49 protein-coding genes (1 of these 49 only partly in view) are annotated in these 57054 nt (G+C 68.0%); 26 read left to right on the top strand and 23 right to left on the bottom strand.

All coding sequences use genetic code 11. The annotated features are described in order from the left end of the window. The 7 genes from C7I84_RS19730 to C7I84_RS19690 form a co-directional block, all read left to right on the top strand. On the top strand, positions 1-187 hold the final stretch of the coding sequence (locus C7I84_RS19730; protein ID WP_106773933.1) for an ABC transporter permease. Its footprint begins 2036 nt before the window's first position; only the last 187 of its 2223 coding nucleotides appear in the window; its start codon lies off the left edge, out of view; the stop codon is at positions 185-187. Positions 188-458: 271 nt separating this feature from the next. Then, a complete protein-coding gene (locus tag C7I84_RS19720) occupies positions 459-2657 on the top strand; it encodes a flotillin family protein (protein ID WP_106773932.1) in 2199 nt (732 codons plus the stop codon). Positions 2658-2897: 240 nt separating this feature from the next. Continuing rightward, positions 2898-3335, top strand: a complete 438-nt coding sequence (locus C7I84_RS19710) for an SRPBCC family protein (RefSeq protein WP_106773931.1) — start codon at positions 2898-2900, stop codon at positions 3333-3335. 9 nt (positions 3336-3344) lie between these two features. Next, positions 3345-5060: an SRPBCC family protein gene (locus C7I84_RS30960; RefSeq protein WP_106773930.1), complete on the top strand. Its 1716-nt coding sequence runs from the start codon at positions 3345-3347 to the stop codon at positions 5058-5060. A 368-nt stretch (positions 5061-5428) separates the two neighbouring features. Then, complete coding sequence (locus tag C7I84_RS19700) at positions 5429-7480, top strand: hydantoinase/oxoprolinase family protein (RefSeq protein ID WP_106773929.1); 2052 nt, start codon at positions 5429-5431, stop codon at positions 7478-7480. Positions 7481-7492: 12 nt separating this feature from the next. Then, positions 7493-9385 (top strand): hydantoinase B/oxoprolinase family protein, encoded by a 1893-nt coding sequence (locus C7I84_RS19695; RefSeq protein ID WP_106773928.1) that lies wholly within the window; start codon positions 7493-7495, stop codon positions 9383-9385. Between the two features lie 26 nt (positions 9386-9411). Continuing rightward, on the top strand, positions 9412-9951 hold the full coding sequence (locus C7I84_RS19690; RefSeq protein ID WP_106773927.1) for an SRPBCC family protein: 540 nt from the start codon (positions 9412-9414) through the stop codon (positions 9949-9951). A gap of 179 nt (positions 9952-10130) precedes the next feature. Here C7I84_RS19690 and C7I84_RS19685 read toward each other — a convergent pair whose 3' ends face one another. Further along, positions 10131-11669, bottom strand: coding sequence for a malonate--CoA ligase (locus C7I84_RS19685; RefSeq protein ID WP_106773926.1), 1539 nt, complete (start codon positions 11667-11669; stop codon positions 10131-10133). Positions 11670-11945: 276 nt separating this feature from the next. Then, complete coding sequence (locus tag C7I84_RS19680) at positions 11946-13322, bottom strand: malonyl-CoA decarboxylase (RefSeq protein WP_106773925.1); 1377 nt, start codon at positions 13320-13322, stop codon at positions 11946-11948. Positions 13323-13477: 155 nt separating this feature from the next. On the opposite strand from C7I84_RS19680, the gene C7I84_RS19675 reads away from it, so the two are divergent. After that, complete coding sequence (locus C7I84_RS19675) at positions 13478-14257, top strand: creatininase family protein (protein ID WP_207771039.1); 780 nt, start codon at positions 13478-13480, stop codon at positions 14255-14257. 358 nt (positions 14258-14615) lie between these two features. On the opposite strand, the gene C7I84_RS19670 is transcribed toward C7I84_RS19675, so the two are convergent. Next, positions 14616-15464, bottom strand: a complete 849-nt coding sequence (locus C7I84_RS19670; protein ID WP_106773923.1) for an IclR family transcriptional regulator — start codon at positions 15462-15464, stop codon at positions 14616-14618. A 100-nt stretch (positions 15465-15564) separates the two neighbouring features. Between C7I84_RS19670 and C7I84_RS19665 the strand changes: the two genes are divergently transcribed. The 9 genes from C7I84_RS19665 to C7I84_RS19625 all read left to right on the top strand — a co-directional run bounded on the left by C7I84_RS19665 (position 15565) and on the right by C7I84_RS19625 (position 27042). Further along, positions 15565-16983, top strand: a complete 1419-nt coding sequence (locus tag C7I84_RS19665) for an amidase (RefSeq protein WP_106773922.1) — start codon at positions 15565-15567, stop codon at positions 16981-16983. Continuing rightward, positions 16980-17894 carry a DMT family transporter gene (locus C7I84_RS19660; RefSeq protein ID WP_106773921.1) on the top strand — a complete coding sequence of 305 codons (915 nt, stop codon included), beginning with the start codon at positions 16980-16982 and terminating at the stop codon, positions 17892-17894. Before C7I84_RS19665 ends, C7I84_RS19660 begins: the two co-directional genes overlap by 4 nt. A gap of 295 nt (positions 17895-18189) precedes the next feature. Next, positions 18190-19041, top strand: a complete 852-nt coding sequence (locus tag C7I84_RS19655; RefSeq protein ID WP_106773920.1) for an FAD binding domain-containing protein — start codon at positions 18190-18192, stop codon at positions 19039-19041. A gap of 11 nt (positions 19042-19052) precedes the next feature. After that, a complete protein-coding gene (locus C7I84_RS19650; protein ID WP_106774016.1) occupies positions 19053-19583 on the top strand; it encodes a (2Fe-2S)-binding protein in 531 nt (176 codons plus the stop codon). A gap of 11 nt (positions 19584-19594) precedes the next feature. Continuing rightward, the gene (gene cutA / locus C7I84_RS19645) at positions 19595-21982 is read left to right on the top strand and encodes an aerobic carbon-monoxide dehydrogenase large subunit (RefSeq protein WP_106773919.1); all 2388 of its coding nucleotides are present in this window, start codon (positions 19595-19597) and stop codon (positions 21980-21982) included. 78 nt (positions 21983-22060) lie between these two features. Next, the gene (locus C7I84_RS19640) at positions 22061-23149 is read left to right on the top strand and encodes a BMP family ABC transporter substrate-binding protein (protein ID WP_106773918.1); all 1089 of its coding nucleotides are present in this window, start codon (positions 22061-22063) and stop codon (positions 23147-23149) included. A gap of 324 nt (positions 23150-23473) precedes the next feature. Then, positions 23474-24976, top strand: a complete 1503-nt coding sequence (locus C7I84_RS19635) for an ABC transporter ATP-binding protein (RefSeq protein WP_106773917.1) — start codon at positions 23474-23476, stop codon at positions 24974-24976. Then, positions 24969-26096 (top strand): ABC transporter permease, encoded by a 1128-nt coding sequence (locus tag C7I84_RS19630; RefSeq protein ID WP_106773916.1) that lies wholly within the window; start codon positions 24969-24971, stop codon positions 26094-26096. The genes C7I84_RS19635 and C7I84_RS19630 overlap by 8 nt, the downstream gene beginning before the upstream one ends. A 4-nt stretch (positions 26097-26100) precedes the next feature. Further along, the gene (locus C7I84_RS19625; protein ID WP_106773915.1) at positions 26101-27042 is read left to right on the top strand and encodes an ABC transporter permease; all 942 of its coding nucleotides are present in this window, start codon (positions 26101-26103) and stop codon (positions 27040-27042) included. Here C7I84_RS19625 and C7I84_RS19620 read toward each other — a convergent pair. From C7I84_RS19620 to C7I84_RS19570, 10 genes are all read right to left on the bottom strand, one after another. Continuing rightward, entirely contained in the window at positions 26928-28040 is a 1113-nt protein-coding gene (locus tag C7I84_RS19620; RefSeq protein WP_106773914.1) for an Ldh family oxidoreductase, read from the bottom strand. The genes C7I84_RS19625 and C7I84_RS19620 overlap by 115 nt on opposite strands. A 2-nt stretch (positions 28041-28042) precedes the next feature. Then, positions 28043-29173, bottom strand: coding sequence for a mandelate racemase/muconate lactonizing enzyme family protein (locus C7I84_RS19615; protein ID WP_106773913.1), 1131 nt, complete (start codon positions 29171-29173; stop codon positions 28043-28045). 329 nt (positions 29174-29502) lie between these two features. After that, positions 29503-30423, bottom strand: a complete 921-nt coding sequence (locus C7I84_RS19610) for an alpha/beta hydrolase (RefSeq protein ID WP_245428509.1) — start codon at positions 30421-30423, stop codon at positions 29503-29505. 42 nt (positions 30424-30465) lie between these two features. Then, positions 30466-32109 (bottom strand): ABC transporter substrate-binding protein, encoded by a 1644-nt coding sequence (locus C7I84_RS19605; protein ID WP_106773911.1) that lies wholly within the window; start codon positions 32107-32109, stop codon positions 30466-30468. Between the two features lie 68 nt (positions 32110-32177). Further along, the gene (locus tag C7I84_RS19600; RefSeq protein WP_106773910.1) at positions 32178-33029 is read right to left on the bottom strand and encodes a glycine betaine ABC transporter substrate-binding protein; all 852 of its coding nucleotides are present in this window, start codon (positions 33027-33029) and stop codon (positions 32178-32180) included. A 99-nt stretch (positions 33030-33128) separates the two neighbouring features. Continuing rightward, on the bottom strand, positions 33129-33839 hold the full coding sequence (locus tag C7I84_RS19595) for an ABC transporter permease (protein WP_342587173.1): 711 nt from the start codon (positions 33837-33839) through the stop codon (positions 33129-33131). Positions 33840-34093: 254 nt separating this feature from the next. Next, complete coding sequence (locus tag C7I84_RS19585) at positions 34094-35197, bottom strand: ABC transporter ATP-binding protein (protein WP_106773908.1); 1104 nt, start codon at positions 35195-35197, stop codon at positions 34094-34096. Continuing rightward, positions 35194-35856 carry an ABC transporter permease gene (locus C7I84_RS19580; protein WP_106773907.1) on the bottom strand — a complete coding sequence of 221 codons (663 nt, stop codon included), beginning with the start codon at positions 35854-35856 and terminating at the stop codon, positions 35194-35196. Before C7I84_RS19580 ends, C7I84_RS19585 begins: the two co-directional genes overlap by 4 nt. A 22-nt stretch (positions 35857-35878) precedes the next feature. After that, the gene (locus tag C7I84_RS19575; protein WP_106773906.1) at positions 35879-36559 is read right to left on the bottom strand and encodes an isochorismatase family protein; all 681 of its coding nucleotides are present in this window, start codon (positions 36557-36559) and stop codon (positions 35879-35881) included. Further along, positions 36560-37864 (bottom strand): M24 family metallopeptidase, encoded by a 1305-nt coding sequence (locus C7I84_RS19570; RefSeq protein ID WP_106773905.1) that lies wholly within the window; start codon positions 37862-37864, stop codon positions 36560-36562. A gap of 307 nt (positions 37865-38171) precedes the next feature. On the opposite strand from C7I84_RS19570, the gene C7I84_RS19565 reads away from it, so the two are divergent. Together C7I84_RS19565 and C7I84_RS19560 are read left to right on the top strand one after the other, a co-directional pair. Then, positions 38172-38429, top strand: a complete 258-nt coding sequence (locus C7I84_RS19565; RefSeq protein ID WP_106773904.1) for a type II toxin-antitoxin system Phd/YefM family antitoxin — start codon at positions 38172-38174, stop codon at positions 38427-38429. A 4-nt stretch (positions 38430-38433) separates the two neighbouring features. Further along, positions 38434-38871, top strand: coding sequence for a type II toxin-antitoxin system PemK/MazF family toxin (locus tag C7I84_RS19560; protein WP_106773903.1), 438 nt, complete (start codon positions 38434-38436; stop codon positions 38869-38871). A 151-nt stretch (positions 38872-39022) separates the two neighbouring features. On the opposite strand, the gene C7I84_RS19555 is transcribed toward C7I84_RS19560, so the two are convergent. Beyond that, a complete protein-coding gene (locus C7I84_RS19555; protein WP_280954225.1) occupies positions 39023-40060 on the bottom strand; it encodes a GlxA family transcriptional regulator in 1038 nt (345 codons plus the stop codon). Positions 40061-40306: 246 nt separating this feature from the next. Here C7I84_RS19555 and C7I84_RS19550 point away from each other — a divergent pair, with 246 nt between their 5' ends. Then, on the top strand, positions 40307-40918 hold the full coding sequence (locus C7I84_RS19550; protein WP_106773902.1) for a cysteine hydrolase family protein: 612 nt from the start codon (positions 40307-40309) through the stop codon (positions 40916-40918). Positions 40919-40931: 13 nt separating this feature from the next. Here the strand turns inward: C7I84_RS19550 and C7I84_RS19545 are convergent, their stop codons facing one another. Both C7I84_RS19545 and C7I84_RS30100 read right to left on the bottom strand, forming a co-directional pair. After that, complete coding sequence (locus tag C7I84_RS19545) at positions 40932-42662, bottom strand: PAS domain S-box protein (protein WP_245428506.1); 1731 nt, start codon at positions 42660-42662, stop codon at positions 40932-40934. A gap of 84 nt (positions 42663-42746) precedes the next feature. Further along, entirely contained in the window at positions 42747-42914 is a 168-nt protein-coding gene (locus tag C7I84_RS30100; protein ID WP_165816139.1) for a hypothetical protein, read from the bottom strand. Positions 42915-42956: 42 nt separating this feature from the next. Here C7I84_RS30100 and C7I84_RS19540 point away from each other — a divergent pair, with 42 nt between their 5' ends. From C7I84_RS19540 to C7I84_RS19520, 5 genes are all read left to right on the top strand, one after another. Further along, positions 42957-44090 carry a glycosyltransferase family 4 protein gene (locus C7I84_RS19540; RefSeq protein WP_106773900.1) on the top strand — a complete coding sequence of 378 codons (1134 nt, stop codon included), beginning with the start codon at positions 42957-42959 and terminating at the stop codon, positions 44088-44090. Continuing rightward, a complete protein-coding gene (locus C7I84_RS19535; RefSeq protein WP_106773899.1) occupies positions 44074-46239 on the top strand; it encodes an amylo-alpha-1,6-glucosidase in 2166 nt (721 codons plus the stop codon). Before C7I84_RS19540 ends, C7I84_RS19535 begins: the two co-directional genes overlap by 17 nt. Before the next feature lie 310 nt (positions 46240-46549). Beyond that, positions 46550-48079 (top strand): alpha,alpha-trehalose-phosphate synthase (UDP-forming), encoded by a 1530-nt coding sequence (locus C7I84_RS19530; protein ID WP_245428504.1) that lies wholly within the window; start codon positions 46550-46552, stop codon positions 48077-48079. Next, positions 48076-48873, top strand: a complete 798-nt coding sequence (otsB, locus tag C7I84_RS19525; protein ID WP_106773898.1) for a trehalose-phosphatase — start codon at positions 48076-48078, stop codon at positions 48871-48873. The genes C7I84_RS19530 and otsB overlap by 4 nt, the downstream gene beginning before the upstream one ends. A gap of 32 nt (positions 48874-48905) precedes the next feature. Then, positions 48906-49307: a DUF427 domain-containing protein gene (locus tag C7I84_RS19520; protein WP_106773897.1), complete on the top strand. Its 402-nt coding sequence runs from the start codon at positions 48906-48908 to the stop codon at positions 49305-49307. A gap of 43 nt (positions 49308-49350) precedes the next feature. Here the strand turns inward: C7I84_RS19520 and C7I84_RS19515 are convergent, their stop codons facing one another. After that, positions 49351-49533, bottom strand: coding sequence for a DUF3606 domain-containing protein (locus tag C7I84_RS19515; protein WP_106773896.1), 183 nt, complete (start codon positions 49531-49533; stop codon positions 49351-49353). A gap of 67 nt (positions 49534-49600) precedes the next feature. Then, on the bottom strand, positions 49601-49906 hold the full coding sequence (locus C7I84_RS19510) for a DUF1236 domain-containing protein (RefSeq protein WP_106773895.1): 306 nt from the start codon (positions 49904-49906) through the stop codon (positions 49601-49603). A gap of 256 nt (positions 49907-50162) precedes the next feature. Between C7I84_RS19510 and C7I84_RS19505 the strand changes: the two genes are divergently transcribed. Then, positions 50163-51878: an HAD family hydrolase gene (locus tag C7I84_RS19505; protein ID WP_106773894.1), complete on the top strand. Its 1716-nt coding sequence runs from the start codon at positions 50163-50165 to the stop codon at positions 51876-51878. Between the two features lie 33 nt (positions 51879-51911). Here the strand turns inward: C7I84_RS19505 and C7I84_RS19500 are convergent, their stop codons facing one another. The 5 genes from C7I84_RS19500 to C7I84_RS19480 form a co-directional block, all read right to left on the bottom strand. Continuing rightward, positions 51912-52352: an NUDIX hydrolase gene (locus C7I84_RS19500; protein ID WP_106773893.1), complete on the bottom strand. Its 441-nt coding sequence runs from the start codon at positions 52350-52352 to the stop codon at positions 51912-51914. A 102-nt stretch (positions 52353-52454) separates the two neighbouring features. Then, positions 52455-53006, bottom strand: a complete 552-nt coding sequence (locus C7I84_RS19495; RefSeq protein ID WP_106773892.1) for a DNA-3-methyladenine glycosylase — start codon at positions 53004-53006, stop codon at positions 52455-52457. A 29-nt stretch (positions 53007-53035) separates the two neighbouring features. Next, a complete protein-coding gene (locus tag C7I84_RS19490) occupies positions 53036-53560 on the bottom strand; it encodes a PTS sugar transporter subunit IIA (protein ID WP_106773891.1) in 525 nt (174 codons plus the stop codon). Between the two features lie 57 nt (positions 53561-53617). After that, positions 53618-54310: a response regulator transcription factor gene (locus C7I84_RS19485; RefSeq protein WP_106773890.1), complete on the bottom strand. Its 693-nt coding sequence runs from the start codon at positions 54308-54310 to the stop codon at positions 53618-53620. A gap of 2 nt (positions 54311-54312) precedes the next feature. Beyond that, complete coding sequence (locus C7I84_RS19480) at positions 54313-57012, bottom strand: sensor histidine kinase (RefSeq protein WP_106773889.1); 2700 nt, start codon at positions 57010-57012, stop codon at positions 54313-54315. Positions 57013-57054 lie beyond the last annotated feature (42 nt).

Here is a 57054-nt window from a genome sequence, read left to right as displayed (position 1 = left end):
GCCGGGGCAGGCGTTTTTCGATCCGGAGGCGGATGAGGCGCTGTTCGAGGCGATCGAGCGGACGGTGCGGGTGTCGCCGACGCGACAGGTGATGCGGGTCAAGGCCAACATCAACGATCCGGTATTTGTCGACGCGGCGGTGGCGGCGTTCGAGGGCATCATGCCGAAGATGCAGAGGAGGGCGTGATGGAGATGCTTTCGTTCCTTCGCACCCCCCTCTGTCCTGCCGGACATCTCCCCCGCAAGGGGGGAGATTGGCTTTCATATGCGGTTTCGCCAATCTTCAACGCAGCATGGGCGCGTCGAAAGCGGCCGGCCAATCTCCCCCCTTGCGGGGGAGATGTCCGGCAGGACAGAGGGGGGTGCGAAGGAACGCGAACCCTGAAGAACTCGCCGCCGCAAGCCACTGACTATCTCCGGTCGCCAGCCGACCGCTTCTCGTTTCGGAGGACAATTTGATGGCCGCGCAGACGTTCGGCACTTTTCTCTTGTGGCTGATCATCGTCGCGATCGTCGTGGCGATCGCCGTCTATATCCTGCGGTGGCTCTACCGGCGTTCGACCAAGGAAACCGCCTTCGTGCGTACCGGCTTTCTGGGCGAAAAGGTGGTGGTGAACGGCGGCGCCTTCGTCATCCCGGTGCTGCACGAGATCACCCCGGTCAACATGAACGTGCTGCGCATCGAGGTGCGGCGCGAGGACGGCACGGCGCTGATCACCAAGAACCGCATGCGCGTCGACCTGATCGCCGAGTTCTTCGTGCGGGTGGGGGCGACGCGCGAGCTGGTCGCGGCGGCGGCGCAGACGCTGGGGCGCCGCACCCTGCAGGAAGACGGGCTGCGCGAGCTGCTGGAGGGCAAGTTCGCCGCTGCCATGCGCACCGTGGCGGCGCGGATGACGCTGGAGGAGATGCATGAGCAGCGCGGCGACTATGCGCAGAAGGTGCGGGCTCTCGCCGCCGAATCGCTCGCCGCCAACGGGCTGGAGCTGGAAAGCGTGGCGATCGTCGACCTCGACCAGACCAGCCTCGAATTCTTCGACCCATCCAACGCCTTCGACGCCGAGGGCCTGACGCAGCTCACCGAGTCGATCGAGACGCGGCGAAAAATGCGCAACGAGATCGAGCAGCGCACGCTGGTCGACATCCGCAACCAGAATCTCGACACCCAGCGCAAGGTGCTGGAGATCGATCGCGAGAGCGAATACGCCCGGCTGGAGCAGGAGCGCGAGGTGGAGATCCGCCGCGCCGCGCAGCGGTCCGAGCTGGCGCGCGAGCGGGCGGTGCGCGACCAGGAGGCCGAGCAGGCGCAGCTCTCCGCCCGCGAGGCGGTGGAGAAATCGCGGCTGGCGCAGGAGCGCGCCATCACCGAAGAACGCATCCGAAGCGAGGAGGACACGCAGCGGCGCGAGATCGCGCGGCGGCGTGCACTCGACGAGGCCGAGCTGAAGACGCGCGAGCTGACGGAGCGCGAGCAGATCGCGCTGGAGCTGGCGCTGGAGACGGCGCGCATCGAGCGCGAGCAGGCGCAGAGCCGGCTCGAGATCGAGCGCAGGAAGGCGCTGGAGATCGTCGAGCTGGAGCGGCAGATCGCGCTTGCCGCCAAGGCGCTGGAAGTGACGAAGGCGGAAGCCGAGAAGCGGCGTGCCGAGATCGTCGCCAACCAGGCAACCGAGGCCGAGCGGATCGCGCAGGACCGGGCGCTGGACGAGGTGCGCATCGCCCGCGAACGGCATCTGGAGGCCTTGCAGATCGCCAAGCGGCAGGCCTTCGAGGAGGCCGAGATCGCTTCGGCGGAGGAGGTGGAGCGGGCGCGCATCCAGACCGAGCGCGGCATCGAGGAAGCAAAGCTGATCAGCCAGCGCGAGCTCAGGCAGCTGGCGATCGCGCGCGACCAGAATGTCGAGATCGCCGAGATCCAGAAGGCGATCGACATCGCCAAGAAGACGCAGGAGCGGTCGTCGGCGATCGCCGCTTCCGAGGCGGTGCGCGCCAAGGCCATCCAGGCCGAGGAACAGGCGCTGACGGCGCGCGAGCGCGAGATCGCCGAGCGGCGCAAGCTGACCGATCTGATCGGTGCCAGCCGCGAGGCCGAGCGCGAGGCGCTGCGCGTCACCGCCGCGGCGGAGGCCGAGATGCGCGCGGCGAAGAGCCTTGCGGAAGCGCAGAAGATCGCCGCGGAAGCCACCGCCGAGGCGGAGAAGATCGCAGCGCTTGCCGCCGCGCAGCGCTACGAGATCGACGCCGCCGGCCACCGGCAGCTCAACGAGGCGGAGAACATGCTTTCGGAGCCGGCGCGCGCCAGCCGCACGCGCGGAAAAATCATCGACAAGCTCGAAGGCATCATCCGCGAAAGCGTCAGGCCGATGGAGAAGATCGAGGGCATCAAGATCCTTCACGTCGACGGCATGACCGGCGGCGCTGCCGGCGGTTCGGGGCGCAACGTCACCGACGAGGTGATCGATTCGGCGCTGCGCTACCGCGTGCAGGCGCCGATGATCGACAGTCTGATGAAGGAGATCGGCATCGAGGGCGGCTCGCTCGGGCGCATGACCGACGTGCTGAGGGATGCCAAGGACATCGCCAGCCTGTCGCGGGAGAAGAAGGGCAACGGTAAGCCGAAGGCGGCGAAGGACGATGATGACGACCGCGATCGGTGAGCGGGGCTGGTCGCGCAGGATGGCGTTCCGTCGCACCCCCCTCTGTCCTGCCGGACATCTCCCCCGCAAGGGGGGAGATCGGCCGCCACCGCGGCTTTCGCTAATCACCAGCCTTGCAGGAGAGACGGCAAGGCCGAAGCTGCCAATCTCCCCCCTTGCGGGGGAGATGTCCGGCAGGACAGAGGGGGGTGCGAAGAAGCGCAAACCTCTGCACGCCTATCAAGTGCCGAAGCTTGCCTGATGCCCAAAATCTTCATCTCCACCGTCATCGCAGCTCCCGCCGCCGAGGTCTGGCGCGTGGTGCGCGATTTCAACGGGCTGCCGAGCTGGACGCCGTTCGTCGCCGAAAGCCGCATCGAGCAGGGCGCCAAGGCCGACCAGATCGGCTGCATCCGCAACTTCGTCCTCAAGGACGGGGGGCGCATCCGCGAAAGGCTGCTGGCGCTGTCGGACTACGATCTTTCCTGCACCTACACGATCCTCGAAAGCCCTATGGGCGTGTCGGATTACATCGCCACGCTGGCGCTGACGCCGGTGACCGACGGCAACGCCACCTTCGCCTCATGGCAGGCGGAGTTCGATTGCGCGCCGGAGCGCGAGGCGGCTCTCGTCCAGCAGATCGGGCAGGGGGTTTTCCAGGCCGCCTTCACTGCGCTGAAGCAGCGGTTCGGGCGATAGTCCCGGCGCATGATCAAGGTCCGGCAGAGCACAATCATCGACGCGCCGGTCGATACGGTCTGGCGCCTGCTGCGCGATTTCAACGGCCATGAAAGCTGGCACCCGGCGATCGCGACCAGCGCCATCGAGGGCGGCGAGCCGGTGGACATGGTGGGCGCTGTGCGCCGCTTCCGGCTGAAGGACGGCGGTGAGCTGCGCGAGCAGCTGCTGTCGCTGTCCGACCGCCAGCGGCGGCTGACCTATTGCCTGCTCGAGGCGCCGCTGCCGCTGATGGGCTATGTCGCGACCATTTCGCTGAAGCCGGTGACGGACGGGGATCGCACCTTCTGGGAGTGGTCTTCGGAGTTCCACCCGCCGGCGGAGCGGCGCGACGAGCTGGTCCGGCTGGTGACGGAGGGGATCTATCGGACCGGGTTCGAGGCGATAAGGAGGCTGGTTGGTCGGGCGCCTGTCCTCGGGACTCTGCCTCTACCTAGTCCGGCTGGCGGTGCAGGGGGGAGACCCGCGCCCCAGGCAGTTTCCTTTAGTCACGATGAGAAGGCGGATCGAGCGCAAGTCGGCGCCCTCATACCCCCACCCCTAACCCCTCCCCTCAAGGAGGAGGGGGATTCTGTCGGCGCTCCGGGTGCTCGAACCGGAGACGTTGTTCGGCTTGGAGCCGGTGTTGCCGAATCCCCCTCCCCCTTGAGGGAAGGGGTTAGGGGTGGGGGTACGCCGGCGGAAGGTTCGGATGTTTCGCGACAGGACCGCACCCGCGCCATCGTCGTCGAGCGGCATGGCGGGCCGGAGGTGCTGCAGCCCGGCGAGATCGCGTTGCCGCCGCCGGGAACCGGCGAAGTGCGGGTGCGGCACACGGCGATCGGGGTCAACTACATCGACGTCTATTGCCGCACCGGCTATTTCGACCTTTTGCAGCCGCCCGGCGTGCCGGGCATGGAGGCGGCCGGGGTCGTCGAGGCGCTGGGGCCGGGCGTCGGCGATCTGGCGATCGGCGACCGCGTCGCCTATGCCGGGCCGCCGCTCGGCGCCTATTGCGAGCGCGCCAACCGGCCGGCCGGGATGCTGGTCGGATTGTCGGACGACATTGCGGACGAGCTGGCCGCGGCCGGCCTGCTCAAGGGCGTCACCGCGAGCTTCCTCCTGCACGACGTGTTCGCGGTAAGACCCGGCCATGTCGTGCTGGTGCATGCGGCGGCGGGCGGCGTCGGACAGCTGCTGGTGCAGTGGGCGCGGCACCTCGGCGCCACCGTGATCGCCACCACCTCCAGCGAGGCCAAGGCGCGTGTGGTGGAAAGGCTGGGTGCGCAGCATGTGCTGCTCTACGGCCGGGGTGCGGATTTCGCCTCGGAGGTGATGCGCATCAGCGGCGGGCGCGGCGCCGACGTGGTCTACGACGCCGTCGGCAAGGACACGTTCGCCGGCTCGCTGGTGGCGCTTGGCGTGCGCGGGCATCTCGTCAGCTTCGGCCAGGCCTCCGGGCCGGTAGGCGACTGGGACATCGGCCGCTTCGCCTCGAAGTCGGTCACCGTGTCGCGCCCGAACTACGGCCATTTCACCGACACGCCGGAGAAGCTCGGGCCGCATGTCGCGCGCTTCTTCGCGGCGGTGCGCCGGGGGGTGGTGGCGCTCGACCCGCCGCGGCGCTATGCGCTCGCCGATGCGGCCGACGCACATCGGGACCTCGAGGCGCGTGCGACGACCGGATCGCTGGTGCTGGTGCCCTGACCGCCGGCAGGCGCCGGAACATTGTGCCAGCGGTTTTGAACCCTGACCTTTGGGATTGTTCGGCAGCACCCCTCTCCGTCTCGCCTTGCAGGCTCGCCACCTCTCCCCCACTGCGTGGGGGCGAGGAACCCGGGCTGGAGAAGCGCTGCATCATCGGTCAAGCTTGATCAGCCATTGAAGCTGCGTCTCGATCGGCAGGAAGGCGAAGCCTCCACGGCCGAAGCCTTCCGGACAGCTTGATCATCCGACAATCACTCGTATCCATATACCGGATGCAGCATCCGTCATCTGGAATCGCGCTTGATTCCCTCCGAGCGATATGCATTATGTGAATGCAATATCTACTATATGGATACGGAGGAGATCGGATGGGCTTGCGGATTGCCATCGACACGGGCGGCACGTTCACCGACGTGGTCGCCATCGACGAGGCGACCGGGCGGATCACCGCGGTCAAGACGCCGTCCACTCCGGCCGATCCCAGCGTCGGTCTGCTCGATGGCGTCCGCCGCGTGCTCGACAAGGTCGGCGGCAGCGACGCCGACGTCGGCATGCTGCTGCACGGCTCGACGGTGGCCACCAACGCCGTGCTGGAGCACAAGTTCGACGGGCTGGGGCTGATCGTTACCCGCGGCTTCCGCCACATGATCGAGATCGCCCGGCAGTCGGTGCCGGACGGCTACGGCAACTCCTTCTTCTGGGTGAAGCCGCCGCGGCTGGTGCCGCTCCACCTGGTGCGCGAGGTCGGCGGCCGCATGAACTTTGCCGGCGAAGAACTGGAGCCGCTCGACGAAGAAGGCACGCTGGAAGCGGTGCGCGAGCTGGTCGAGGACGGCGTGCGCTGCATCGCGGTGTGCCTGCTGCATGCCTACGCCAACGACGCCCACGAGCAGCGCGTCGGCGCCCTGATCAGGGAGCATTTCCCGGGTGTGTTCGTGTCGCTGTCGTCGGTCGTGCTGCCGGAGTACCGCGAATACGAGCGGGCGATGACGACGCTGATCGACGTCCTGGTGAAACCCTACTGCAAGACCTATCTGCAGAGCGCGGCCGACCGCATCCGCTCGCGGTCGGGCGACATACCCTTCCTGATCATGCAGTCGAACGGCGGCGTGGTGAAGCATTCGACCGCCGGCGAGAAGCCGGTGACGATGCTCTTGTCCGGGCCGGCCGCCGGCATCCTCGGCTCGATCCACATGGCGCACCTCGCCGGCTACAAGGACATCCTCACCATCGACGTCGGCGGCACCTCGACCGATGTCGCCATCATCGAGAACTACACGCCGATGTACACCTCGGCCTCGATGATCGAGAGCTATCCGGTGAAGACGCCGATGCTCGACATCGTCACGGTCGGCTCGGGCGGCGGATCGATCGCCTGGACCGATCCCTACGGCCAATTGAAGGTCGGGCCGCGGAGCGCGGGCGCCGATCCGGGGCCGATCTGCTACGGCAAGGGCGGCAGCAAGCCGACCGTCACCGACGCGGCGATCACGCTCGGCCGGCTGCCGGCGGCGCTGATCGGCGGCGCCATCAAGCTCGACGCCAAGGCGGCGCGCGAGGCCTATGAGCGGCTGGGCGCCGAGTTCGACATGTCGGCCGAGGAGGTGGCGGCGGGTGCGCTGGAGATCGCCGCGGTCAACCAGGTGTTCGGCATCCGCCAGGTGACGACGACACGCGGCCGCGACCCCGGCGCCTACGCCATGGTCGCATTCGGCGGCGCCGGCGGCCTGTTCGCGGCGGAAGTCGCCGACTTCCTCGACGTGCGCACCATCGTGTCGCCGCCCAACCCCGGCAATCTCTGCGCCTTCGGCCTGCACGTCTCCGACGTGCGCCGCGACTACATCCGCACGCTGGTGCGCCGGCAGTCGTCGGTGGACACGGCCGAGATCATGGCGGCCTGGGACGAGCTGGTGCGCGGCGGCATCGCCGACATCGCCGCCGAGGGCATCGACGAGGAAAAGATCGAGGTGCGCCGCGTCGCCGACATGCGCTATTTCGGCGAGGGCCACGAGGTGCAGGTCGACATCCCCGCCGGGCTCACGGGCGAGGCCGCGGTCGCCCACATGTTCAAGGACTTCCACCGCGTCCACGACCAGACCTTCGGCTTCCACTACGAGGGCGAGCAGGACGTGGAACTGGTCAACCTGCGCGTCCAGGCGATCGGCATGCAGCACCGGCCGGCGCTCGAGCCGGACGCGGCGACGCGCGTGGCGGCAAGTCCGTTCGGCCGCCGAAAGGTGTTCTGGCGCGCCGGAGGCTGGGTCGACTGCCCGCTCTACCGGCGCACCGAGCTGGCGGTCGGCCAGCAGATCGCCGGGCCGGCGATCGTGGAGGAATACGGCTCGACCGTGGTGGTGCCGGCGGGCTGGGACATGCGCGCCGACGCCTACGGCAATCTCATCCTCGAAAAGAACGGCTGAGCGGAGGAAACCATGCTGGACAAGACGCGGCAGACCATGCTCGGGCCGATCGAGCTCGAGGTCATCCACGGCACCATCCGGGCGGCGGAGCTGGAGATCGAGGCGGCGGTGGAGCGCACCGCGCGCTCGCCGATGATCCGCGACCAGCACGACTATCGTGTCGCGCTGTTCGACGCCAAGGGGCGCAAGCTGACCGGCCGCTCCTATTCGGCGATCGTCGAGCCGGTGTTCGAATATTTCGGCGCCGACCAGATCTTTCCGGGCGACGTGTTCTTCTGGAACGACCCGTACAATTCCTGCGGCGGCATCGGCCATGTGCCGGACCTCTGCACGACGGTGCCGATCTTCCACGGCGAGCGGCTGATCGGCTTCAGCCAGGTGTTCGGCCATCACGACGACATCGGCGGCGCCGTGCCGGGCAGCCTGCCGGTGCACGCCACCGACAGCTGGATGGAGGGCGTGCTGATCCCGCCGATAAAACTCTACGAGCGCGGCAAGCTGAACGAGGCGGCGTTCCGGATCATCGTGCGCAACTCGCGGCTGTCCGAGCACCTGGCGGGCGACCTCGACGCCGAGATCGGCGCGGCGAAGCTGGGCTCGAGAAGGATCGTTACGCTGGCGGAACGTTACGGGATCGAAACGTTGGAGGCGGCGTTCGACCAGATCCTGAAGAATACCGCGGAGATCTTCCGGCGCGAGATCCTGCCGCGAATCAAGGACGGCGAGTATCACTTCGAGGACTATATCGAGGCCGACGGCGTCGACGAGCCGCGCCTGCATGCGTTGCGTGTCAGGATGATCAAGACGCCGGAGAAGATCGTGCTCGACTTCACCGGCACCGACCCGGAGGCCAAGGGCCCGATCAACTGGTCGCTCGACGAGGCCGAGGGCCGCTACTTCCGCAAATGGCTGGCGCCGACGCTGCGCTCGCTTGCGGCGTCGCCGGAACGGGCGGCGGAGATCGATTCCAACGAGGGCGTGCTCGACGTCATCGAGGTGGTGTTCCCGGAAAAGGGCACGCTGATCACGCCGACTTTCGGCAAGCCGACCGGCATGCGCTTCTTCCTGATGCTGCGCACGCTGGGCTCGTTCGCCGCCTGCCTGTCCAAGGCGACCGAAGGGCGCATGCCGGCCGACCACGAGACCATCCGCATCTGGGGCGTCACCGGCGGCAACAGGCAGCAGGATTTCTATCTGTTCCGCGAGGTGCTGGGCGGCGGCAGCCCGGGAAGGCCGTGGGCGGACGGCTCCGACGTGGTGCACATCGTGCCGAATTCGAAGAACCTGCCGGCGGAGTTCTCGGAAACCCGCTACCCCATCCTGGTCGAGCGGCTGGGGCTGAAGCAGGGGTCCGGCGGGCCGGGCTACCACCGCGGCGGGCTGGGCTACGACAAGCGGATAAAGATGCTGGGCGACTGCCGGCTGATCTCCAATGCCGACCGCTCGCTGCTCGGCTGCTACGGCGTCAACGGCGGCAAGGCCGGCGCCAACTACCAGGTGTCGGTGTCCGAGGCCGGTGTCGACACCGGCCATCCCGGCATGTGCGACACGGTCACGGTCAAGGCCGGCTCCTCCATCACCATCGTGACCACCGGCGGCGGCGGCTGGGGCGACCCGCTGCAGCGGCCCGTCGACAAGGTGGTGGCCGACGTGCAGGCAGGGCTGGTGTCGCCGGAGTCCGCGCATGACGACTACGGCGTGGTGCTGGCGAAGAGCGGTCGCAAATGGGCGGCCGATGCGGCGGCGAGCGCGGCCCGGCGTGCGGCGCTTGCGGCCGGGCGCGGCACGCCGCCGATGTTCGATCGCGGCCCGTATTTCGAGGAACTGAAGGCGGCCGGCAAGATCTCCCGGCCGGAAGGCTGGACCGATCCGGACGCCGGCTGGTACGCAAAGCCGGTCGTCTGAATCGATCGCAGGTCCGGGAGCTTGGCATGAAGATCAGTCAGTCCTTCGAGGTCGCCCGGCCGCTTGCCGTGGTCTGGGAACTGTTCCAGGACGTTCCCGCCGTGGCCGCCTGCATGCCGGGCGCGGAGTTGACCGAGGACAAGGGCAACGGGCTTTTTGCCGGCAAAGTGGGCATCAAGCTCGGGCCGTTCGGCGCCTCCTTCGAGGGTGAGGCGCAGGTGAGCGCCGACGCTGCGACGCATAGGGGCCATGCCGAAGGGCGCGGCCTCGACCGCAAGGGTGGCAGCCGCTCGAAGCTGGTGATGGACTACCGGCTGAGCGAGGCCGGCGAGGCGACGCGCGTCGACATCGACGCCGACGTGCAGCTCGCAGGCCCGATCGCCCAGTTCGGCCGTACCGGCATCATCACCGAGACGGCCAATGTGCTGATCGGCCAGTTCGTCAGGAACGTCGAGGCGCGGCTTTCCGCCGACGGCGCGGGCGAGGCGGCGCCGGCGAACGAGCTCAGCGCGCTCAAGGTCGCCGGCCTGGTGATGAAGTCGTATTTGAAGCGCTCGGGGAGTTGAGGCGCGGGCGCCGATATCGGTCTCGGCATTGATCGATTGAAACGAGGAACCTCAACGTCGATCTATTGAAGCACCCCCCTCTCCGTCTCGGGCTTCGCCCGAGACGGAGAGGGGGGCTTTGCACAGGCCAGGCGATCCCCGCAACGATTGGCGAGGTGCGCAATCCTACCCTTACAGCCCTACCCGTACAGCCCCGCATAGGTCTGGCGCATCAGCGCCTTCTGGACCTTGCCCATGGCGTTGCGCGGGAGGTCCTCGACGAACAGAACACGCTTCGGCAGCTTGAACTTCGCCAGGCGTGATTGCAGGTGCGCAAGGATGGCTGCTTCGCTCGGGGCCCTGGCCTTGTCCGTCACCACGACCGCGGTCACGCCCTCGCCGAAATCCCGGTGCGGCAGGCCGATGACGGCGGATTCGATGACGCCTTCGATCAGGTCGATCTCGGTCTCGACCTCCTTGGGATAGACGTTGAAGCCGCCGGTGATGATGAGGTCCTTGCCGCGGCCGACGATGGAGACATAACCGTCGGCGCCGATGCGGCCGAGGTCGCCGGTGATGAAGAAGCCGTCGGCGCGCAGCTCCTCCGCGGTCTTTTCCGGCATGCGCCAGTAGCCCCTGAAGACGTTGGGGCCGCGCACCTCGATCATGCCGACCTCGCCGGCCGGCAGCGTCGCGGCGCTGGCCGGGTCGGTGACGCGGACCTCGACGCCGGGCAGCGGCCTGCCGACCGTGCCGGCGAGGCGGGGTCCCTCGTACGGATTGGAGGTGTTCATGTTGGTCTCGGTCATGCCGTAGCGCTCGAGGATGGCGTGGCCGGTGCGGGCCTCGAATTCGGCATGGGTCTCGGCCAGAAGCGGCGCCGAGCCGGAGACGAAGAGGCGCATATGCGCGGTCGCCTCGCGGGTGAGGCCGGGATGCTGGAGCAGCCGCGTGTAGAAGGTCGGCACGCCCATCATGGCGGTCGCCCGCGGCAGCAGGCGCAGCGCCTCGTCGGCGTCGAATTTCGGCCGGAACAGCATGGTGCCGCCCGACAGCATCAGCGTGTTGGTGGCCGTGAACAGCCCGTGCGTGTGATAGACGGGCAGGGCATGCAGCAGCGTGTCGCCGGACGTGAAGCGCCAGGTGTCGACCAGCGCCAGCGCATTGGAGGCGAGGTTCCCGTGCGTCAGCATGGCGCCCTTGGAGCGGCCGGTGGTGCCGGAGGTGTAGAGGATGGCGACCAGGTCGTCCCAGCCGATTTTCGCGTCGGCGAAGGCGCCGTCGCCGGCGTTCGCCGCGTCCATCATCGTGCCGTCGCCGGCGACGCCGAGCGAGAGCACCGTCGCATTGTGGCGTGCCGCGAGGTCAGCCAGGGCCGACACCCGCTCCGGGGCGACGACGATGATTTTCGGCTCGGCGTCGCCAACGAAATAGTCGAGCTCGGCCAGCGTGTAGGCGGTGTTGAGCGGCAGGAATATCGCGCCGGCGCGGGCGCAGGCCAGGAACAGCGCAATGACTTCCGGGCTCTTCTCCACCTGCACGGCGACGCGGTCGCCTTTTTCCACGCCGGCCTCGGCCAGCGCCCGGGCGATGCGGCCCGACAGCGTCCAGAAATCGGCGAAACTGAAGTCGCGGCCGTCGGCGTTGCGGATGAAGGTCTTGTCCAGTCCGCCGGTGCGGGCACGCACCAGCGCGGGCAGGGAGGTTATCGAGGCATCCGCCTGATAGAGCCAGCTCATGTGTCGTCGCAGTCCCCTGTTGGTTGGCTTGTTTGATCGATCACGGATGGGATTGGCAAGAGGCGGTGGCGTCGGGGTGCGGGCACTCGCTTGAAGGGATCACCCCCACCCCTAACCCCTCCCCACAAGGGGGAGGGGGACTTTGCGACCGCCAGGCCACGCTAGATCCGCAACGATCGGTGCTTGACCGTGCCGTGGCAGGATTCCCCTCCCCCTTGTGGGGAGGGGCTAGGGGTGGGGGTGATCCCTTCAAACGATGATCCCGCTGTTTCCTGCTCATGAGGAAGCCGTCACGCGCTGGGCACGCTGCCCGTTGCCGACAGGCCGCTCCGCCGACAGCAACCTTCGCACCGCCCGCGACATCGCCACCTCGCCCTTGTTAGCATAGGCCTCGTGATGGGCTTCGATGGAGGACAGGTCGTAGAGATAGTTGACCATGACGCCGTGCGACTGCGTGAGGCCCTTGGGCGAAAGATCGGCATGGACGTTGATGCGTTCCAGGCGGGCGCCGTTGCCGAGATGGAAGCGGGCGACCGGGTCGAGCGGCCGGCCGGCGGCGTCCTTCGTCTCCGTAAGATAGACGGCGACCGCCGCGGCCAGAACCGGCTCGATGGCGTCGCGTGCCGCGGCGTCCTCGGACCAGTCCGGCCGTTCGAGCAGGTGGAGCGGTCCGTCGCGATCATACGCTTCGTCGCGGAACCGCTCGCCGAGCCAGTCGGCGAAACCCGGCAGCGGCGACAGCGTGACGAAGCTGCGCAAATTGGGCAGGTCGCGCACGATATCCTCGACCACCTGCTTGATCAGGAAGCTGCCGAAGGAGATTCCCCGCAGGCCGCGCTGGGTGTTGGAAATGGAATAGAACACCGCCGTATCGGCCGCACCCGGATCGATCGGTTCGCGGTCGCGCGCCAGCAGCCCGTCGATCCGGCCGGGAATGCCGGTGGTCAGCGCCACCTCGACGAAGATCAGCGGCTCGTCGGGCATCTGCGGGTGGACGAAGGCGAAGCAGCGGCGGTCCGCAGGCTGCAGGCGCCGGCGCAAATCGTCCCAGTCATGAATCTCGTGCACCGCCTCGTAGCGGATGATCTTCTCCAGGATGTGCGCGGGCGACGACCAGTCGATCCTGGTCATCAGCAGGAAGCCGCGGTTGAACCAGGAGCCGAACAGGTGGACGAAGTCGTGGTCGACCACTTCGAGTTCGGGATGATCGGCCAGATGCCGCAGCAGGCCGGCGCGCATGGCGACCAGCGTCGCGGTGCCGCCCGGCGCCAGATTGATGCGGCGGAACAACTCCTGGCGCAGCGGCTCGGCGGCGCTCGCCAGATGCGAGGCGGCCTCGGCGGAGCGCGTCCCGCGCCAGGCCTCGACGGCGGCGTCGAGGCGCTTCTCGTCCGGCCCGAACCGGTCGGCGAGCGTACGGAACCATTCGAGGCGAGCGCCATCGTCGAGCTGCCGCCATGCCTTCAGCAACTCCATCGCCAGCGCCACGCCCGATGCCTCGCCGCGGCTCGACATCAGCTTGGCCGCCAGCGCGCCGATCGTACCGGCCGGAGCAGCCGACGACTGGCCGCCCCATAGCAATCGGCGGCCGCGTTGCGCGATCTCGCTGAACAGTTCGCCGAGAAACACGCTCTCGCGATCGAATGGACGCATCGCTTCCCGCCCCGTTACCCGCCGCACCGCCGGCGCCACCGCAAGAACGCGATTGCCGGCGCCGCGTTCCAATGCTTATATAGTAGATATCGTATCCGCATTGTGAATACTATGCGAAAGCCGGATCGATGCAAGCCCAAGCTGGAGGAGCCGCTATGGAACGCCGCATGTCGTTCATGACGCAGATGGAGATCGGCGAATCCATCGCCGCCGGACGCGCCGTCATCCTGCCGACCGGAGCCACCGAGGCGCATGGGCCGCATATGCCCACCGATACCGACACGCACCAGGCCGACCATATCGCGGCGCTTCTGGCCGAACGCATCGACGCGCTGGTGGCGCCGCCGGTCGCGTACGGCATATCGAAGACCTTCGAGTTCTTCCCCGGCACCATCTCGCTGTCGATCCCCACCTACCAGGCGATGCTGTTCGAGATCGGTGCCGCGCTGGTCCGCCAGGGATTCGGGCATCTCATCATCCTCAACGGCAACCGGCCGAACGGCACGGCCAACGATGCGGTGGCACGGCATCTCGTCGACGAGCTGGACACGACATACGGCTTCAAGGTGTCGGCAGTGAGTTACTGGGAGCCGGGTGCCGCGAAAGTGAATGCGCTGCGCAAGTCGGTGCCCGGCGGCATGGGGCATGGCTGCGAGTTCGAGGCGTCGTTCCAGCTCGCCACGCGGCCGGGCCTGGTCAAGATGGAGCGGCTCGCCGGCGCCCATTACGGGCCGGTCGGCTGGGATCTGGTGGCGCCGACCAACCCGACCCGCACCTATGCGCGCCGGCCGCGGCCCGAGGTCGGGCACGCGGCGATCTTCGGCGACCCGACAAAGGCGTCGGCAGAGGCAGGCAAAGTGTTCATCGAGACGGTGGTCGATGCTCTGGCGGAGACATTCCAGTCGCTGCAGGGGTCGTATGAGGAGCGGAGATAGGGCTGTTCCTTCTCCCCGTTCACGGGAAGAAGGTGGCCCGAAGGGCCGGATGAGGGGCCGCACCATGTTTTCCGGCGCTCGAGCCGCCCCTCGTCTGCCCGCCGGCGTCTTCCTCGTCTACGACAGGGCAAATCGCACATGCCGACCGACGAGGACTTTCGCCGCCTCGTACCCCCACCCCTGGCCCCTCCCCACAAGGGGGAGGGAGACTTTGCGGCCGCTATGCCGCTCGAAAACCGCCGTCTATTGGCGCCCGGCGGAGAGGCCAGCCGGTCCCCCTCCCCCTTGTGGGGAGGGGCCAGGGGTGGGGGTACGAGGCGGCGAAAGTCCTGCCCTCAAGGGGAGAAGAACGCTGCCGCTACCGCTGGCCCGGATGCCAGCCGAGGTCGATGCTGATGGAATGGGTGGCCTGCTGCAGCTTGTCCTTGAGATCCTCGAGCCGGCGGGCGTTCTTGGCCAGGCCTTTTCGGAAAACGAAGCAGATGCAGGCGATCACCCGGCCGCCGGCGTCGCGGATCGGCGCGGAGATCGAGCCGGTGAAAGGCTGCACGTCGGCGATGGTGAGCGAGAAATCCTCCGCCCGCACCTGGTCGAGCACGGCGCGCAGGCGCTCGGCGTCGGTAATGGTGTCGGGCGTCAGCCGCTCCAGGTCGCGCTTCAGATAGTCCGCGACGAAATCCGGCTCCTCATTGGCGAGCAGCACCAGGCCCTTGGAGCCGCAATGCAGCGGAAAGTGGTAGCCGTAGTGGGCCTTGGTGATGTCCTCGTCGACGCGCTGGTGCGAGTAGATCGCCACCGACTGCAGGCCGATGCGCTCGACCACCTGCATGGCGATGCCCTCCTCGCCCTCCAGCCGCGCCAGATAGGGCATGGCGACGCGCAGCACGCGGTGGTTGGCGAGATAGGCCGAGCCGATATGCCAGAGCCGGGGGCCGATCTCGTAGCGGTTGGTCTCGGGGTCGCGGCGCAGGAACTGCGCCTTCTCCAGGCCGATCACCGTGCGGTGGACGGTCGCCCAGGGCAGGTTGAGGCTACGCGTCACGTCGACCACGCGGCCGGGAGAGGAGGCCAGGAAGTCGAGCACGGCGAAGGAGCGCGCCATGCCGCGCAGCGCGTCCTCGGCGCCTTCCTCGGCGGCCGTCTCGCCGTTGGACTCCTGGGTCTTGGCCGGCTTGGCCGCTGTGGATTTGCGTGGGGTGGCTCTCAAGTCGGACAACCGCGTGGCATTGAAGTCTTGTCAACTCATAAGCGAGAATGTCTGTCCGCTCAATGGATGCGATATTGAATAGTTGGAAGAGGAAGCGGCGATGAGCGACGAGGCGTGGACATGGTCGGCGGTAGCGGCGGTCGAGCGGCTGCGCAGCGGCGCGGTGTCGCCGCGCGAGCTGCTGGAAAGCCTGCGGCGCCGCGTCGAGGCGGTCGACGGCAAGGTCAACGCGCTGCCGACGCGCTGCTTCGAGCGGGCCGGGCGCGAAGCGGCGCGGCTGGAGGCGCTGCCGCCGGGCGAGCGCGGCCGGTTCGCCGGCCTGCCCTGGCCGATCAAGGATTCGGCGGCAGTCGCCGGCGTGCGCACCACCTGGGGCTCGCTCGCCTATGCCGACCATGTGCCGGAAGACTCCGACTACGTGGTCGAGGCGATCGAGGCGGAAGGCGGCGTGGTGTTCGCCAAGTCCAACACGCCCGAGTTCGAGGCCGGCGCCAACACCTTCAACGAGGTGTTCGGGCGCACGCTCAACCCGTGGAACCCGGCGCGCTCGGCGGGCGGCTCGTCCGGCGGGGCGGCGGTGGCGGTCGCCACCGGCATGGCCTTCCTGGCGCAAGGCTCGGACTTCGCCTGCTCGCTGCGCTATCCCGCGGCCTTCTGCAACGTGGTCGGTCTCAGGCCGACGCCCGGCGTCGTGCCGCAGGGGCCGGGCGCGCTGCCCCATCAGGTGTTGTCGGTGATGGGTCCGCTGGCGCGCGACGTCGCCGACGCGGCGCTGGCGCTGGACGGCATGGCCCGCTTCGAGCCGCGCGACCCGCTGTCTTTTCCACGCGGCGGCGGATCGTATCTGAAGGCCGCACGGGCGCCGCGCAAACCCGTCCGCGCCGCCTTCAGCATGACGCTGGGGCTCGCGGCGGTCGACGAGCCGGTGCGGACGACGGTGCTCGAGGCCGTCGGCAGGCTGGCGTCGGCGGGGCTGGCGGTCGAGGAGGCGCATCCGGACCTGGCGGCGGGCGACCGCGCCTTCCGTACGCTGCGCGCCTTCCAGTTCGCCGCATTGCGCCGCGAGGCGCTGGAGCGGCATCGCGACAGGCTGAAGCCGGAAGTGGTCTGGAACATCGAGGAGGGGCTGAAGCTCACCGCCGCCGATCTCGCCGGAGCGGAGGCCGGCCGGGCGAGCGTGCGGCTCGCCATGCTCGACTTCCTCGACACCCACGGGGTGCTGATCACCCCGACGGCGCCGGTCGAGCCGTTTCCGGTCGAGCAGCGTTTCGTCGGGGAGGTCGACGGCCAGAAGCTCGCGACCTATCTCGACTGGCTGACGCTGGGCTACGCCGTCACCATCTGCGGCTGCCCGGCGATCTCCATCCCGTGCGGGCGGAGCGCCGGCGGCCTGCCGGTCGGCCTGCAGCTTGTCGGAAAGCCCTATGGCGAGGCCGAGCTGCTCGCCGCCGGGGCCTGGTGCGAGGCCCTGCTCGGCCAGTCGCTGGCGCGGCCGATCGATCCGGCGGAACGCGCATGAGCCGGGCGGGCGGCCCCGGGCGCCTCGAGCCGGTGCTGCTGCTGTTTTCGGCGGGCTTGTGCATCGGCTCGATCTTCCCGCTCGGCAAGATCGCGGTGGCCGCCGGCATCCCGTCGCTGGTCTATGTCGGCGCCACCGCGGCCGGTGCCAGCGTCGTGCTGGCGCTGCTGGCGCTGGCCGGCGGCTTCTCGCTCCGGCCCGACCGGGCGACGCTCGGCTATGCGGCCGTCGCCGGCCAGCTTACCTTCGCCATACCCTGGACGGCGGTGGTGACGGTGATGCCGCATCTCGGCTCGGGCATCCCGGCGATCATCCAGTCGCTGGCGCCGATCGTTACGCTCGCCATCGTCTACGCGCTGGCGCTGGAGCGGCCGAACGTCGTGCGGCTCGCCGGCCTCGGCATCGGCATGGCCGGCACGCTGGTCATCCTGTTTTCCCGCAACGGCGGCGATGCCGCGCATGCGCCGTTCATTTGGTATCTCGTAGCGCTGGTGACACCGACGGTGCTCGCCGCCGGCAACGTGTTCCGCACCACCCATTGGCCGAAGGGGCAGGTGGCGCTGCCGCTCGCCGCCTGGACGCTGGCTGCCGCGGCCGTCGGCATCGCCCTGACGCTGGTCCTGCTGCGGCTCGCGGGGGCGATGCCGGATTTCGGCACCGGCCTTGCGTCCGCCTTGCACCTGGTGGCGCTGCAATGCGTCGCCACGGGCGTCGGCTACGGGCTGTTCTTCCGCCTGCAGCAGGTCGGCGGGCCCGTCTATGTCAGCCAGATGAGCTATGTGAACACCGCCGTCGGCGTCGGCTTTGCGGTGCTGCTGTTCGCCGAGAGCCTGTCGGTGTGGATATGGCTGGCGCTGGCGCTCATCGCCGCCGGCGTGTTTTTGGTCAACAGCGCGCGCGGGTCCGGCTAGTATCCTTTCATCCCTGATGATCTTCCACATCTTGCCGTTGGCGCGGCCAATCGGTGACCGTTGCGGTGCCCTCTTCGAACTAGGCGCGGCCGCCTCGTCGAGCCCGTACCGCAATAGCTGTTGACAGCGTCGCCTATCGCTATTTAGGATGCGGTATCCAGATTGTGGATAGAAGAATCCGCTCAACAAATGAGCAGTCCGCATAGTCTGGAGGCGATGAGGGGCTACCGGGACAGGCTCCTCGAAGTGAACATAACCGTCCGGCCGCAGGTGCCGCCGGATGCCGGGAGGTAGCATGAAGCCACCGCTTTTCGAGTATTGCGCGCCCCGCACGCTCAAGGACGCGGTCGCCATGCTCGCCGGCGATCCGGGCGCCATGGTGCTTGCGGGCGGCCAGAGCCTGATCCCGGCCATGAACATGCGGCTCGCCAGCCCGGCACGGCTGGTCGACATCCAGCATGTCGACGGGCTGAAGGGCATTTCCATCGAGAACGGCCGGATCGTGGTGCGGGCGATGACCCGGCATCGCGAGTTGGAGCTCGACGAGGCCGTCTTTCGCGCCAATCCGCTGATCCGCGAGGCGATGGCGCATGTCGCGCATGTGCCGATCCGCAACCGCGGCACGGTGGTCGGCAGCATCTGCCATGCCGACGCGGCCGCCGAGATGCCGATGGTGCTTCTGGCCACCGGCGGCAGCGTCGTCCCCGAGGGGCCGCGCGGCCGCCGCGAGGTCGCGGCGCAGGAATTCTTCCAGTTCCACATGACGACGACGCGCGAGCCCGACGAGATCGTCGTCGAGGCGCATTTTCCCGTGCTGCCCGAGGGCGCCGGCTGGGCCTTCGAGGAGTTCACGCGCCGCCATGGCGACTATGCGATCGCGGCGGTGGCGGCGATCGTCGAGCCGTCCGCCGGCCGCGTCTCGCTGGCCGCCTGCGGCGTCGCCTCGCGGCCGGTGCGGCTCGAGGCGTCCGAGCAGATACTGGCAGGGGCCGAACTCACGCCTGAGCGGATCAAGGCGGCGGCGGAAGCCGCGACGGATGCGGTCAGCGCGCCGGACGACATGCACGCCACCAACGCCTATCGCCGCCACCTGCTCTCGGCGCTGGTGCGGCGCGCCGTCGTGAAGGCCGCGTCGAGAGCGAAGTGAAGGACATGCCCATGAACCGCGGAACGATCAGGCCGAGGCTGCCGGCGACATCCATCGACCCGAAGGCGGCGGTGGCGCTGACCGTCAACGGCGAGAAGGTCTCGGCCGAGGTCAGCGTGCGCATGCTGCTCTCCGACTTCCTGCGCCACGAGCTCGGCCTGACCGGCACGCATGTCGGCTGCGAGCATGGCGTCTGCGGCGCTTGCACCGTGATGATCGACGGGGTTTCCGCGCGCTCCTGCCTGACCTTCGCCGTGCAGGCGTCGGGCGCGGAGGTGCGCACCATCGAATCGGTAGCTGCCGAGGACGGCGGCCTGCACCCGTTGCAGGAGGCGTTCCGCGACTGCCACGCGCTGCAGTGCGGCTACTGCACGCCGGGCATGATCATGAACATTTTGAGCAATCTCGAATCCGACCGGCCGATGGACCTCTCCGAAGAGGGCATCCGCGACATGCTGTCGGGCAATCTCTGCCGCTGCACCGGCTACCAGAACATCGTCGCGGCGGTGCGCCAGGCCGCCGATGCCATGGCTGCGCGGTAGGGGAGGCGGCGATGTCCACCAGAGCCTTCGGGGCCCGCGTCCAGCGCAACATCGATCCGCAACTTTTGCGCGGCGAAGGGTCGTTCGTCGACGACATCCCGCTGGCCGGGGCGCTGCATGTCGCCTTCGTGCGCAGCCCGTTCGCCCGCGCCAGGATCAATGCGATCGACATCTCCGCGGCGGCGGCGCATCCCGGCGTGGCGGCGGTCTACACCTGCGACACCATCGGCGAGCTCGACCGCGAGATGCCGCTGCTGATCCCGCATCCGTCGATGAAGGATGCCCGCACGCAGCGGCCGCTGGCGCGCGGCGACGCCTATTATGTCGGGCAGACGGTAGCGATGGTGGTGGCGGTCGACCGCTACACGGCCGAGGACGCGGCGGCGCTGGTCGACGTCGACTACGATCCGCTCGACGTCGAGATCGAGCTGGAGAAGGCTATCCTCGACGAGGCGCCGCTGGTGCACGAGACGCATCCGAACAATGTCGCAGCGCATTTCGTGCAGGTATCCGGTCATCCGGACAAGGCGATAGCCGGGGCGGAGCACGTCACCCGGGTCAAGGTGCGGGTCGACCGCTCGACCGCCGCGCCGATGGAATGCCGCGCCGTGGCCGCGACCTTCGACCGCGTCACCGGCGAGCTGACGGTGTGGGACGGCACCCAGGCGCCGATCTCGGTGCGCGGCGGGCTGGCGTCTATCCTGAAGCTCGACGAGGACAAGGTGCGGGTGATCGCGCCGCATGTCGGCGGCGGCTTCGGCCAGAAGGTGCTGCTGTTCTATCCCGACGAGCTGCTGGTGCCCTACGCCGCCATGCAGCTCGGCCGTCCCGTCAAATACATCGAGGACCGGCGCGAGAATTTCGTCGGCTCCTCGCAGGAGCGCACCCAGATCCACACGATCGAGCTCTACGCCAAAAAGACCGGCGAGGTCGTGGCGCTGCGCGACAGCTTTTTGCACGACACCGGCGCGTTCATCCCCTACGGCATCGCCATAGCGCAGGTGGCGTCGACCTCGATCGCCGGTCCCTATCGCATCCCCAACATCTGGGTGGAATTCACGGCGGTCTACACGCCGACCGTGCCGATCACGCCCTACCGCGGCTGCGGCCGGCCGCAGGCCTGTTTCGCCATCGAGCGGGCGATGGACCAGCTCGCCGACGAGCTCGGCCTCGACCGCTTCGAGATCCGCCGCCGCAACCTGATCGCCGACGCCGAATTCCCGGTGCTGCGCGACGGGCTGCTGTTCGCCGACGGGCTGGCCGTCAGCCTGGACAGCGGCCAGTACGGCAAGGCACTGGAGATGCTGGCGGAGCGGCTCGACGTCGACAATTTCGCTGCCGAGCAGGAGAAGGCGCGCCGCGAGGGCAAACATCTCGGCCTCGGCATGGCCTTCTACGTCGAGGGTACCGGGCTCGGCCCCTATGAGGGCGGCCACATCAAGATCCACCCGATCACCGGCAAGGTCTATGTCAACACCGGGCTGACCTCGCAGGGCCAGGGCCACGACACGGTGTTCGCGCAGATCGTCGCCGACCAGCTCGGCGTCAAGGTCGAGGACGTCATCCTGGTCGAGGGCGACACGAAAGCCTTCGACTGGGGTGTGGCGACCTTCGCCAGCCGCGCCGCCGTGGTGTCGGGCAACGCCATCCACAAGTCGGCGCTGATCGTGCGGCAGAAGACGCTGACGGCGGCGGCCAACATGCTGGAGGCCGATATCGGCGACATCGAGCTGCGCGACGGCGCGGCCTGGGTGAAGGGCACCGACCGCGCCGTGCCGCTGGCGGCGATCGCCACCGCCACCAACCCGCTGCGCTATGCCTTCAACGAGGCGGCCAAGGCGGCGACGCAGTTCGCGCCGGCGAGCCGCCACGACGGCCCGGCGCTGGCCGAGGGCCAGCACCCCGGCCTCGAGGCGACCGACTATTACAGCCCCGCCTGCGCCACCTGGGCCTATGGCGTGCACGGCGCGATCCTCGAGGTCGACCCGGAACTCTGCTCGGTGAAGGTCAAGCGCTACGTCTGCATCCACGACTGCGGCAACATGATCAACCCGATGATCGTCGAAGGCCAGGTGATGGGCGGCATCGCCCAGGGCATCGGCGGGGCGATGTACGAGCGCATCGAATTCGACAGCGACGGCAACCTGGTCAACGCCAATTTCGTCGACTTCCTGGTGCCCTACGCCACCGAGGTGCCGCAGGTCGAGATCCTGCACCTGGAGACGCCGTCGCCGCTGAACCCGCTCGGCGTCAAGGGCGTCGGCGAGGCCGGCTGCATCCCGGTCGGCGCGGTCATCGCCTCGGGCGTCGAGGACGCGCTCAGGCCGTTCGGCGCCGGACGCTTCCACCAGGTGCCGCTGACGCCGAGCATGATCCACGCCGCGCTGGCGGCCGCCTGAATTGGACCAGCCGCGCCCGCCGGCGCGGATCGATGAAAAGAGCCCAGCCGAAGCGGGGCCGGAACAAAGGGGAACATCATGATCAGGAACTTCAGGACCACGCTCGCCCTCGGCCTGCTCGGCGTCGCCGCGGCAGCCGCACCCGCCAGCGCCGCCTTCAAGCTCGGCGGCCCGCCCAAGATCGCCATGGTGATCTTCTCGCAGAAGAACGACGGCGGCTGGTCGCAGGCGCTCGACGAGGCGCGCCAGCGCATGGAGAAGGAGATGGGTCTCACCATCCCCGTGGTGGAGAACGTGCCGGAGAACGCCACCGCCATCCGCCCGGCGGTCGAGCTGCTGATCCAGCGCGGCTACAACGTCATCATCGGCTCGGCCTTCGGCTACTCCGACACCTTCAAGGAGCTTTCCGAGAAATATCCGGAGGTCGCCTTCCTCAACCCGGCCGGCACGACCAACGGGCCGAACCTGGAGAGTTTTTACGGCCGCACCTATGAGAGCCAGTATCTGTGCGGCATGGCGGCGGCCGGCGCCTCCAGGAGCGGCAAGCTCGGCTTCGTCGCGGCCAATCCGTTCGGCCTCGTCAACTGGACGGTCAACGCCTATGCGCTGGGCGCCCGGCAGGTCAATCCGGACGCTACGGTGACGGTCGTCTACACCGGCGCCTGGAACGATCCGGTCAAGGAGCGCGCCGCCACCGAGGCGCTGATCGAGCAGGGCATCGACGTCATCGGCCAGCATGTCGACACGCCGGCGCCGCAGCTGGTGGCGCAGGAGAAGGGCGTCTTCGGCACCGGCCACCATCGCGACCTCGGCGAGTTCGCGCCGAAGGCGACGCAGTGCTCTTCCGTCTGGGTGTGGGACCGCTTCCTCATCCCCGAGATCAAGAAGATCGAGACCGGTACCTGGGAGCCCAGCCCCTACGGCGCCTTCCTCTCCATCAAGGAGGGCGGCACCGACATCGCCTGCTGCGGCGACGCCGTGCCGAAGGAGGTGGCGGAGAAGGTCAAGGCGGTGCGCCAGGAGATCGTCGACGGCAAGCTGCAGGTCTATGCCGGACCGCTGAAGGACCGCGACGGCAAGGAGCGCGTCGCCGCCGGCGCAACGCTCGGCGACGCCGAGCTCTGGGGCATGGACTGGTATGTCGACGGCGTGATCAGCCAGAAGTGACGTGCGGCGGCGTGCGATGACAATTGTTCGGCCGGTTTACCTTCCCCACAAGGGCAGCATAGTTGAACATGGGATATCCAGAAGCGTTGTCCGGCCGGATACCCCCACCCCTAACCCCTCCCCACAAGGGGGAGGGGGACCGGCTTGCGTCTCTGCCAGACGCCAATCATTGACGATGTCGCTCGACATGGCCGCAAAGTCCCCCTCCCCCTTGTGGGGAGGGGTTAGGGGTGGGGGTAAACTCATATACGATTGCCTCCGCCAGAGGGGGCATGGCAAGCAGGCAATGGCGGAAAACTCCCGCCGTTCCATGGTGCCATCGCCATGACACAGCCGGCGCTCGACCTTGCGGCAGTGTCGAAGAGCTTTGACGGCTTCCCGGCGCTTGCCGGCGCGTCGTTTTCGGTCGCGGCCGGCGAGGTGCATGCGCTGCTCGGCGAGAACGGCGCCGGAAAATCGTCGCTGATGAACGTCGCCGCCGGCCTCTACCGGCCGGACAGCGGCGTCATCCGCGTCGACGGGCGCGAGGTGGCGATCGACGGCCCGGTGGCGGCGAAGCGGCTCGGCATCGGCATGGTGCACCAGCACTACAAGCTGGTGAAGGCCTTCAGCGCGGTCGAGAACATCCTGCTCGCCTGCGGCAAGGGGCGCTTTGCCGGCGCCGCCGCCGTGGAGCAGGCGATCCGCCGGCAGGCCGAGGCGATCGGCTTCCAGGTCGACCTCAGGCGGCCGGTCGGCGCGCTGTCGGTCGCCGAGCAGCAGCGCGTCGAAATCCTCAAGGTGCTGGTGGAGGGCGCGCGCATCCTCATCCTCGACGAGCCGAGCGCGGTGCTGACCGACAAGGAGGCCGAGGCGCTGCTCGGCATGATGCGCCAGCTGGCGGCGCAGGGCGCGGCGGTCGTGCTGGTCACGCACAAGCTCGGCGAGGTGAAGCGCTTCGCCGACCGGGTCACGGTGATGCGCGGCGGGCGCACCATCGCCACCGCCGATCCGAAGGCGCGCACGGTGGCCGAGCTGACGTCCATGATCGTCGGCGAGCTCGTGGCGGAGAAGCGGCATCCGGCGCGAGACGTCGGCGAGCCGATCCTCACGCTGGAAGGCGTCGCGGGCTGCCGCGCCGACGGCCACCGGGTGCTCGCGGATGCCAGCTTCGCGCTGCGCCGCGGCGAGATCTACGGCATCGCCGGCGTCGGCGGCAACGGCCAGACGGAGCTGGCGGAGATCCTGATGGGCGTTCGCAAGCCGGTGCAGGGCCGCATCGCGATCGACGGCACCGGCGACGTCACCCATGACGGCGCCAGCCGGCGCCGCGACCTCGGCCTCGCCTCCATTCCTGCCGACCGCCAGACCTACGGGCTCGCCGGCGAACTCTCGGTCGCCGACAACTATGCCGTCCAGGCGGTGCGTTCAGGGGGCCTCGGCGGCTGGATGCGGGTCGACGGCCGCGCCGCGCAGGCGCAGGCCGCGACCGCCGTGAGCGCCTTCGAGGTGCAGGGCGTGCGCGGGCTGCGGCAGAAGGCGTCGCTGCTGTCCGGCGGCAATGCGCAGAAGCTGGTGATCGCCCGCGAGTTCGCGTCGCAGCCGCGCATCGTCGTCGCCCACAGCCCTAGCCGCGGCCTCGACATGCGCGCCGCCGGCGCGGTGCACCGCCGCCTGCGCGAGGCGCGCGACGCCGGCGCCGGGGTGCTCTTGATCAGCGAGGATCTCGACGAGGTGATGCTTCTGTCCGACCGCATCGGCGTGATGAGCGGCGGCCGCATCGTCCGGGAGTTCGACACGCCGGCCGACCGCCAGGCGATCGGCACCGCCATGGTGCATCATGGCTGACATCGGGCACCGCGACATGGCGATCCTCTCCAAGCCGGAGGAAGCCGGCAACACGAACCGCGCCCGCATCGGCCGGCTCGGCCTGGAAAGCCGGCAGCATGCGCCGGGCTGGTACCAGGCGCTGGTGCTGGCCGGCGGCGTGCTCGCCGGCCTCGCCGTCTCGGCGCTGATCCTGATGGCCTCGGGCATCGGCTTTGCCGAGCTCGCCAACGAGTTCGTCGTCGCCATCTTCACCAATGCGCAGAACGTCTCGGCCGTGCTCACCCAGGCGGCGCCGCTGCTGATCGCCGGGCTCGCCGCGGCGGTCGCCTTCCGCGTGCGCTTCTGGAACATCGGCATCGAGGGCCAGATGATCATGGGCTCGATCGCCGCCACCGCGGTCGCCATCGGCGACGTCGGGCCGGAGTGGGCGCGGCTCGGCCTGATGACGCTGGCGGCCGCCCTCGGCGGCCTGGCCTGGATGCTGCTGCCGGCGCTGCTGCGCATAAGACTGTCGGTCAACGAGATCATCTCGACGCTGCTCTTGAACTACGTCGCCTTCAATCTTCTGCTGCATCTGCTCTACGGCCCCTGGAAGGATCCGCGCAGCAGCTTCCCCTATTCGCAGCAGTTCGACGCGGCCGAGCGGCTGGCGCCGATCGGCTGGCAGACGCTGACTTACGCGCTGCCGCTGGCGCTGGTGCTGGCGGCGCTCTGCTGGTGGCTGCTCAATGTCAGCCGCGTCGGCTTCTTCACGCGCGTCATCCACGCCAATCCGAAGATGGCGGCGGCGATGGGCCTGCCGGTGGTGGCGGTCACGCTGGGCGCGGCGCTGCTGTCGGGGGCGCTGGCGGGCGTCGCCGGCTTCGCCGTCAGCGCCGGCGTCGAATACCGGATGACGCAGAGCTTTTTCGTCGGCTACGGATTTTCCGGCATCCTGATCGCCTTCATGGCGCGCAACAATCCGCTCGGCGCGGTGCTGGTGGCGCTGTTCGTGGCCACCCTGTTCGTCGCCAGCCAGAGCCTGCAGGTGTTCTACCAGATACCGGGCTCGATGGTTCAGCTGATCCAGGCCGTCATGGTGATCGCGGTCGCGTCCTCGGAATTCTTCATCCGCTTCCGCATCCGGCTGGTGAGATAGCTCGATGGCCGACTTCCTGATCAACTGGATCGCCAACGTGCCGGCCTTCGCCGTGCCGTTCGCGCTGGCCGCGCTCGGCCTGATCGTGACGGAGAAATCCGGCGTGCTGTCGCTCGGCGCCGAGGGTTTCATGCTGACGGGCGCCATGGCCGGCGCCGGCGCGTTCCTGGTCATGGGCGGGCATCCGTTCGCGGCGCTGCTGGTCGCGGCGCTGGCCGCCGCGGCGCTGTCGCTGGTGTTCGCCGCGATGACGGTGACGCTCCGGGTCAACCAGGTGATCGCCGGGCTCGCCATCGTCTTCCTGGCGCAGGGCCTGACCGGGCTGATCGCGGCGAAGCAGGGCTGGACCAACCGGCCGGTGGAGGGGCTCGGCCGGCTCGATCTCGGGCCGCTGTCCGACCTTCCGGTGGTCGGGCCGATCCTGTTCTCGCAGGACATCGTCGTCTACCTGACGGTGCCGATCTTCCTCGCCGTCACCTATGTGCTGTCGCGCACCATGGTCGGCCTCAGGCTGCGCGCCGTCGGCGACGGCCCGGACGCGGCGGATGCGGCCGGCGTCAATGTCGCGCTCTACCGCTACGGCGCGATCATGGTCGGTGCCGCGCTGGTCGGGCTCGCCGGCGGCTACCTGTCGGTCGGCGTCGCAAAACTGTGGGTCGACGGCATGGCCGGCGGGCGCGGCTGGATCGCCATCGCGCTGGTCATCTTCGCGCGCTGGCAGCCATGGCGGGCGCTGGCGGGCGCGGTGCTGTTCGGCGGCATCGAGGCGCTGATCCCGCGCATCGCCGCCGTCGGCCTGCAGGTGCCGCAATATTTCGTGCTGATGACGCCTTATGTGGCGACGCTTGCCGTCATGGTGTGGGCGAGCCTGAGAGCGGGCGCGCAGAACCGCTTCGACGAGCCGCGCGCGCTCGGCCAGCCGCATCTCAGGGAAGAGCGGCGGTAGGCGGGGCTTTTTGCACGTTCACGTAGAGAAGACTGCTCGGCGAAGGTCGCTGAGCGCCCCCTCTCCGTCTCGCCCCAGTCCGTCCGCGCGGCGCGACCGCGGCCGGGCAGGCGCACGCCGGCGTCGGCAAAACGCTCGGCCAGCCGGGCAAGACTTTCGGCGAAGCCGTCATTGCCGAAGCGGGCCGGGTCGATCGCCAGGATGAACTGGCCGGTGCCGGGCGGGCCGCCCTTGTCGTCGCCGAACATGCTCGCCTCGACGCCGAGCTTCGAGCCGGTGAGCGCGGCGGCGAGGATCTCGACCAGCAGCGCGATGTTGGCGCCCTTCTGGCCGCCGCTCGGCAGCAGCGAGCCGAGAAGCCCCTCGGCGGCGTCGGTGGTCGGCGCGCCCGTGCGATCCTGCGCCCAGCCGAGCGGGATCGGCTCGCCGCGGTCGCGGCGCATCACCATTTCCGTCTTCGTCACCGCGCTCATGCTCTGGTCGGCGACGATGGGGCCGTCGGGCGCCGGAACGGCGAAGGCGAGCGGATTGGTGCCGAAGAGCGGCGCCCGCGCGCCGGGCGGGGCGACCGAAGCCGGCGCGTTGGCGACGCAGAGGCCGATCAGCCCGCGCTCGGCCAGCGGCGTCACGTGGTGCGCGAGCGCCAGGCAGTTGTAGGAGTTGCGCACCGCCAGCGCCGCGATGCCGAATTGCCGGGCGGCCTCGGCCAGGTGCGGCAGCCCCGTCTCGATCGCCGGATGGGCGAAGCCGTGGCGGGCATCGACGCGGATCGCCGCGCCCGCGCGCTCGATCGCCGGCACCGTTTTTCCGTCGACCTTGCCGCAGGCAAGGTGCGCACAGAAGATCGGCAGGTAGAACAGGCCGCAGACGAAATTGCCCTCGGCCTCGGCGCGGGCGATGGCGCGGGCGACCGGCGCGGCGTTCTCGGGCAGTGTGCCGGCGCGGACGAGGGCGGCGCGGGCGGTTCGCTCGATCTCGGCGGCGGTGACGGCGGCCATGGTCAGCCTTGCCGCGATGCCTGGAAGCGGCGCTCGCCCTCGGCAATCAGGTTTTCGTCCAGCGTGAAGCCGAGGCCGGGCTGCTGGAAGGCGTCGAGCCAGCCGTTCTTCGGCGCAAGGTCCGGCGAAGCGACGATGTCCTTGCCAACCAGCTGCCACATGATCTGGTTGCCATCGTCGAGATTGGGGATCGTCAGGCCGATATGGTGCTCGGCCGAGGTGGTGATGCCGGTGGTGAAGGAGGAGTGGATGCAGATTTTCAGCCCCGCCGCCTCGGCCACCGCCGCCGCCTTCAGCATCGGCTGGATGCCGCCGATCTCCCGCGGGCCGATGCAGATCATGTCGGCGGCGCGCTGCCGGCATATCTCGTAGACATCGTGGAGCGTGAAGGCCGACTGGTCGGCGACGATCGGGATGCCGACGGATTCGCGCACCTGCGCCATGGCCGGGATGCTCCAGCTTACCGTCGGCTGCTCGATGAACTCGATGTCGAATTTTTCGAGCTTGCGGCACATGGTGATGGCCTCGTGCACGCCCCAGGCCTCGTTGGCGTCGAGGCGCAGCCGCGCCCCGCCGATCTCCCGGCGCACCGCCGCGACGATCTCAAGGTCCAGCGCCTCGCCGCGCCCGACCTTCAGGTAGAAGACGCGCTCGCCGGCGGCATGAGCGCCGGCCGCGTCGCGGGCGAGCTCCTCCGCCGTCTCGCCCTGGAGGAAGTAGAAATAACCGACGGCCTTGCGGTGGGCGCCGCCGAGCAGGCGATGGACGGGCAGCTTTGCCAGCCGGCCCTGCAGATCCCACATCGCCATGTCTATGCCCGAAAACATCTGGTTGGCGGCGCGCATGAGATTGGCGCCGTGGCCGAGATATTCCTGATGGAAGATGCGGGACAGCAAGGGCACGACGTCATAGGGAGACTGGCCGACCAGATGCGCGGCGAGGCGCTTCAGGATGGCCGCGGTGCCGCCCTGGTCCGGCGCCACCGTGCATTCGCCGATGCCGACGGTGCCGTCGTCGGCCTCGATCTCGATCAGGTTGACGGCGAAGGTCTGGCGAATGCCGTAGGACCAGTGGTAGGGCTGCTTCAGCGGCAGCACCAGCGGCCTCACCCGGACGTTGGAAATCTTGACCACGCTTGGGTTCCTTCAGTGGTGGCGGAGGGGAGCCGCCGTTTGGTTGATGGTGGGAGGCCTGAGGGGTTCTGCCGCTGAGGGCACCCCTTCCGTTGAGACGGGACGTTGGACGGAATTACCCCCACCCCTAACCCCTCCCCTCAAGGGGGAGGGGGACTTTGCGGCCGCTATGCCACGCGAAACCATCGACGATTGGCGCCCGGCGGTGAGGCCAGCCAGTCCCCCTCCCCCTTGAGGGGAGGGGTTAGGGGTGGGGGTAGCGAGAGGTCGCGCCCTCGGCGATTGACCGTATCCGATCGCATGACCTTCAAGGGGAGGGGAAACGACTCTCATCCCGCCCGCTCGCTCCTGCCGAGCGCGTCGACCGCCTGAACGATACGAATAAAGCTGTCGCGAGCGCGCGCCACGGTAGCGCGGGCGCGGAGGTAGCCGTGCGGCAGGCCCTTCTCCTCGTGCCACAGCGCCTTGCCGCCGGCCGCAAGCAGGCGGTCGCGATAGGCCTCGCCGTCGGAGGACAGCGGGTCGCATTCGGCGGTGAAGATGATCGTGGGCGGCAGGCCGGAGAAGTCGCTGTCGGCGAGCGGCAGGTAGCGCGGGTCGCCGGAGGTATCCTCGCCGCCGGTGCGGATGTTCTTGTAGACCGCGACGTCGCGGGCCGACAGCAGCGGCGCTTCGGCATGGACGACATAAGAGCCTTTGCTCTCGTCGCCGCCGAGCATCGGATAGACCAGCACCTGGCCGGCCGGCGCCGACCCATGACCGCGCAGATGATGGGCAAGGCACGCCGCCAGCGTGCCGCCGGCGGATTCGCCGACGAGCACGACCGGCCGACGGAAGGTTTTCGTGGCCCATTCGTAGGCGGAGACCGCGTCGTCGAAAGCGGCTGTGCCGGTATGCTCCGGCGCCAGCCGGTAGTCGACCGAGACCACGGCAAAGCCGGTGCCGGCGCAAAGATCGGCGCAGATGTCGTCATGGCTGTCGAGGCCGCCGAGGATGAAGCCGCCGCCGTGAAAATAGAGCACGACGGCCGCCTTGTCCGGCGCGTCGCGTCGATAGATGCGAACCGGAATGGCGTGTCCACCAGCCTCCATGGAGTCGGTCTCGGCCGTCACACCGGCCGGACGGCCGGCGTGGAAGGCGCGGCTCATCCGGTTGTAGATCGCTCGGTTCTCTTCGATCGGCAGGCCGATCGCCTCGGGCGGATAGAAGGCATCGATGCGGTCGATGAAGGCCCGGGTCTCGGCATCCATCCGTTTCCGATAGTCGGGTGCCTCCGACGGCCGCATCGTCGTCTACGCCTGCTCGATCCAGGCCTTGTCCCAATGCTGCTCCAGCGCCTGATGCTGGTCGCAGCCATGCACGCCTTCCCGGTAGGTGCGGTAGACCTTGCGCCAGTAGGGTTGGATGATGACGCCGGAATCCCTGAGGTTCTGCTCGATCTTCGCCATCAGCTCGCGGCGCTTGCCGGCGTCGGGCGTTGCCAGCGCCTGCTCCAGCAGCTTGTCGAACTCCGGATCGGAATAGCCGCTCTCGTTCCAGGCGCCGCCCGAGCGATAGGCCAGCGCCAGCACCTGCACGCCGAGCGGCCGCCCGAGCCATTCGGTGCAGGAGAAGGGATATTTGTTCCAGTCGTTCCAGAAGGTGGCGGCCGGCAGCACGGTGCGCTTGATCTTCAGGCCGGCCTCGCGCATCTGCCCGGCGATGGCGTCGGCGGACGATTTCTGCCATTCCACGTCGACCGAGATCAGCTCGTATTCGTGACCGCTCTTGCCCGCCTCCTCGAGCAGCTTCTTCGCCTCCTCGACATTGCGGACATGCGGGCCGATGTCGGCATATTCCTCATGCATCGGCCCGACGTGGTGGTTGGCCGCCGGAACGCCGCGATCGTCCAGGCCGATCTTCACTACCGCGGCGTTGTCGACTGCGAGCTGCGCGGCACGACGCACCCGCTGGTCGTCATAGGGCGCGTTGGTGACGTTGAAGCGGGCCACGATGGTCGAGCCGGTGGCGATCTCGGAACTGGCGAGCCCGAGCGCCTCGGCCTGTGAGACGGTGTCGGTGGAGGTCTCGTGGTTGGTGTCGATCTCGCCGGATTCGAAGGCCGAGAACATCGGGTTGGGATCGGAGCCGTAATCCGTCCACTGCACGCCATCGAGCAGGAAGTCGCCCTTCCACCACTTGTCCTTGCGGCGGACTTCGGCGCCGACCTCGGTGTCCCAGCGCACCAGCTCGCATGGGCCGGTGGTGATCGCCAGCGCCTTCAGAGGATCGGTCTCGCCGTCATAGCTGCGGTGCATGATGAGCGCCGGATAATCGGCCATGCCGGGGATCAGCGAGATGTCGGGCTGCGGCAGCTTCAGCCGTACCGTGTAGTTGTCGACCCGCTCGATGGCGCCGTCCAGCGCCTTCCTGGTGTTCGGGTCGACGAGCCCGCCCATGCGCCCGGCGAGCGAGTTGCCTTCCACCGTCGCGTCGCACCAGCGGGTGAGGTTGTGGATGACGTCGTCGGCGTTGAAGGTATCGCCGTTCGACCAGGCGATGCCCTGCCGGACATGCAGCGTCAGCTCCCTGGCGTCGTCGCTGACCTCCCAGCTTTCGAGCAGCCACGGCTCGAAGGTGAAGTCGCGGTTCCAGCGCACGAGGTATTCGTTGCACTGGCGGGCGACGTTCGACATCTCTACGCCGTCGAAGGTGCGCGGGTCGCGCCAGCCCTTGACGTTCATGGCGACCCGCAGCACGCCGCCGCGCTGCGGCTCCTGCGCCGCCGCGGGCGTCGGCGCCAGCCCGCCGAGGGCGAAGGCACCCGACGCGCTGACGCCGAGCGCCGCCATGGTGGCGAAAAACTCCCGCCGGTTCACCTTGCCCGTCCTGAAACCCTCCGCCACCGCCGGGGCCTGCGGATGAAGCGGTCTGTCGGTCAGCATCATCTTCGTCATTGGATCCTCCGATCACGGTTCGCTGTCGTCGGAATGGCGGGGCGGCACGGCCACCCCGCCGGGCTCGCTCACATCAGGCCGCTTTCCTTGAGGAAACCGGTGGAGACGGCCTCGACCGTCTTCCTGTCGACGTCGACCTCGGCGTTCAGCCGCTGCATGACGCTGTCGTCGAGTTTTGCCGAGAGCGATTCCAGGATGGCCTGCAGGTCGGGATTGGCGTCGAGCACCTCCTTGCGCACCACCGGGGTGAGCGCGTAGTCGGGGAAGAAGCCCTTGTCGTCCTTGAGCAGCTTCAGCTTCATGGCGGCGATCTGGCCGTCGGTGGCCTGGGCCGAGACGACGTCGAGATCGCCATTGGCGAGCGCGTTGTAGGCGAGGCCGAGATCCATCGGCCGGACATTGGCGCGGCCGGCCTCGAAGCCGTAGGTCTTCTGCAGGCCGATCAGGCCGTCCTCGCGCTTCGGGAACTCGGCCGTGGTGCCGAGCGTAACCGCCGTGCCGGCATTGTAGGCGGCGGCGAGGTCGGAGACGGTGGCCATGCCGTCCGTCTTCGGATTGTCGCCGCGCACCACCATGGCGTAGGTGTTGTTGGCCTTGGAGGGCTTCAGCCAGACCAGGCCCTTCTCGCCGTCGAGCTGCTTCACCCGCGCATAGGTGTCCTCGGGCGACAGTTTCTCGGTGACCTTGTTGAAGGTGATCAGCGAGGTTCCGGTATATTCCCAGTAGAGGTCGACCTCGCCGTTCTCCAGGGCGGCGCGGACGATCTTGGTGCCCATGCCGTCCTTCTTGTCGACGGTGTGGCCCTTGCTCTCCAGCAGCTGCTTCGTCATCTCGGCGATGATCAGCTGCTCGGTAAAAGCCTTGCCGCCGACCGTCAGCTCGGCCGCCGTGGCGGTATGTGCCAGTCCGAAAACCGCCATAGCGGAAGCAAGACCGCCGACAAATTTCGAAAAAGCTCCGAGTTTTTTCAGAAAAGCTCCCATTTTACTCCCCTTTTGGTTGACTTGTTTCCGCCCGCGTCAGCGCAGCGGGTTGATGCCTCGCGGAACGAGATGGAATTGCAGCCGGCCGACGACGAAGTCGGTGATGACCGCGATCAGCGCGGTGGGAATCGCGCCGGCGAGCATCATCGGCAGCTCGTCGAGCGCGATGCCGGTGAAGATCAGCTCGCCGAGGCCGCCGGCGCCGATCAGGAAGACCAGCGGAGCCGAGCCGACGCAGATGGCGAGCGCGGTGCGGATGCCGCCGAAGATGACGAACAAGGCATTGGGCAACTCGACGCGCCAGAGCACCTGGGCGGGCGTCATGCCCATGCCGTGCGCGGCCTCGACGAGATGGGCCGGCACGGCGCGCAGGCCGGTATAGGTGTTGCGTACGATCGGCAGCAGCGTCGCCGCCCACAGGCCGAAGATCGCCGGCACCGTGCCGATGCCGAGCACCGACATCGACAGCGCCAGGATGGCAAGCGTCGGGATGGTGGTGCCGAGATTGAAGATCTGCAGCGCGGCCTCGGAAACCTTCCGCAGCGCCGGGCGCGACAGCACGATGCCGACCGGGACGCCGACGAGAATGGCCAGACCGCCGGACCATGCGACCAACTCGATATGCTGGACGGCGAGATAGGTGATGTCCTCCCAATAGGTGAGGATCTCGGCCGGCATGCTGCTGGACCAGAGCCACCACGCCAGCGCCAGGGCGATGACCAGCCAGACAAGGAAGGCCGGTGGCAGTGTTGCTCTTGTGGGCAGGGTAACCGCATAGGGGTTTACCCCCACCCCTAACCCCTCCCCACAAGGGGGAGGGGGATCTGGCTGCGTCTCGGCCAAGCCCCATTCGTCAACGGTTTTGCGCGGCATGGCGGCCGCAAAGTCCCCCTCCCCCTTGTGGGGAGGGGTTAGGGGTGGGGGTATCTGGCCGGCCGATGCGGGCCCGGCCGGGGCGGCGAGGCGGCCGGGTGCCTGCAGGGTCCGGGTCGCGGCCTCGCTCATTCCGGCGCCCCGGTGGCGAGGCTCTTCACGACGGAGCGGTAGGTGAGCACGCCCGCCAGCTTGCCGGCATCGTCGACGCAGGGCAGCAGCGGCATGTCGTGCGCGAACATCAGCGCCACGGCGTTGCGCAGGTCGGTCGCTGTGGAGACGGTGGCGCGCAGCGGCTGCCGGCTTGCCGTGGAGCCGCCGCCGTCCGGAAGCGAAAACCAGCCCTCGGGGCGGCCTTCGGCATCGACGGCGACCACGCCGGGATGGCCCGACGCGCGGATCAGCTCGGCCGCCCGGTCAAGTGGATCGTCGCCTCGGACTGCGTCGTGCCCCGCGACCATGGCGTCGGCGACCGTGACGAGGCGCAGGCGCTTGAGCGCCCGGTCGGAGCCGAGGAAGCTTTCGATGAAGCCGTTGGCCGGCCGGGCGAGCAATTCGTCCGGGCTGGCGAACTGCTCCAGCCGGCCGGCGCGGAAGATGGCGATCTTGTCGGCCATCTTCACCGCCTCGTCGAGGTCGTGCGAGACGAAGATGATGGTCTTGCGCAGCGTCTGCTGCATGCGCAAGAACTCGTCCTGGATCACCTCGCGGTTGATCGGGTCGATGGCGCCGAACGGCTCGTCCATCAGCATGACCGGCGGGTCGGCGGCGAGCGCCCGCAAGACGCCGACGCGCTGCTGCTGGCCGCCGGACAGCTCCTTCGGAAAGCGGTCGAGGAAGGTGGCGGGCGCCATGCCGACCAGCTCCAGGAGCTCGCCGGCCCGCTTGCGCGCCTTCCTGCGGTCCCAGCCGAGCAGGTCGGGAACGACGCAGATGTTGTCGGCGACGGTCTTGTTGGGAAACAGGCCGATCTGCTGGATGACGTAGCCGATCGAGCGGCGGAGCCGGATCGGGTCGGTCTGGGTGGTGTCGCGGCCGTCGATGAAGATCCTGCCGCTCGTCGGCTCGATCAGCCGGTTGATCATCTTCATGGTGGTCGTCTTGCCGCAGCCGGACGGCCCCAGCAGCACGCAGATCTCGCCGGCCGGCAGCTCGAGGCTGACGTCGTCGACGGCGAGAACGCCGCGCTGCGGGTCGCCGAAGACTTTTGTCAGGTGCTCCAGCCTGATCATGCCGGCGCCTCGCTGGCGATGCCCCTCGAGGTGAGCAGCCGCTGGACAAGCGCAAGGAAGAGATCGGCGGCGATGGCGAGCAGCGACACGGCGACGGCGCCGGTGACGAGCTGGCGCGGGTCCGACTGGCTGATGCCGCGCGAGATGAAGGTGCCGAGGCCGCCGGCGCCGATATAGGCGGCGATGGCGGTGACGGCGATGTTCATGACGACGGCGGTGCGGATGCCGGCCATGATGACCGGAACGGCCAGGGGAATCTCGACCTGGCGCAGCCGCTGGAAGGTGCTCATGCCCATGCCCCTGGCCGCCTCGCGTAGCGCCGGGTCGACATTGGCGATGGCCGTGTAGGTGTTGCGGATGATCGGCAGCTGCGAATAGAGGATGACGGCGATCACCGCCGGGACGTAGCCGATGCCATGGCCGATCGGCGACAGCAGCGGGATCATCAGCCCGAACAGCGCGATCGACGGCACCGTGATCATCATCGAGGCGAAGTAGAGCACGACGTCGGCCGCGCTCTTCGACAGGGTGATGGCGATGCCGATCGGCACGGCCGTGACCACGGCTATGGTGACCGCCACGAAGACGATGGAGATATGCTCCACCGCCCGCTCGCCGATCAGGCCGAGGTTCTCGACCATGAATCGCAGGATCTCCATCGTCCCGGTCAGCCTCCTCTCGTCAAAGATCCCGGTAGAGACCGGCGGCGTTGTCGAAGGTGAAGCGCAGCGGCACCGAACCCTCGATCTGCCAGGCTTCGATGGTCTCGCCGGCGAGCAGCCGGCAGGCGCCCTCCGTGTCGGTCACCGCGCCGCCATAAAGGCGGTTGGCAAGGTTCAGGATCGCCGTCTCGTGCATGGCGGCCGTGCCGCTGCCGCAGGCGTCCTTCACCAACAGCACGCGGAAGCTGAGCGCGACGGCGTCCTTCACCGTTGCGTCGACGCAGGCTTCCGTCCAGACGCCGGCGACGACCAGCCACTCGATGCCCTGCATGCGGATGTCGGCCGCCGGCGACGCGGCGCCGAAGGCGCTGGGCTCGTTCTTGATGATGAGCGGCTCGCCGTCGGAGGCGGCGACTTCCGGGCAGACGGCCGTCAGCGGATCGCTCTTGTCGCTGAAGGCGGAGGTGCCGTCGGCCTGGACCGGATGGAAAGGGCGCACGTGATTGTCGAGGTCGACGACATAGGCGAAATGATAGAGCGGGGCGCCGGCATCGCGCGCGGCGGCCTGCAGCCGCTGCACGTTGGCGAGCACGGCGTCGAAACCTTCGACCAGATAGCGTTGGTCCTTCCGGTGCTCCTCCTGGAGGTCGATGAACAGGGCTGCGACTTTGCCTGGCTCTATGGCTAGGGGGCGCTTCATCTAGATCTCGCCGCTCAGGAAATCGTCCTCGTAGGGGAAGCGCGACAGAAGCTCGGTGCCGGTCTCGGTGATGAGGATCTCGTCCTCGAGCTTGACGCCCTCGCGGCCGCCCTTCTCGCCGATGTAGCTTTCCACCGAAACCACCATGCCGGGCACGACGTGGCCGTCGCGGCCGTAGGTCTCGTAGTCCATGGCGTGGGCGATGAACGGTGTCTCGCCATGCATGCCGACGCCGTGCATGACCGAGGTGTAGCGCTGGTCGACGAAGCGGCCGGGGATCTTCCACGCCTTCTCGGCGATCTCGCGGAAGGCCATGCCCGGCCTGACGATGCCGATATTGTGCTGAACCTGGTCGTAGGCCATGCGGTAGAGCGACTTCTGGTAGGCCGTCGGCCTGCCCGGGCCGCAGCGGAAGGTGCGCGAGAAGTCGGAGTAGTAACCGTAGCAGCCGATGGTGTCGGTATCGAGCGCGACAAGCTCGCCGGGCCTGATCTTGCGGCCGCTCGCCTCGTTGAACCACGGATTGGTGCGCTGGCCGGAGGTCAAGAGCCGCGTCTCGATGAACTCGCCGCCCTGGCGGATGACCTCGTGATACATGATGGCGAAGAGGTCGTTCTCCGACACGCCCGGCCTGATCGCCTCGCGCACGGCGGCAACCGCCGCCTCGGCGCCGGCCATCGACACCTGCAGGCACTTGATCTCCTCCGGCGTCTTGACGGCGCGCACGGCAAGGATCTCGCCCTGGCAGTCCCTGACCTCGCAGCCGCGCTTCTCCAGCGCCAGCGCCTGAAGATGGCCGCAGCGGTCGAGGCCGAGCTTCATCGACCCGCCGCCATGCGCCTTGAGCAGATCCGTGATCTCGTCGGCGAACGGGCCGGCGGTCTCGTCGTCGCGACCGGATACCGACGACCACACCAGCTTCGACGGGCGTGCCTCGTCGACGGTGTCGAGCACCATGGAGACGTGGTAGCTCTGCGGGTATTCGAAGAGCACGACCGGCCCTTCGGTCGGGATGAAGAAGTAGCGCGTGGAATTGCGCAGGAAGTAGCCGAACATGTTGCGCGAGCCGGTGGCGTAGCGCTGGTTGTAGGGGTCGAACAGCACGACCGCGCCGTAGCCCGCCTCGCGCATCCAGGCGCGCAGCTTCGCCAGCCGCCCCTTGCGCAACGCGTCGGCGTCGATGAAGGACGGCTCGGTGTCGGACAGCCACATGCCGCCCGCCGGATCGGCCGCGGCGGGATGGCGCATGCGCTCCTTGAAATCCACATCCTCGGTGCTGTCGGGATCGAAAACGACGATGCTCATGTCGGGAACTCCAGAAGGTTCGGACAATGAACGAGGGCGGGTTGGAATGGTGTGCGAATTACCGCAGATTCTGTGCAAGGTTCCGCGTGCTGGTCGAGCGATTTCAGGGAATGACCAAGTCTGCGACGCTGGCCCGGACCCTCCCGGATTGGCTGCGGCTCGCGACCGTGGGACACAGTCAATTCGTTGCCAACTTTGACACTGCCGCTCCGGCATCGCACTTGAGACCGCAGTTTGGTGGATCGGACAAGTTTGGCTATTTTCCGGATTTTTGCTATTATGGGGAAAATTTGAAAGGAGGTGACTTATGATCACTGTCACAGCCGCCGAATTGCAGAAGCAGTTCGGCCGTTACCGGGATTTGGCGCTCAAGGAGCCGGTTTCGGTCACCCACCATGGGCGGGAAAGCCTCGTCGTCGTGTCGGCGGAAGAATATAAGCGACTTAAGGCACTCGATACCCGGCAGGCGTTTTACACGCACGAGCTTCCCGACGATATCGTCGCCGAGCTCGAAAAGGGCTATCAGGGCGAGCCGACGCCGCACCTTGATCACCTGATGAAATAGTGGCGTGGCGCTCGAACCTAAGCCCGGTCTGGTGGTGCGCTATGACTTCCTCTGGAAAGAGGAAAAGCAGGCGGGTCTCGATAGCGGCAAGGATCGGCCTTGCGCCATTGTGATAACCTCCGCTGAAAGGCCAGACGGTACGAAGGATGTGTTGCTCTGCGCCATCACGCATTCACCGCCCGGTAGGAGCGAGGCCGGTATTAAGGTACCCGCCGCCGTCGCGAAGCATCTTGGCCTCGATTACGAGCAATCCTGGATAAAGACGGATCAGGTTAATCGGCTCACGTGGGAGAAAGGCCGGATACCTTATGGGATCAGCCAAGCCCGCAAGGGCGAATGGTCGTTTGGGATGATACCGCGCGGCCTCGGCCAGCAGGTCTTTGACCAAGTGCGAGAAAAGGCGCGCAACCGCACGCTCTTGACCGTCAGTCGAGACGAATAGCCGAAGGATGCGGCCTATTGGCCAGCAGCGGGAGAAACAGGGCCGCGCACCCCGGAAAGGGAATCCACAGCCGCGCCGGGACCGTAACCGGGATCAAGACCGCGAAAGGTGACGCTGGTTCCAGGCGTGAGGGGGCCGGGCCATTCCACGCCTAGTTGCGCGGCACCTCGCCGGCGATCGAGCGGCGGCGGCGCACCTCGCCGGGCGCATGGCCGAACTGCTCGCGGAAGGCGCGCGCGAAGCTGGACGGGTTGGCGAAGCCGCAGGACAGCGCGACCTCGCCGACCGGCAGCGAGGAGTGGGTCAGGAGCTCGGCCGCCCGGCGCAGCCGCAGCCGCCGGTAATAGGCGCTCGGCACGGTCTTCAACTCGGCCTGGAAGGCGCGCTCGAGCTTGTCGGGCGAGATGCCGAGGCGCTCGGCCAGCGCCGGCATGGTGAGGCGCTCCTCGACCGAATCCTCCATGATGGCGACGGCCGACAGCACGAGCTGGTCGCGGATACCGGTCCTGAGGCGCAGCGGCATCATCCGCCTGTCGATGCTCGAGCGCAGCGGGCTGTGCACGTACCATTCGGCGACCCCGGCCGAGAGCTCCGCGCCATAGTCCCTGGTGATCAGTTCCAGCATCATGTCGAGGCAGCCGACGCCGCCGGCCGAGGTGAAGCGCCGGCGGTCGATGACATAGAGGTCGCGCCGCATGTCGAGTTCGGGAAAGGCCTCCCGAAAGGCGGGCTGGCTGGTCCAGTGCAGCGTGCAGGAATGGCCGTCGAGCAGGCCGGCGCGGGCGAGGAAGAAGGCGGCGTCCGCCACCGCGCCGATATGGGCGCCGGCGCGCAGGCTTTTCCGGATCCAGGCGACCGCGTCCTCGGCCACGAGGTTGTCGGCATTGCCGCCCGAGCACACCACGATGCGGTCGGCCGGCGGCGCGCTGCGCACGCCGTAGTCGGGATCGATGCCGACGCCGTTGGAAGCGACGATCTTGGCGTCTTCCGGGCCGACGGTGATCCATGAGTAGCACTGCTTGCCGGAGAGGATGTTGGCGGCGCGCAGCGGTTCGATCACCGAGGAAAAGGCCATCAGCGGAAAACCGGGGAAGACCAGCACCGCATAGCGGACCGCCGCGGCGGCGGGCTTCGGCGGCGCGTTCTCCGCCGGGCGTGCCGTCCGGCTCTTCTCCATCTTCTCGGACATGTTCCGGGTCATCGTGGGAAGGCGTAGGGTGCCGGAGGGGCGAACGTCAACCGGAGGACCGGCATGGCGCGCGCTGCATTCACGCAATGCACGGGATTTTGCCGGAACCTGGGGCAGCCGGGGACGTTTACGGCCGATTGTGTCGGGCTCCCGGCGGGACGGCACCAGGTTCCTCCAGAACGGACGTCGGTTGTTCAGGATGCGGGTTTTGCCAGCTCAAACGGCCGGCGCGGCGACAAAACCCTGATGGCCAGGTCGACCATCCGGGACGAGTGGGTCGGTCCAGGCTTCGCCCATGTGTGCGTCGACATGCAGCGGCTGTTCGCGGCCGGCACCGAATGGGCGCTTCCGTGGATGCCGCGCGTGCTCCCCAACGTGGTCCGGCTATGCGAGCGCGACCCGGCGCGGACCGTCTTCACGCGCTTCATCCCGGCGCGCAGGCCGGGCGAGGGGCAGGGGGCGTGGCGCCGCTACTACCGGCGCTGGGCGTCCATGACGCTCGACCGCATCGGCGCGGACATGGTCGAGCTGGTGCCCGAGCTGGCGCGGTTCGTGCCGCCGGCCGAGATGGTGGACAAGCCGGTGTATTCGCCCTGGCTCGGCTCCGATCTCGATGCGCGCCTGCGGGCGCGGCGCTGCGACACGCTGCTGATCACCGGCGGCGAGACGGACATGTGCGTGCTGTCCACCGTGCTCGGCGCGGCCGACCTAGGCTACCGCACGATCCTCGTCAGCGACGCGCTGTGCAGCGCTTCCGACGAAGCCCACGACGCCATGCTAGACCTGTTCGCGACGCGCTACGGCCAGCATGTCGAGACCGCGACCGTCGACGAGGTGCTGGAACGCCTGCGCGGCTAGATGCCGGACGGCGTCAGGCGTCGCCGTCGTCGCGGGCGACGACGCTGTCCAGCGGCGCGCGCAGCCACCAGGTGATGCCGCTGTCGCCGTACAGGATCTCGCTCGAACCGTTGAGCGCCTGCGGGGTGATCCTTTGCAGCACCACCGAGCCGAAACCGGTCCGCTCGGCCGGCGTGGCGGGCGGGCCGCCTTCCTCGCGCCAGGCAAGCTCCAGATAGTCGATGCCGTCGTCGCCCGGCACGATCTGCCAGTCCACGACGATGCGGCCGCCCTTCACCGAAAGCGCCCCATGCTTGGTCGCGTTGGTGGCCAGCTCGTGGAAGGCGATGCCGAGATACTGGACGGCATTGGGATGCAGCAGCAGCGGCGGGCCCGACAGCGTGATCCGCTCGCTGTCGGCGAAGGGCTTCACCTGCGCCCGCAGCAGCTCGCAGACGGTGGCGCCGCTCCAGTCGGCGCTGACGAGAAGATCGTGCGAGTCCGCCAGCGCCATGATCCGCTCGCGCACCTGAAGCTCGAAGCCGGCCGGGTCGCTGCTGCGCTTGCCGCTTTCGCGGATCATCGCCAGGATCACCGAATACTGGTTCTTCACCCGGTGATTGACCTCGCGCATCAGCACGCGGATACGCCGCTCGCTTTCCTTGTGGCTGGTGATGTCGCGGGCGATCTTGGACGCGCCGACGATCCTGCCCCGCGCGTTGCGGACGGGGGAGATCGTCAGCGAGACCGGAATGAGGGTCCCGTCCTTGCGGCGGCGCATCGTCTCGAAGGTGTCCACCCTTTCGCCGCGCCTGATCCGTTCGATGATCGTCGTCTCCTCGTCCTGCCGGCCTTCCGGAATGAGCATGAGGACGGATTGCCCCACCGCCTCATCGGCGGTGTAGCCGAAAAGCCGCTCGGCGGCGGGATTCCAGCTGGTGATGATGCCGTTGAGGTCCTTGCTGACGATGGCGTCGAGCGAGGATTCCACGATCGCCGCCATATGCATGCCGATATCGGCCGCCTGCTGCTGCTCGCTCACGTCGAGCAAGGTGTTGACGGCGCCGACCAGCGATCCCGCCGCATCGTGCAGGGGCGTTGGGAAGGCGACGAACGGGACGAGCGTGCCGTCCGGCCGCTCGGCGACGGCGCGGCCCCATCGGATCTCGCGTTCTTCGCGCAGCGCCGTGGCCATCGGGCACTGGTCGTGCGCCATCGGCTCGCCGTCGAGGTGGCGGAGCCGCCAGGAACCGCACCACTGGCTTACGCCGATCTCCGGCCGCCATCCCCACAATTCCGCCGACGCTTCGTTGAAGAAGGTAAGCGTGCCGCTCGTATCCGTCGTGTAGACGGCCACGGGCATGGCCTGCAGGATCTGCTGAAGCGAATGCTCGGCCTGCTTGCGGCCGGTGATGTCGTGAAAGCAGCTCACGCCGCCGATCACCTGCCCGGCGCCGTCGAGAAGAGGGTTCAGGTTGGCCTCGACGACGATGCGGCTTCCGTCCGGCCGCTCGAGGCAGAGTTCGCGGGCCCTCAAGGCCTTGCCGGTGGCGAGGAGCTCGGCCATCGGCGAGTCGGCGGGCCTGAGCGGCTTTCCGTCCAGCCCATAGGTCCTGTAGGCGCCGCAATAGGCGTGATGCTCGGCGAGGTCGGGCGAACGCCCCCACAGTTCCGCCGCCAGCTCATTGTAGCGGACGACGCGGCCGGTCGCGTCGCAGGTGTAAATCCCGACGGGAAGCGCCGCCATGAAGGGGTGCCAGCTCAACTGCTCGGTGTCCGGGGGTACTGCTGTCAAAAGGCCTGCCGCTTCGACGGATGCGACTGTCATTCCCGAACCCCCGGCTAAAGATCAACCTTTCGCAACGAAGATCGGTTCGATTGGTTCCATGTCGTCGTGGCCGACCTGGTGGGGATACGCATCGCGGCTCGACTGCCGGCCATGGAACCATCCGCCGCCCGACGGGTTGCACTGCAAAACGAGGCCGTGGAAGCGGAGGCTCGAGCCTGCGGCTTTCATGCGCGCCTCGCATCGATGTTTGAGGGGATAGTCTTGAAACGAATGAAGATCGCCCACGTCGCGCCGCTTTTCGAGGCCGTGCCGCCGCGCCTCTATGGCGGCACCGAGCGGATCGTCTCCTATCTGTGCGACGGTCTCGCCGATCGCGGGCATGAGGTGACGCTGTTCGCCAGCAGCGATTCGGCGACGCGCGCCAGGCTGGCCCCCTGCCGGGAGACGGCGCTGCGGCTCGACCCGCGCCCGCTGACCTCGGCGATCGCGGCGCATCTGTCCATGCTGGACGAGGTGCGCCGGCGGGCCGACGAGTTCGACCTGATCCACTTCCATCTCAGCCATTTCCAACATTTCCCGTTCTTCGAGCATTGTCCGGAAAAGACGGTGACGACGCCGCATGGCCGGCTCGACTACAGCGACCTGCCTGGCGCGCTGGCGCGCTGGCCGGACTTTCCGTTCATCTCGATCTCCCTGAGGCAGCGCCGGCCTCTGCCGGCGGCGAACTGGGTCGGCAATGTCTATCACGGCCTGCCGCTCGCGCATTTTCCTATGCCCCCGCCGAGGAGCAGCTCGACGGAGCCGTATCTCGCATTTCTCGGCCGGCTCTCCCGCGACAAGCGTCCCGACCGGGCGATCGAGACCGCGCGGCGCAGCGGCCTGCCGCTGAGGATCGCGGCCAAGGTCGGCGCGGACGACCGGGCGTATTTCCACGACGAGATCGAGCCGCTGATCGACGGCGAAAAGGTGGTCTATGTCGGCGAGGTCGGCGAGACGGAGAAGGCCGATTTCCTGCAAGGGGCCGCCGCCCTGCTGTTCCCGATCGACTGGCCGGAGCCTTTCGGGCTGGTGGTGATCGAGGCGATGGCGTTCGGCACGCCGGTGATCGCCTGGAACGAAGGCGCCATGCCGGAGATCGTCGACGACGGGGTGAGCGGCTTCATCGTCGATTCGGTGGATGCGGCGGTGGCTCGCGTCGGCGAACTCGGCAGGCTCGACCGCAACGAGATTCGCGCCGTGTTCGAGCGGCGCTTCTCCGCCGAGCGCATGATCGACGACTACGAGGCCGTCTATGCGTTGCTGCTCGCGGATTCCGCCGCGTCGCCGCAAGCACGCCCCCGGCCGTTTGGCCAAAACATTGCCGCATCGCGGGTGAATGGTAGCAGGCATGCCCCACCAGAATGAACGCCAGCTCGACCCCGCAATCGCCCTTTCGGCTCTCGATGAAGCAACGCCCCGCGACCCGCACCGGCAGTTCGCGCTGAAGCACGAGGACTGCTTCATGGTCACCGACGCGCATGGCGACGTGCGCGGCGTCGGCGACGGGTTCTTCCGCAACGACACGCGCGTGCTGTCGCTGCTCAGGCTCACTGTCGACGGGCAGGTGCCGTCGCTGCTCGGCGCGTCGCTGTCGCAGGACAACATCCTGTTCACGGCGAACCTGACGAACAGGACATCGAGAGGTCCCGGAAACGAGGAGACGCCGCAGGGCGTCGTCCATATCCAGCGGACGCGGCTGCTCTGGCAGGACCGCATGTACGAGCGGATCGCGCTCTCCAATTACTGGGGCCGCACCGTCCGGCTGCGGCTGCGCATCGAGTTTGGCGCCGATTTCCGCGACATGTTCGAGGTGCGCGGCACGCACCGCAGCAAGCGCGGGCGTTTCCTCGACGCCGACATCGCCGAAGGCACCGTCACCTACGCCTATGAGGGCCTGGACGGCGTGCTGCGCAAATCCGTCATCAGCTTTTCGGCGCGGCCGGAGACGCTCTCGGCCGGCGCCATCGAATTCGCCATCGAGATCGCTCCGCGCGGCCGCGAGAAGCTGTTCATCGAGGTCGGTGGCGAGCCGACATCGCCGGGCCGGGAGAGTTTTCGGGCGGCGGCGGCACGCGCCCGCTACGCCATGCGCTCGAAGCGCCGCCACGGCGCCACGGTGTTCAGCTCCGGCCGCGTGTTCAACGACTGGCTGACCCGCGCCCGCGCCGACATCGCGCTTTTGACGACGGAACTCGAGACCGGACCCTATCCCTATGCCGGCATACCCTGGTTCTCCACCGCGTTCGGGCGCGACGGCGTGATCTCGGCCATGCAGATGCTGTGGCTCAATCCGGCCCTCGCGCTCGGCGTGCTGTCCTTCCTGGCCCAGCACCAGTCGACGGAGACCTCGGCCTTCAGCGATTCCGAGCCCGGCAAGATCATGCACGAGACCCGCAAGGGCGAGATGGCGGTGCTGCGCGAGCTGCCCTTCGGCCGCTACTATGGCGGGGTCGATACGACGCCGCTCTATCTCTACCTGGCGGCCGCCTATATCGAGCGCACCGCCGACGCGGAATATCTCGAGCGCAACTGGGAGTCGCTGTGCGCCGCGGCGTCGTGGATGGAGCAGGTCGGCCGGCGTGACCCGCACGGCTTCGTCACCTACAAGCGCGGCGCCGATTCCGGCCTTTCCAACCAAGGCTGGAAGGACAGCTGGGACTCCGTATTTCACGCCGACGGGCGCATCCCGCCCGGACCGATCGCGCTGGTCGAGGCGCAGGGCTACGTCTTCGGCGCCTATCAGGGGCTCGCGGCGCTCGCCAAGCGGCGCGGCGAAGCCGACCTCGCCAAGCGCTGGCGCAAGCTGGCGGAACGCATGCGCGCGGCGGTGGAGGATCATTTCTGGATGGAGGAGCTCGGCACCTATGCGCTCGCCATCGACGGCAATGGCGAAAAATGCGCGGTCCGGACGTCCAATGCCGGCCATCTGCTCTATGTCGGCCTGCCGTCGGCGGAGCGGGCGGCGCGCGTGGCGGAACAACTGCTCGGCGCCCGCTTCAACAGCGGCTGGGGCGTGCGCACCCTTGCCGACGACGAGGTTCCCTTCAATCCGATGTCCTATCACAACGGCTCGATCTGGCCGCACGACACTGCCATCTGTGCCGCCGGGCTGGCCAACTACAAGGAACGCGACAGCGTCGTGAAGCTGATGAGCGGCATGTTCGAGGCGGCCGTGCATTTCCAGATGCGGCTGCCGGAGCTGTTCTGCGGCTTCACCCGCTCGCCCGGCGAGGCGCCTGTCGCCTATCCCGTCGCCTGCCTGCCGCAGGCCTGGTCGGCGGGGTCGATGTTCATGCTCATGCAGGCCTGCCTCGGCATCCGGGTCGACGGATGGCGGGGCGAGATCAACATCGACCGGCCGCGGCTGCCGATCGGCATCGACAATCTGACCGTCCGCCGGCTCGCCGTCGGCAAGGCGCAGGTCGACCTTCATTTCCAGCGGGTCGGCGACCGCGTCGTCTGCTATCTCGACGAGCGGCACGAGGGGCTGGCGCCGCTGATCGTCCGCTCGTGACCATTTTTCACGGAACTATTTCGCACTGCAACAGTTTCGGCCTTGTCGACCGGTCTGCCGGCAAAGCTGGAATGAGTGAATGATCCCCGAAAGCGAGGTTGCAGCGGTCGCGTCCTGGAGCGCGATCGGAATAAGTCTTTTCTTGTCGATCATGGCTGTTGGGTTCTCGCTTTTCGTCCTGAGGCGGCGCGCCAATGAGCAGGGGAAGGTGCAATCCCCGCCGATCGCAGTACCCATGGTGGCCACGCCGCCTGCGGCCGACCACAATGGCCAATCTCCCGACGACGGTCTCATCCAATGGTCACCGGACATGCTGCGGCAGGTTCTCGAACGTGAGCTGCCGGACGAGGAGCTGATCGTCGTCTCTAACCGCGAGCCCTATGTGCACGAACGGGTCGACGGCCGCATTAAGCTGCACGTTCCCGCCAGCGGCCTGGTCTCGGCGCTGGAGCCGATCACCCGCACATGCGCCGGCACCTGGATCGCCCATGGCAGCGGCACGGCCGACAGGGACGTCGTAGATCGCAACGATCGTATCGCCGTCCCGCCCGACGACCCGGCCTATACGCTGCGGCGCGTCTGGCTGAGCGAGGAGGAATACAAGGGTTATTATTTCGGCTTCGCCAATGAAGGCCTGTGGCCGCTCTGCCATATCGCCTTCACGCGGCCGATGTTCCGCGCCGCCGATTGGGAATGCTACCAGGCGGTCAACCGCAAGTTCGCCGAGGTGGTGGTCGAGGAGGCCAAGAGCGATCGTCCGATCGTGCTGATCCAGGACTATCACTTCGCCCTGCTGCCGCGGCTGATCCGCGAGAAGCTGCCGGACGCGACCATCATCACCTTCTGGCACATCCCCTGGCCGAACGCCGAGGTGTTCAGCGTCTGCCCATGGCGCGAGCAGATCCTGGACGGCCTGCTCGGCAGCTCGATCGTCGGTTTCCATATCCAGTTGCACTGCAACAATTTCATCGAAAGCGTCGACCGGTTCCTGGAGTCGCGCATCGACCGCGAGGCGGCGGCGATCTCCTATCGCGGCTCGCTGACGGCGGTGCATTCCTATCCGATTTCGATCGAATGGCCCGAGGACGAGGAGGGCCGGGCCGGAGCGGCCGAGACACGGCAAGCCGTATTCCAGCGGCTCGGGCTGCCTGCCGACGTGAAGCTCGCCGTCGGGGTGGAACGGCTCGACTACACCAAGGGCATCCTCGACCGCTTCCATGCGCTCGACGAGTTCTTCCAGCAGCATTCGGACTGGATCGGCCGGCTGGTCTTCCTGCAGGTGGCAGCCCCCAGCCGCGGCACGCTGCCCGCATACCAGCAGCTCTACCGCGAGTGCGTCGAGCTGGTCGACGAGATCAACGAGCGCTACGGCCGCGGCGACTACCGGCCGATCGTGCTGCTCGACCGCCACCACGACCAGGACGACCTTGCCATGCTCTACCGCGCGGCGGATTTCTGCGTGGTCAGCAGCCTGCACGACGGCATGAACCTCGTCGCCAAGGAGTTCGTCGCCGCACGCGACGACGAACTGGGCGTGCTCGTCCTCAGCGCCTTCACCGGCGCCTCGCGCGAGCTGCTGGAGGCCCTCGTGGTCAATCCCTACGATCCGAGCGCCATGGGCGAGGCGTTCTACCAGGCGCTGACCATGTCGGAGGAGGAGCAGCGGGGCCGGATGCAGCGGATGCGCGAGAACGTCAGGGTCAACAACGTCTACCGCTGGGCCGGCAACATGCTGCTCGACGCGGCCCGCCTGCGCAAGCGTGCCGCCCTGGACGAGACGATGGCGAACCAGAATCTTTTCAGAAGCGCGCAGCAACCGATTGGAGCGACGACGGCATGATCCACGGCAACCAGCGGTCCGAAGGTCTTCCGCCCGGAGCCGGCATCGCTCTCTTTCTCGATATCGACGGCACTCTGCTGGAGCACCAGCCGCATCCGGATGCGGTCAAGGTCGATGACGATCTGCGCGCGCTGCTTTCGCAGGCGGCCTCAGCACTCGACGGCGCGCTCGCCTTCGTCACCGGCCGCACCGTCGCCATGGTCGACCGGGTGTTTTCGCCGCTCTCCCTGCCGGCGGCCGGGCTCTACGGGCTGGAGCATCGGCTGACACCCGACGGCCCGATCGAGGCGGCCGACGAGCCGGCGGATATGGCGGCGGTCGCGGACGCGCTCGAGAAGGAGTTCCATACCGCCGAAGGCGTCTATTTCGAGCGCAAGGGTCCCGTGCTGGCGATCCATACACGCGCTGCACCGGCGGTCTTCCCGGCCGTCCGCGCCGCCGCCCAGGCAGCCCTCAGCAGCCTGTCCGAGGGTTATCGGATCGTCGCCGGCAACGCCGGGCTCGAATTTTTGCCGATCGAGGCGCTGAAGAGCGCCGCCATCGCCCGCTTCATGGAGGTCGAGCCGTTTGCCGGACGTGTTCCGGTCTTCATCGGCGACGACGTCGCCGATGAAAGCGGCTTCGAATACGTCAACGACGAGGGCGGCATCTCGATCCGTGTGCGCCCCGCGGGACCGACCGCCGCCAGCGTCACGCTGCCGGACGTCGCCGCCGTCCACCGATGGATCGAGCGGGAGGTTCTCGCCGGCGTGCCCGACGGGGACATGGGAACGGCTTCGGCACGGCGGAGTTGACCGAGAGAGTTGAGACAAACGGGAGAAATCCGATGACCGCCGCATCCCCGTCGCCCAGGCCGCAGGAAATCTCGATCGAGCCCTTTGCCGGCACCGTGACCGCCAGGTTCTCCGACGCGATCATCGCATCGAGCGAACGGGCGAGGGTGCTGTACGAGCCGGGTCACGATCCGGTCTTCTACATTCCCTTCGACGACATCTATTTCGATCTGTTCGCCAAGAGCAACACGGTGTCGCGCTGTCCGATCAAGGGCATGGCCAGCTACTGGAACGTCAGCGCCGTCGGTGACGGCGCCAAGGATGCCATGTGGGCCTACGAGACGCCGAATCCGGTGGCCGTCGGCATCGCGCGCCATGGCGCCTTCGACGAGCGCGTCGTCCGCATCGAAGCCACGCCGATGCCCGACGCGCTGCACGATCCGACGACGCCATAAAACGTCTGGGAATGACCCGAAAATCGGGAGGAATGCGAGGATTTCAGCCTTCCGCCTTGAAGGTTTTGGCGATTTCCATCAGCTTCTTGCGATCTGTTCCATGCCGGCGCACGAGTTCGTGCGCCTGTTTCGGCGACAGATCGGTATTTTCGGCGAGATGACGGATCTCGGCCTGCTCCCTCTCGGTCGCGTCCAGCCCTTCGGCAACGGATTGTCGGTCAGCCATGGTGCCCTCCCGAGCAAGGAACGAGCCGGCCGAAGCAGATCGGCCGGCTCACCAGATGATGTGTGCGTCAGTTCAGGATGTGGACGATCTTGCGGCTCTGCGGTTCGACCAGAACCGTCCGCCCGTCGACCACGACATAACGATACTGCACGTCCGGCACGTCGAGCGTCTGCAGCTCGACGGTCTCGGGGACGGTCGAGCCGATGTTCAACTCCACGCCCGGCAGGTTGACCGAAGCAAGCGGCTGCTTCTTGACGTATTCGCGGATCACCGTCTCCTGTTCGGGCGCGATCACAACGTCCTGGGCGACAGCCGCTCCGATACCCCCGAGCAGGACAAGACCGGCCAGGGCGCTGGAAAGATGCATTCTCATGATGGGCCTCCTTTTGGGTTGGCGAAAGCGCCGCCGCGATGCACGGACGAAGCCCTCAACCCGGGCAAAGCCGCGGCGCATGGTCGCTAACTGCCGAGGCAGGCCGTTGTTCCACCTCGACCGCCGGTGGCCCGAAGCCAGCCGGCCTGGTGGAGGCGCTTTATTTCGCAGTTTGCCGGGAGCCGGCACCGACCTGACGCGTTGAGAGGAACCGGTCCGAACGCGGCCGGCCTCACGGACGCTGCGAGGACCGCCAATGTATTTCATCGCGCTCGCCACCGACTATGACGGGACGCTCGCACATGACGGAATTGTCGGCCGTTCCACCTTCGAAGCCATCCAGCGCCTCAAGGAAACGGGCCGCAAGCTCATCCTGGTGACCGGGCGCGAGCTGCCGGACCTCAAGCGGGTCTTTCCCGAACTCGACATCTTCGACACCGTCGTCGCCGAGAACGGCGCGGTCCTCTACCAGCCCGACAGCGGCGAGGAAAAAACGATCGCGCCGGAACCGCCGGCGGCCTTCGTAGAGGCGCTCGCGGCAAGGGGTGTGCAGCCGCTTTCGGTCGGCAACTCCATCGTCGCCACCTGGGAGCCTCACCAGGCGACCGTGCTGGAGGTGATCAAGGCCCAGGGCCTGGAACTGGACATCGTCTTCAACAAGGGCGCGGTGATGATCCTGCCCAGCGGTGTCAACAAGGCGACGGGGCTCGCGGCCGCGCTCGCGGAACTCGGGCTGTCCGCGCACAATGTCGCCGGCGTCGGCGATGCCGAGAACGACCATGCCTTCCTGCGCGCCTGCGGATGCAGCGTGGCCGTCGCCAACGCCCTGCCGGCGGTCAAGGACACCGCCGACCTCGTCACCGCCGGCAGCCGCGGCGAGGGCGTGGAGGAACTGGTCGCCGCCTTGATGGAACTGGACGCCGATCTCGGGCGCGCGCCGCGCAACGGGCTTCGCATCGGCGTCGACCAGGAGGGTGGCGATATCCAGTTGCGGCCGACGGATTGCGTCCTCATCGCCGGCAGCTCCGGCATCGGCAAATCGACGCTGGCGACCGCCATCACCGAACGATGCGTGGAGGGAAAATTCCAGTTCTGCGTCGTCGACCCCGAGGGCGATTACGACGGCCTGGACGGGTCGGTGAAGGTCGGCGAGCCGACCGCCGTGCCGACGACGAAGCAGGTCTTCGACCTGCTCGCCAAACCCGACACCAGTATCGTCGTCAGCGCCCTGGCCGTGGAGGTGGACAAGCGGCCTGGCTTCTTCGCCGAGTTCCTGCCGAAGCTCGCCGCGTTCCGCGCCCGTACGGCGCGGCCCCACTGGCTGTTCGTCGACGAGGCCCACCACATGCTGCCGAAGCCGCGCGACGGTGCCTCGCTAGCGCTTCCCGGCGAACTGCCGGGCACCATCCTGATCACCGTCCATCCGGAAACAGTGGCGGCGGGCGTCCTGAAGATGGTGACCGCCGTGCTGGCACTCGGGCCCGAGGCGCCGGAGGTCATCCGCACCTTCTGCGGCGTCACCGGGGTGGAGCCGCCGGACGGACTTGCGTCGCCCGATGCGGAGCACGTGCTGTTCTGGCGGCCGGCCGAAGGGCGGCTGCGCCTGGTGAAGCCGGAGATGCCGCGGCAGTCGCGCAAGCGCCATACGAAGAAATACGCCAAAGGCGAGATCGATGAAGCCGGCAGCTTCTATTTCCGCGGGCCCGACAACGCGATGAAACTGCGGGCGCAGAACCTGATGATGTTCATCCAGATCGCGGAAGGGATCGACGACCGCACCTGGGAGCACCACCGGCGGCAAGGCGATTATTCGGACTGGTTCCGCACCCAGATCCGCGACGAGGAGCTCGCGGACGAAACCGCCGCGGTGGAGGTGGACGAGGCGCTTTCGCCGGAGGAGAGCCGGCAGCGGATCGCCGAAGCGATCAAGCGCCGCTATACCGGGCCGGCCGACGCACCGGACGCGGGCTGAGCTACTCGGTACCGTCCGAGCGAGGAACCGGGATCACGGCAGGTCGCGGGCGAGCGATCCGAGACCCGGATGCTCGATCAGCTTCTCGGCCACGGACGGCTTCACCCAGGCACGCTTGCGCTGCCGCTTCTCGGACCAATCCGACAGTTCGCGGCGTACGCGCATCGGGAACATGGTGACGCGGATCGGCGCCACGACGGAACCGAGGCGCTTGCAATATTCATAGCGTCCGATCGCCGAGCCGGCCGGCGTGCCGACCACGCCGGCTTCCTCAAGCGCTTCCCGCGCGGCCGCCTCGGGAGCGCTCTTGCCCTTCATCTTCCAGCCCTTGGGGAACAGAAACCGGCGCTTGCCGCGCGACGTGATCACCATCACCTCGATCTCGCCCTTGCCGGTGACCCGGTACGGCACCGCGCCCACCTGGCGCAGCGATTTCCCCTTTTTCGCGCGTGCCTTGGCCTTCCGCTTGTTCATGACACTCCCCGGGCTGCACTACCCGACCGAACCTGGAGTTCGGGGCTTCGGTTCCCTGCCCGTTTCGTCGAACGGTCTTGTACCGAGCTGCGGTGCGCCGTTTCAGGGCACGAACCGGGCGCTTACGAACGCCGATCCATCCAACCCGAAACGCCATTGCTTCTCGACGGCGCGCGTGATGCCGACGCGGCTTCCCGACGCGACGGGCATCGGTGCCGCCGGCATGCGGAGCTGGAACGGCGGCTGGTCGAGCGGCAGTCCGTCCAGCCGCCCGTCAACCGCCAGCGCCTGGCAGAGCCGTCCCGGTCCGGAGCAGAGCAGGTTTGCACGATCCATGCCCCGGCGGGACTGCATCTCGGCCAGGCCCCAGCGCGGCTCCAGGGCGCGGATCAGGACGGCGCTGCCGGGAATGCAGACGACGTTCAGGCACCAGTGCAGCCCGTAGGAACGGTAGACATAGGCGCATCCGGGCGGACCGAACATGCTGCGATTGCGAGGGGTCTCGCCGCGGTAGCTGTGGGAGGCGGGGTCGTCCGGCTCATAGGCCTCGGTCTCGACGACGATGCCGCCCACGCCGTCGACCAGAAGCTCGGCGCCGATGAGATCCTTCGCAACCGCCAGCGCCGGGCGTCTGCAGAAGCTCGCAAGGCTCATCTCGCATCCCTCAGGAACATGGATGCCGCTCAACGGAGACTGCGCGGCCCGGTTGCACCGGCGACCAGAGATTTTTCACCGAGGCCGGAGCCGGCATCCGCGGCCGTGTCCTCTCCGACGATCGCCCGGTGGAATCGCGCGGCGTCGGCCGCGGCGCGCGCGATCGTCAGCACGTCCGGCTGCCGCAGCCGTCTCGAGATGGCCGCAAGCACGTTGAGATGGGCGGTGCGGTCCCGCGCCGGGGTGAGCAGCAGCACGACGATATCCACCGGCACCTCGTCGATCGACTCGAAGGCGATGGGCCGGGCGAGCCTCGCCGCCAAACCGAAAGGCATGGCGATCTCGCCAAGGGGCGCGTGAGGGATCGCCACGCCGTAGCCTATCCCGGTCGATCCGAGCTTCTCGCGGTTGCTCAGCGCGGCCAGGATTTTCCGGCCGTCGGTGCCGAGCGCCTTTGCCGCCCGCTCGGAAAGCAGTTGCAGCAGCCGGCTCTTCGACGCGGCGGCAAGATCGACGACAGCGTTCTCCGCCCTGAGGACATCGGAGATTTTCATGAAAGCTCTCTCTTGATGCATATCGGGCATGCAGCGGCTCGCCTGTGCCCGGGGACGCTATTCGGCTTCACGCAGCCGGTAACCGACGCCGGTCTCGGTGAGGATATAGTGCGGCTGGTCCGGCACCGCCTCGATCTTCTGCCGCAGCTGGCGGACATAGACGCGCAGATACTGGACATCGGTGGAGCCGCCCCAGATCTGCTCGAGCAGGTGGCGATGCGTCAGCACCTTGCCGGCGTGCTGAACAAGGATGCGCAGGATGTCGTATTCCTTCGGCGACAGCTTCACCTCCCGGTCGCCGACCTTGACGATCCTCCTGACCAGGTCGACCGACAGGTCGCCGGTGTGGAAGACCGGCCGCTCGCCCTGCTGCTGCAGGCGATGGCGCAGCGCCACGCGGATACGCGCGACCAGCTCCTTCATGCCGAACGGCTTTGTCACATAGTCGTCGGCGCCGAGTTCCAGCGCCTTGACGATGCCGGCCTCGTCGGTGCGGCTGGACAGGACGACGATCGGCAGCTCCAGCTTCTCGGCGCGCCACCTGGCCAGCAGGTCGTGGCCGGGAATGTCGGGCAGGCCGAGATCGAGCAGCACGAGATCGGGCCGCTCGTCGCGCATCCGATCGGCGGCCTCTCGGCCGTTGCCGGCCTCGGCGATGGCGTAGCCCTCGGCGCCCAGGCCGACACGCAGCAGCTTGCGGATCGGCGGCTCGTCGTCCACCAGGAGTATCTTCACGTCCGAGGTCGTCATGGTCAGGGCTTCCAGCCTGGTGTTTCGCCGGGGATCGGCATGCGGATGGTGAAGACCGCGCCGGAGCGGTCGGTCCTGTTGCCGGCCGCGATCGTGCCGCCCATCGCTTCGATGAAGCCCCGGCAGATCGACAGCCCGAGCCCGGTTCCGGCCCGCACCTGGTCGCCCTTGCGGACCCGGTAGAAGGTGTCGAACACCCGCTCCAGGTCGGCCGGCGGAATGCCGGGTCCTTCGTCGACCACCTGCAGGAGGACCGCGGTCTCCTCGGCCCAGCCGCGGAGGCGGACGACGGAGCCGGAAGGCGCGTATTTGGCCGCGTTGTCGAGCAGATTGAAGAACACCTGCTCGAACAGCACCGGGTCGAGCCTGAGCATCGGAAGGTCGGCGGGAATGTCGACCTCGGTCCGGTGATGCGCGAGGATCTTGGCGGCCCGCCGCAGCGCCGTGCCGATGACGTCGCCGACGAAATGCAGCGAGCTGTTCGGTTCCATAGCGCCGGATTCGATCCTGGTCATGTCGAGCAGGTTGCCGATGAAGCGGTTGAGCCGTTCGGATTCGTCGACCATGGTGGCGAGCAGGTCGGCGCGATCCGCCTCCGGCATCGATCCCGAATACTCCCGCAGCGTGCCGGCTGCCCCCATGATGGCGGCGAGCGGCGTCTTCAGGTCGTGCGAGATCGAGGTCAGCAGGGCCGAGCGCAGCCGGTCGGCCTCGGCCGCCAGCTTTGCCCGGTCGACGTCGGCGACGAGCTGGATGCGCTCGATCGCCAGGGCCGCCTGGTCGGCGAGCGCGTCGAACAGCCGCTGCTGCTCGGGCGTGAGCAGCGGTCCCTGCCGGTCGTCGTCGAGGCCGACGACGCCGATCGCGGTGCGGCCGGTGCGCAGCGGCAGGTAGAGCCGCCGGGCGCCGGGCAGCGTGTCGGCGCCGCGGCCGGCGGCGCGGTTGTGCTCCCAGGCCCAGCGCGCCGCGGCGATGTCGGCATCGGCCAGGGTATCGTCGGGCGGGTAGCCGGCCTTGACCGCGATGCCGTCATTGTCCGGCATCAGCACGACCACCCGCACCTTCAGCATCGAGGCGATCTGGAAGACGGTCGCCCAGAGCACGTCGTCGAGCGTGCCGGTGCCGGCAAGCTTGCGGCTGAACAGATAGAGGTCCTCGGTGGCGCGCGCCCGCTGCCGGGCCGCCGCCGCCTGGCGCTGCACGCGGGCGGTGAGGTTGCTGGCGACCAGTGCGACGACAAGGAAGAAGACGAGCGCGATCACGCTCTCGGGATCACGTATGTCGAGGGTGTAAAGCGGCTGCAGGAAGAAGAAATTGAAGACGGTGGCGCTGACCAGCGAGGTGTAGAGCGCGGGCCAGAGCCCCACTGTCACCGCCGAGGTGAGCACGGCCATGAGAAAGACCAGCGCGATGTTGCGAACGTCGAGGAACTGGTCGAGCAGGAAACCGACCGCCAGCGCGCCGAGCACGAACACCGTGCTCATCGCATAGGGCCAGACGTCGAAGCGCGTCGGCTGCGGCGCGGTCTTCACGCCGCGCTGGACCAGGCCGGCGTCCTGCTCGGTGCCGGTCGTGACATGCACGCTGATGTTGCCGGCCTGGCGAATCAAGTCGTGGGTGACCGAGCCTTCGAAGATCTCGCGCCAGCGCGGCTTGTCCGGCCGGCCGATGACCACATGGCTGAAATTGTGCGTGGTGGCGTGGTCGACGATCTCGGCGGCGACGTCCTGGCCGGGGATGGTGACGGCCTCGCCGCCGAGCTGCTCGGCCAGCCTGAGCGTCGCGGCGAGGCGGTCCTTGTCGGCATCCGGCAGGCCGGCGGATCGTGAGGTCTCGACATGCAGCGCCGCCCAGGGCGCGCGCAGGCGGTCGGCCTGGCGGCGGGCGTAGCGCACCAGCGAGGCGCCGCGCGGCCGCTCGTCGACGGCGACCAGCACCCGGTCGCCGGCGGCCCATGGGCCGGGGATGGCGTGGGCCTGCATGTGGCTCAAAAGCTGCTCGTCGACACGCTGGGCGGTGCGCCGCAGCGCCAGCTCGCGCAGCGCCGTCAGGTTGCCCGGCGAAAAATAGTTCTCGACGGCGCGCCGGGCCGTGTCGGGAACATAGACCTTGCCTTCATGCAGCCGTTTGATCAGGTCGTCGGGGGTGAGGTCGATGATCTCGACGTCGTCGGCACGGTCGATCACCGAATCGGGCACGGTCTCGCGCACCCTGACCCGGGTGATCTGCGCGACGACGTCGTTCAGGCTTTCGACGTGCTGGATGTTCAGCGTGGTGTAGACGTCGATGCCCTGGCCGAGGAGTTCGAGCACGTCGAGATAGCGCTTGGGGTGGCGGCTGCCGGTGGCGTTGGTGTGGGCGAGCTCGTCGACCAGCACCAAGGCGGGGCGGCGCGCGACGATGGCGTCGAGGTCCATCTCGTCGAGCCAGCGGCCCTTGTATTCGACCGGCCTGCGCGGGACGACCTCGAAGCCCTCCACCAGCGCCTGCGTCTCCTTGCGGCCATGCGTCTCGACCACGCCGATCACCACGTCGACGCCTTCCGCCCGGCGGGCGCGGCCCGACATCAGCATCTCGTAGGTCTTGCCGACGCCGGGGGCAGCACCGAGGAAGATCTTCAGGCGGCCCCGGGTCTCGCGCTCGGCCCGCTCCAGAAGCGCGTCGGGGGAGGGCCTTATATCGGCGTGATCGTCGTCAGGCATGGGAGCGCTCCTGGCCGGTCATGCGACGCTGGCGGCGGCAGG

Source organism: Kumtagia ephedrae, assembly GCF_003012745.1.
Taxonomy (GTDB): domain Bacteria; phylum Pseudomonadota; class Alphaproteobacteria; order Rhizobiales; family Rhizobiaceae; genus Kumtagia; species Kumtagia ephedrae.
Note: the sequence above shows the minus strand (reverse complement) of the source record. Positions and strands in the feature narration are given on the sequence as shown.

Excerpts from the sequence above, each read along its gene's own strand:
- C7I84_RS19625 (WP_106773915.1), top strand. The coding sequence starts at position 26,101 with ATGGCCGACTTCCTGATCAACTGGATCGCCAACGTGCCGGCCTTCGCC.
- C7I84_RS19650 (WP_106774016.1), top strand. The coding sequence starts at position 19,053 with ATGAACCGCGGAACGATCAGGCCGAGGCTGCCGGCGACATCCATCGAC.
- C7I84_RS19620 (WP_106773914.1), bottom strand. The coding sequence starts at position 28,040 with ATGGCCGCCGTCACCGCCGCCGAGATCGAGCGAACCGCCCGCGCCGCC.
- C7I84_RS19660 (WP_106773921.1), top strand. The coding sequence starts at position 16,980 with ATGAGCCGGGCGGGCGGCCCCGGGCGCCTCGAGCCGGTGCTGCTGCTG.
- C7I84_RS19480 (WP_106773889.1), bottom strand. The coding sequence starts at position 57,012 with ATGCCTGACGACGATCACGCCGATATAAGGCCCTCCCCCGACGCGCTT.
- C7I84_RS19505 (WP_106773894.1), top strand. The coding sequence starts at position 50,163 with ATGTATTTCATCGCGCTCGCCACCGACTATGACGGGACGCTCGCACAT.
- C7I84_RS19605 (WP_106773911.1), bottom strand. The coding sequence starts at position 32,109 with ATGACGAAGATGATGCTGACCGACAGACCGCTTCATCCGCAGGCCCCG.
- C7I84_RS19570 (WP_106773905.1), bottom strand. The coding sequence starts at position 37,864 with ATGAGCATCGTCGTTTTCGATCCCGACAGCACCGAGGATGTGGATTTC.
- C7I84_RS19500 (WP_106773893.1), bottom strand. The coding sequence starts at position 52,352 with ATGAACAAGCGGAAGGCCAAGGCACGCGCGAAAAAGGGGAAATCGCTG.
- C7I84_RS19495 (WP_106773892.1), bottom strand. The coding sequence starts at position 53,006 with ATGAGCCTTGCGAGCTTCTGCAGACGCCCGGCGCTGGCGGTTGCGAAG.
- C7I84_RS19655 (WP_106773920.1), top strand. The coding sequence starts at position 18,190 with ATGAAGCCACCGCTTTTCGAGTATTGCGCGCCCCGCACGCTCAAGGAC.
- C7I84_RS19635 (WP_106773917.1), top strand. The coding sequence starts at position 23,474 with ATGACACAGCCGGCGCTCGACCTTGCGGCAGTGTCGAAGAGCTTTGAC.
- C7I84_RS19555 (WP_280954225.1), bottom strand. The coding sequence starts at position 40,060 with ATGTCCGAGAAGATGGAGAAGAGCCGGACGGCACGCCCGGCGGAGAAC.
- C7I84_RS19690 (WP_106773927.1), top strand. The coding sequence starts at position 9,412 with ATGAAGATCAGTCAGTCCTTCGAGGTCGCCCGGCCGCTTGCCGTGGTC.
- C7I84_RS30100 (WP_165816139.1), bottom strand. The coding sequence starts at position 42,914 with ATGAAAGCCGCAGGCTCGAGCCTCCGCTTCCACGGCCTCGTTTTGCAG.
- C7I84_RS19575 (WP_106773906.1), bottom strand. The coding sequence starts at position 36,559 with ATGAAGCGCCCCCTAGCCATAGAGCCAGGCAAAGTCGCAGCCCTGTTC.
- otsB (WP_106773898.1), top strand. The coding sequence starts at position 48,076 with ATGATCCACGGCAACCAGCGGTCCGAAGGTCTTCCGCCCGGAGCCGGC.
- C7I84_RS30960 (WP_106773930.1), top strand. The coding sequence starts at position 3,345 with ATGATCAAGGTCCGGCAGAGCACAATCATCGACGCGCCGGTCGATACG.
- C7I84_RS19710 (WP_106773931.1), top strand. The coding sequence starts at position 2,898 with ATGCCCAAAATCTTCATCTCCACCGTCATCGCAGCTCCCGCCGCCGAG.
- C7I84_RS19490 (WP_106773891.1), bottom strand. The coding sequence starts at position 53,560 with ATGAAAATCTCCGATGTCCTCAGGGCGGAGAACGCTGTCGTCGATCTT.
- C7I84_RS19640 (WP_106773918.1), top strand. The coding sequence starts at position 22,061 with ATGATCAGGAACTTCAGGACCACGCTCGCCCTCGGCCTGCTCGGCGTC.
- C7I84_RS19565 (WP_106773904.1), top strand. The coding sequence starts at position 38,172 with ATGATCACTGTCACAGCCGCCGAATTGCAGAAGCAGTTCGGCCGTTAC.
- C7I84_RS19535 (WP_106773899.1), top strand. The coding sequence starts at position 44,074 with ATGCCCCACCAGAATGAACGCCAGCTCGACCCCGCAATCGCCCTTTCG.
- C7I84_RS19675 (WP_207771039.1), top strand. The coding sequence starts at position 13,478 with ATGGAACGCCGCATGTCGTTCATGACGCAGATGGAGATCGGCGAATCC.
- C7I84_RS19695 (WP_106773928.1), top strand. The coding sequence starts at position 7,493 with ATGCTGGACAAGACGCGGCAGACCATGCTCGGGCCGATCGAGCTCGAG.
- C7I84_RS19510 (WP_106773895.1), bottom strand. The coding sequence starts at position 49,906 with ATGAGAATGCATCTTTCCAGCGCCCTGGCCGGTCTTGTCCTGCTCGGG.
- C7I84_RS19680 (WP_106773925.1), bottom strand. The coding sequence starts at position 13,322 with ATGCGTCCATTCGATCGCGAGAGCGTGTTTCTCGGCGAACTGTTCAGC.
- C7I84_RS19530 (WP_245428504.1), top strand. The coding sequence starts at position 46,550 with ATGCTGCGGCAGGTTCTCGAACGTGAGCTGCCGGACGAGGAGCTGATC.
- C7I84_RS19585 (WP_106773908.1), bottom strand. The coding sequence starts at position 35,197 with ATGATCAGGCTGGAGCACCTGACAAAAGTCTTCGGCGACCCGCAGCGC.
- C7I84_RS19630 (WP_106773916.1), top strand. The coding sequence starts at position 24,969 with ATGGCTGACATCGGGCACCGCGACATGGCGATCCTCTCCAAGCCGGAG.
- C7I84_RS19600 (WP_106773910.1), bottom strand. The coding sequence starts at position 33,029 with ATGGCGGTTTTCGGACTGGCACATACCGCCACGGCGGCCGAGCTGACG.
- C7I84_RS19720 (WP_106773932.1), top strand. The coding sequence starts at position 459 with ATGGCCGCGCAGACGTTCGGCACTTTTCTCTTGTGGCTGATCATCGTC.
- C7I84_RS19520 (WP_106773897.1), top strand. The coding sequence starts at position 48,906 with ATGACCGCCGCATCCCCGTCGCCCAGGCCGCAGGAAATCTCGATCGAG.
- C7I84_RS19610 (WP_245428509.1), bottom strand. The coding sequence starts at position 30,423 with ATGGATGCCGAGACCCGGGCCTTCATCGACCGCATCGATGCCTTCTAT.
- C7I84_RS19700 (WP_106773929.1), top strand. The coding sequence starts at position 5,429 with ATGGGCTTGCGGATTGCCATCGACACGGGCGGCACGTTCACCGACGTG.
- C7I84_RS19515 (WP_106773896.1), bottom strand. The coding sequence starts at position 49,533 with ATGGCTGACCGACAATCCGTTGCCGAAGGGCTGGACGCGACCGAGAGG.
- C7I84_RS19550 (WP_106773902.1), top strand. The coding sequence starts at position 40,307 with ATGGCCAGGTCGACCATCCGGGACGAGTGGGTCGGTCCAGGCTTCGCC.
- cutA (WP_106773919.1), top strand. The coding sequence starts at position 19,595 with ATGTCCACCAGAGCCTTCGGGGCCCGCGTCCAGCGCAACATCGATCCG.
- C7I84_RS19540 (WP_106773900.1), top strand. The coding sequence starts at position 42,957 with ATGAAGATCGCCCACGTCGCGCCGCTTTTCGAGGCCGTGCCGCCGCGC.
- C7I84_RS19685 (WP_106773926.1), bottom strand. The coding sequence starts at position 11,669 with ATGAGCTGGCTCTATCAGGCGGATGCCTCGATAACCTCCCTGCCCGCG.
- C7I84_RS19665 (WP_106773922.1), top strand. The coding sequence starts at position 15,565 with ATGAGCGACGAGGCGTGGACATGGTCGGCGGTAGCGGCGGTCGAGCGG.
- C7I84_RS19580 (WP_106773907.1), bottom strand. The coding sequence starts at position 35,856 with ATGGAGATCCTGCGATTCATGGTCGAGAACCTCGGCCTGATCGGCGAG.
- C7I84_RS19485 (WP_106773890.1), bottom strand. The coding sequence starts at position 54,310 with ATGACGACCTCGGACGTGAAGATACTCCTGGTGGACGACGAGCCGCCG.